We start from the raw sequence: 48131 nt of genomic DNA, 5'->3' as shown, positions 1-48131 counted from the left end.
GGTCGTTACCTGCTACATCTGTGAATCCTGCTGCAGAAGCCACTGGTACGATAGCAGATGCTACTAATGTAGCCGTTGCTGCCGTCGCTACGAATGAGGATGGGGTGACTCCTGCTCATAATGCAAAAATTGTAAGCCACGAGCCTCGCGACAGCGAGAATTGTGGCTTACTGTGCTGAGCAGAAAGCCCTGCCGCAGCGGAAAATGTTTTCGTTCTTTTCTCTCAAATTGCTTTCCATAGCCTTGCAACAACTATATTAATTTGGTAGTAGATTTCTATAAATAGTATAATTTACATTACGTAAATAGTGTATTAACACTATTATGGTTTCATATACATGTACTGTGGAAAAATAGTTTTACTATTATTTATGGAACGCAGTATGTGATGAAAGCCGCTTGCGGTGTAGGTTCAAACCGAAAGACGAGATAGGGAGATAGTAGACTTTCTTCGATAAGAGGTTGGTCTTGATTTAAGCAAATACTTAAAGAGGAGCTAAACGACAATGTCAAAAAAGAAATGGAACAAGTCTTTTAATGCTTTACTAGCATCAACTTTAGTTGCTAGTGTATCGATTCCAGTAATGCCTGCTCAAGCTGTCGCTGCCGGACCAGCAGCTGATTTGATTATCTCTGAATATATTGAAGGGTCGAGTAATAATAAGGCGATTGAACTTTATAATGGAACGGGTTCAACGATTGATTTAAGCCAATATAAACTTGAACTTTATACAAACGGTGGGACTACTCCTACGAACAAACAGACGTTAAGCGGAACTTTAGCACATAATGAGACGATCATTATCTTTAATTCTAGTGCCGTGGCAGCAATAAAAGATAAAGGTGGACTGCCATCAGCGGTTACTTCGTTCAACGGCAATGATGCAATTGTGTTAAAAAAGGGTGAAGAGGTAATTGATTCCTTTGGTCAAATGGGCTTCGATCCAGGGAAAGCATGGGATGTAAACGGTGTGTCCACTGTTGATAAAACATTGGTTAGAAAAGGTGCAGTTACGTTAGGTGACAAAAATCCAAGTGATGCATTTGACCCTTCATTAGAATGGCAGCAATATCCAATCGATACATTTGATCATTTAGGTAGTCATTCAATGGATGGCGGAGAAGTAGGGCCGATTACAAAGGCAGAAGCAGTAACAGCTTCTACACCTTCTGGCACCGTAGCGGCAGGTACTGCGGTTGCATTATCTTCTGCAACGGAAGGCGCAACGATTTATTACACAACTGATGGTACAGAGCCGACTACTGGAAGTAATATTTATTCGCAACCAATTGTTATTGATAAAACAACGACGCTAAAAGCGATGGCAGTAGCAGATGGACTAGAAAATAGTGATGTCCAAACATATAGTTACACAGTTAGTGGACAAGCAGATGTGCTGTCTATCGCTAATGCAAGAGCAGAAGCGAATGGTACGACTGTTACAATTAAAGGGATTGTAGCAGGGAAGCTGAAAAATACGATTTCGGTGCAGGATGGAACAGGTGGTATTGCGGTACGTCCATCTAGCCTCAATGTGGAAATTGGTGACGAAGTAACGCTTAAAGGTAAATTAGCGGATTATCGAGGATTACTGCAATTAGACGCAGCCCAAATTATCGATAAAGTGGCAGGTGTGGGTACTCCAACTGCGAAAGTCGTAACAGGTGCAGAGGTCGGAGAAGCTAATGAATCGCAACTCGTTACTGTAAAAAATGTGACGCTGACGAACGCTCAAACAGGAAGCGGCTGGGCAAACTTCACAGCTAGTGATGGCAGCAATTTCTTAGTACGAGATGAAACAGCTACGCTTGGCTTAACTGTAGGCACAACATATGAATCGATTACGGGTATTGTGCAACAGTTCGATAATGATTACCAAGTGATTCCTCGTTCTGCATCGGATATTGTAGTGGATAGCACAGCGTTGAAGCCTGCCATTGCATCTCCTGGAAGTGGAACATTTGTGGATAAAACAACCGTTACCTTATCTACATCGACAGCAAATGCAGAAATCTACTACACAGTAGATGGCTCAAATCCTACTGTAGGCGGTACGAAATATACAACGCCAATCGAGATTACTCAAAATACAACATTAAAAACAGTTGTAAAAGCTAGTGATGGTAAATTTAGTGAAATGATGACCTATGACTATACTATTACAGATGCCTTGCAGATTCATAATATTCAAGGGGAGGGGCATACTTCTCCATTTGCGGGTAAAACAGTTGAAGGTATTCAAGGGATTGTGACGTATTCATTTGCTTTAAACGGTAGTACGTATTATACGATTCAAACACCTGATGAATTGGCGGATAATAATCCAAATACATCTGAAGCTATCTTACTTTATAGTGGGAAAAATGCTTGGCCGATCCAAGTAGGTGATTTAGTTTCTGTAACAGGTAAAGTAGATGAATTTGCGTACGATGGCTATAGTGATGCCAACCAAACAGATTTAAAAACAACGCAAATCAATGTTCGTAATGATCAAGGTGGCAAAGTAGAAAAAATAAAAAGTAGCGTAGCATTACCAAAAGCAATTCAAATTGATGAATTAAAAATGTCATTTAGCAAAATTGATAGTGACAACCTGCAAGTATTCAATCCGACAATTGATGCCATTGATTTTTGGGAAAGTATTGAAGGTATGCGTGTAGAAGTAGGCAATGTCAAAGCGGTCTCTCCACAGGAACATGGGGATTTAGTGACGGTTTTAGAAAGTGAACCAACGAATACACTTCATGGTGGCGTCTTGTATGAGGAAGGAGAGACAAATCCAAATCGTATTCAATTCAGATTAGAACCAAACGGAGCAGCTCGTGATTTCGAAGTCGCAACAGGTGATAAGTTTAAGGGACCTATTACGGGTATCGTTGGCTACTCTTATCAAAACTTTAAAATCTATGTGCCATTAGATGAGATGAAACAAGCGCATGTAAAAGGTGCGGCAACACCTGAGACAACAAAAATTGTTAAAGCTGACGATAAGCTAACAATTGCATCCTATAACTTAGAAAACTTCTCGAATAATAAAACGTCGACATCGGATGAGAAGGCGCGTAAATTAGCGCGAGCGATTGCTATTGATATGCAAACACCAGACATCGTTGGGGTAACAGAAGTACAAGATAATAATGGCGAATCGACTGGTGATTCAAAGGCAGATCAAAGTTACCAACGATTAATTGATGCTATTAAAGCAGCAAGCGGCGTTGAGTATAAGTATGTCAATATTGACCCAGTGAATAATGCAGACGGTGGTGCACCAAACGCAAATATTCGTGTTGGTTTCCTTTACAATCCAGCAAGAGTGAATTTGAAGGAAGGTATACCAGCAGGCGATGCTATAACTGCTGTTGGTTATCAAGACGGTCATTTAACGCTAAACCCAGGTCGAATTGACCCGACAAATGAAGCATTTAATAATAGTAGAAAGCCGTTAGCTGCACAATTTGAATTCCAAGGTGAAGATGTGGTCGTTATCGCTAACCACTGGAATTCTAAATCTGGTGACACGCCATTATTTGGTTCAAAACAGCCACCGGTTTATGGAAGTGAAGTGCAACGTAAAAAAATCGCAACGATTGTAAATAACTTTGTTAAAGACATTAAATCAAAAAATGCAGATGCAAACATTGTATCTTTAGGAGATTTTAATGACTACCAATTTGCTGAAGCACTTAAGATTCATGAAGGTGCTGAGATGACAAATATGATTAATAAAGCGGAAGACGCTGATCGTTACACATATTTATATCAAGGGAATTCGCAAGTATTAGATCATATTTTAGTGTCCAATAATCTAAAAGACAAAACAGTGATTGATATTCTTCATATTAATGCGGACTTTACGGATATGGCAGGACGTGCAAGTGACCATGACCCTGTAATGGTTCAAATTGACTTGAATAAAGGCTCTACTGTTGAACCGATTGTGCCTGAAATCACATATTACTATGAGAACTTTAAGAAAAATATATTAAACATTACTAAGCCTAGCGTGGCATTGCATTTAGATGCTGCGTCGTATATTACGAAGGGCGTACACCTAAAAGGGAAGTATGTAGAGCTTCACGGAGAAGGCTTTAAAAACACAGATGTTATCATCACGCCAAATCACCCAGGATCTATTGTGGACTTAAAAGGTAATTTCTTTAAAAAGATCACAATTGAAGGCAAAAATGTGAGTGAAATTAGAGGCGCAGAAAATATCGACTTAAAATTGATTGAACTGAAGAAAGGCGCAACGTTAGAGAAAATTAAATTTACGAATTCAAAAGGAGAAGTCATTTTACCTTTTGAAAACAAACAACCAATCATTAAAAATCCTTTTACAAACAAGACAGTAGCTGTAGGTACGGGAATTACAATCGATTTAACGGAGCATTTCGCTGATCCTGATAATGACACACTTACTTTTACAGCTACAAAAGGTACGATAAATGGCAACATATTAACGCTAAATTTAGAAGCGGGTAGCCATATTGTTGGCGTTACGGCATCCGATGGCAAGAAAAGTGTCACTACCAACTTTAGTGTTACCGTAACAGCTAATAACGACTACTATGCAGCTGCATATGACAAAGAGGGGCAAGCACTAAAAAATGCGCTTCACGATATCATTTCCAATCAAAAGGTACTGTCGTATGATGATGCTTGGGATGCATTAAGATATACGGATGAAGATCCGAATAATTTAAATAATGTAATCTTATTTTACTCTGGCAAATCAAGCCCTAAGTCAAATAACGGCGGTAATGTAGGCAACTGGAACCGTGAGCATACGTGGGCAAAATCACATGGGAATTTTGGAACGAGCAAAGGGCCAGGAACAGATATTCATCATTTACGCCCTACAGATGTCTCAGTGAATAGCTCAAGAGGGAATTTAGATTTTGACAATGGTGGTAGTCCAGTGTCGGGCTGTAATGGTTGTTTGAAAGATTCGGATTCATTCGAGCCGCCTAATAATGTAAAAGGTGATGTAGCACGCATCTTATTTTATATGGCAACTCGTTATGAGCCAGGCGATAAAGTTGACCTTGAATTAAATGAAAAAGTTAATAATGGAACAGCTCCTTATCATGGTAAACTTTCTGTCCTTTTACAATGGCATCAACAAGATCCAGTAGATGACTTTGAAAAGCGAAGAAACGACAGAATCTACGAAATGCAAGGTAATCGCAATCCATTTATCGACCACCCGGAATGGGTAGAAACGATTTATGGTAAAAAAACAACATTACAGATGGCGAATTAATCAGAATAATATATTGTTAGCCCACTTCATTTGGATGTGAAGTGGGCTTTTATATGAAAGTCGGGATATCAATTACAAAATATACAATGAGCAGCGGCACATTTAATCATTTAATAATTTCTTTAAACAGCTTCGACAGATAATAAAGAAGTTTCCTATAAAAAGTAGTAAAAATATACTGATGCCGATTGCGGTCATTTCATAAAATGACGTTGAACTATCCTATACGAAAACATTGGGTTAAAAAAGCTTGCTGTAGTACATGCCAAGTACCACCATTGCATTAATCGACATTCTATGACATGCTTAATAGAGATATAAAGTACTAGGAGAATGTTGTAGTGATTAAAGAATGGGATTTACTACGTGTGGTGGCATGCCTATCCATTTTACTATTGCATACATCATCGTGGGTAATTATGGAGGTTGGGGCAGAGCCAGAGCAACAGTTGTATTTGTTTTTACGAATTGCGCTTTGCTATGCAACACCGACGTTTATTGTGTTATCCATTTTAATATTGTCGAATCGTTATCGTGAAAAGCTACCGACTAATTTTTGGTCGAGTCGCATTCAATATATTTTTGTGCCTTTTTTAGTGTGGGCTTTTTTAGATGCGTTATTGGTTGAGTCAATTTATCAGAAGGGCTTGCTATGGGACAAGTATTATCACAATGTTGTGTCTGGCGAGTTTGTTGGCTGGTTTGTCGTAGTCATTATGCAGCTGTATGGGGTAATTGCGCTGATGAAGCGTTTTAAGTGGTCGATTGCATGGTTTTTACCACTTAGTGTATTGATTACACTTGTGCATCATGCAATCATTTTATTGCCGTATCCAATATTTGAGGACAATGTGATGGTTATACGCTTGCTATTTACGGGCTGGCTCGGTTATTTTGCTGTAGCATATGCGATAGGTGTTTATTATGAACAATTAGCCGTGCTGGCAAAGAAGTATCGCGGAGCGACCGTTGTTTTTGTCATACTATCTGCGCTGTTCTTATATATTCGTGTGCAACTTGGATACATAGAGGTACACTCGAGACGGCTCGATTTAGTGCCACTTGTCGTAAGTGTTGTACTTTGTGTGATTGCATGGGGACAGTCAATCCCATCGTCGAAAGTCGTGCGTATAATTAGTCAATATGCCTTTATGATTTACCTTATCCATTGGGAAGTTTTGCGACTATCAACAAGTTGGTTCGTGGCGCATTTCGATAGCACACTGATGCGTGTCCCACTGCTCATGCTGTGGACGATTATTGTTTGTATTGGGCTGACAAAACTACTGTCATACCTGCCATTCAGTCAATGGATCGTCGGCAAACTAAAGAAACGAAAAAAGCAGTGATTTCTTGTAGTAGAAATCACTGCTTTTTTGTTTGGCCGGGTGAGAAGCGCCGATAGAACCGTGCGAATCGCCGATAAACCCGAGTAAATCGCCGATAGCACCCCATGAATCGCCGATAAACCCGAGTAAAACGCATTCCCATGTACTGAAGACATTATTGAATACGTAAAATCGGTTTAATTGCCTCGCCATTTTTGGATGCTAAAAATGCTTCATTGATTTGGTCAAAGTCATAGAATTTCACCAATTTATCGAATGGGAATTTGCCCGCTTTATAGTAATCCACTAATTGAGGAATAAATACGTTTGGTACGGAATCACCTTCAATTACACCCATCATTGTTTTACCTTCAGCCATAATGTCATTGTGCACATCAATCGTCATTTCAGGTGTTACACCTACGACTGCTGCGACACCTAGGGGACGTAACGCTTGTAAACATTGGCGCACTACTGGAGGAACGCCTGTTGTATCGACTGCATATTTTGTACCACCGTTTGTTAATTCTTTAATTTCTTTTACAACTTCTACTTTTGTTCCGTTAAATGTATGTGTTGCACCTAGCTCTTTAGCTAAATCTAAGCGTGAATCATGTACATCAACAGCAATAATTGTTTTACAGCCTACAATTTTTGCAGCCATAATCGCACTTAAACCTACAGCACCTGCACCATAAATAGCGATTGTTGAGCCGAACTCTGGCTTGATTTTATTTAAAACAGTACCAGCACCTGTTTGAATACCACAGCCTAAAGGTCCAAGTAATGCTAAATCTACATCTTTATCTACTTTTACAACATTCCGTTCATGTGAGATTGCAAATGTACCGAATGAAGATTGACCGAAAAATGTTGAAAGTGGCTGGCCATCTTTAGATAAACGATGTGTGTAATCATCATGTGTACCGCCAAAGTTTAAGTCGTTGAATGTCTCACAAACTGTTGGGTGACCTGTTAAACAGTTATCACAATGTCCACAATGCGCAAATGAAAGTACAACGTGATCACCTTTTTCAAAACGAGTTACACCTTCACCGACTTCTTCAATAATTCCTGCACCTTCATGGCCAAGAACAGCTGGTAGTGGAGCGATTGCTGCATCACGTGCCACAGCATCTGTATGACAAACACCTGTACTAACAATTTTCACTAACACTTCATTCGCTTTTGGAGCTGCTAGTTCTACTTCTTCAAGAATAAAATCTTGACCTTGTCCGGGTGTAACTGCTGCTTTAATCTTCATATATTCATTCTCCCTTTAGTACAGATTATTGAAATTCGCTATCATTGTAATCGTTTGCAGAAATCGCTACAATATATTCAAATCTATATCTATATTCATTATGATTCATAAGGGGAAATACTATGCAACTTTTATAGTTACAATACTTTTTAGCTGTGGCGAGGACGGAGCATATGTCTCAATCTGCACTTTCTTTAAATATTACACAGTCATCATTAAGTAAAACGATTGCCAAATTAGAAGATGAAGTAGGTGTCCCTTTATTCGATCGAAATGGTAAGAAAATTCGTTTGAATAGTTATGGAAAGTATTATGCGCAGGAAGTAGAGAGAGCATTAAAAATCTTACAAGAAGCACATGAAGAAGTACTAGAAATGGCTGATATAGAGGAAGATCGTGTATCCATTAGTGTGATGAGCTCTACAATCTTACCGCCCATATTTAGAAGTTTCTATGATCGTAGACCGAATATTCGCATTCAGCAATCTATCCTACCTGATTCAGTAGCAAAGGAACGTCTAATTAGTGGGGAAATTGAGTTGTGTGTTTCCAATACACCGATTACAGGAACTGATATTGAATGGCTACCTGTTTTAAAGGAACGATTAGATTTAATTGTTCCTAAAAATCATAGACTCGCCCAATTTGATGAAATCGATTTACTGGAAGCGAAAAACGAGCGTTTTATAGGCTATAAATCGGGATTAGAATCGATTAGCATGTTTGAAAAATGTTGTTTAGAAGCGGGGTTTACACCAAACATTGTATTTGAAGGAACGGAGATGTCGATTGTTTTACAGCTAGTTAATGAAGGACAAGGAATTTCATTTTATCCGCAATATTCATTTTTAGGTGAACAACTAGCAAATACCAAAATCATTCGCTTGAAAAATAGCCATTGCTATCAAATGGTAGGGTTTGCTTGGTTAAAAAATAAAAAGTATTCCTATGTATCGAAGCAATTCCGCCAACATATGATTCAAGCTTTTATAGACATTAATAATAAAAATAATAGATAAGAAAAGCCGAATACTCTATTCGGCTTTTCTTGCTTTATATATTCGATAGAACCTGGAGAATCGCCGGTTCCCTGGCAGAAATCGCCGATAGAACCTGGAGAATCGCCGGTACCCCGGCAGAAATCGCCGATAGAACCTGGAGAATCGCCGGTACCCCGGCAGAAATCGCCGATAGAACCCGGAGAATCGCCGGTACCTCTGGCGCAAACTAAAAATCAAACTAATTTTTATTCCGGCATTAGTTTTAGATTGCGATCGTTATAGGCAAGAACGACATAATCTGGTTGCATGCTTTGTAAGTAAGGAATGATGTCCTTATCCAAATAACGTAAGTCTAAAATTGTTACGGTTTTAAAGTGGCTTGCTACGTGAAATTGGATGGTGTTAAAGTATGAATCTTTAATGACGACGAGATGTTTGTCGCTGTCATAGTTTTGGTTGACGAGAGTGAGTTCAGCAAAGTCGCGACTGTAAGCTTCAGCGTAGTTCACGACTGCATCGGGACTCATTTGTTTTGCGCGACCGTACACTGCTTCATATGGTGCAGTGACCCCACCTTCAACCGTTCCATCGTAAATAGTAAATTGTGTTGCGAACGAAGCGGGCTCGTTGTAGCAAATTTGTTCATTATTATCGACGGTCATATACAGTATTTTATTCCAAGAACCGGCGAATTTATTTGGTAAGCAAAATGTATTGGCCTCATCAAATGGAATTGTTGGAATCGTCTCGCCAAGTCGTTTGCTTAGTGTATTGATAAGTGCTTCGTATCCTGAGTATGCACCTTGAATTGTCCAGTGATGATCTGTTTTAAAGAAGTTGCGCTCTGCCGAAAAGTCGTCCTGCATTTCATCATATAGACGAATATTGTCTACACCAGCAGCTGTGACAAGTTCGTGCAGTTTGGTGTTGTTGGCAATACCAGCATCTTCAGGCATATAGCTTGGACTTGGCTCCCTTGAATAGGTTGCCTTCGCTGGTAGTGAGTAAAATGTAAACGGAATATTTTTTTCGGCTAGTCCTTCGCTTAAACGTTTTAAATCGGAGGCAAAGGAAGCTAGCTCTTCTTCAGTTTTTGCTGCAGCTGGTTTGGAAATGATCCAGCCGCTTTTATCATCTACTGCGTACTTATCATTTAAATAAGTTTTGCCCACGACACGTTGAAAGTTAACATAATTACGCATCCATGTATCTCGAGCAGGAAATTGATCGGAAATATAAGATTCTACCTGTTTGGACCATTGCCCTGAGAAGATTTCCTGAGGACTTGGTGTGATGTTGGCAGTTTCTAATGGTCGGTTTTCCATCTCTGATTGTGGACGATCCACTGTTAATACATGCACGATGAAGCCACCGAAAATGATGCAAAAAAATGTAATTGGTAAAAGAAACGTTTGTATTTTTCGCATGATGTCCCACCTAAAATCTAAAGTAAATGAATGGATTATGTGTTGCGTTCACTAAAAACATCGTGATAAATAACAATAGAGCGCCATAGTAAATTGTTTGCGTAATGCGTAGTCCCCAGTCAAATGATAGGGAAGCGGTAGCTTTTTGTTCGCTCCAATTTTGATAAAGTTTATAGATTGGCATCGCAAATATAATAGCGATAACAAAGTAAATAGCATAATCCTTAGTTAGTAAAATCGTTTCATAATTGTACAGTGCAGCGTCTGATACCCCAAATAACGTTTTGATAAATGCAAATGCATATGTAAAGTCATTCGCTCTAAAGAAAACCCAGCCAATCATGACAATAATAAGAATATACATATGTCGTAATACACGTGGAATACGCTCCAGCCATTTCAACAGTACCCATTTTTCCAAGCAAATTAATATCCCATAGTAAAAGCCCCATGCCATAAAGGTCCAGCTTGCACCATGCCAAAAACCGGTTAGTGTCCAGACAACAAGTAAATTACGATATAATTTCCATTCGTGGCTTACGCGACTTCCACCAAGTGGGAAGTAGACATAATCTCTAAACCAGCTGCTGAGTGAGATGTGCCAGCGACGCCAGAAGTCTGTAACAGATTGAGCTATATACGGATAGTTAAAGTTCTCTTCAAATTTAAAGCCAAAAACACGTGCTAACCCAATCGCCATATCACTATAACCTGAGAAGTCGAAGTAGATTTGTAAGGAGTACGCTAAAATTCCAATCCAAGCAGTACCAGTTGTTAAGTCCCCACCAGATAAACTAAATACGTGATCGGCTACTTCGCCCATTGGATTTGCAATAAGTACTTTTTTCGCTAAGCCTTGTACAAAGCGACGCGTCCCAATCATCCAATCGTCTGCAGTAGAGATACGTTTTTTTATTTGCTCAGCTACCGTTTGATAGCGAACGATAGGACCTGCAACGAGCTGTGGAAATAATGTAATGAAAAGTGATAAATCCAAAAAGTTGCGCTGTGCTTTTACGTCCTTGCGATAAACATCGATAACATAGCTGAGTGCTTGGAACGTGTAAAACGAAATGCCGATTGGCAGAGGTACAGCCTGCCATTCAATGGGCTGTGCCAAATAATTGTTAATAATGTCCACAAAAAAGCCAGCGTATTTGTAATAGCCTAAGATGGCTAAATTGCTAACAATAACTAACCAAAGAAGTGTTTTTCTCTTAGACTGTGAAACTGTATTTTCGATGACAATGCCTAGCACATAATTGAGCACGATAGACAGCATCATTAAAAGCACATATTTCGGTTCACCCCAAGCGTAAAAGAACAAACTAGCCAACAGTAAAATTGTATTGCGTAGCATCTTCGGAGAGATGAAGTACACAACAATCACTAATGGCAAAAAGACATATAAAAAAATAAGACTACTAAATACCATCTCTGTCAAATCCCCATCTCTGTAAATGATAGAACTTAGCGAATTGTCGTGGTCGCTGATAGCGCAACGTGAATCGCCACTAACCCCAAACATATCGCCCCAAAACCCTTCTAAATTGCCAATAACTCAGAGTAAATCGCCCAAAACCCAGTCGTACCGCTGATTGAAGCCCATTAATTCCTAATAGACTCGCTAGATTCTGGTTTCCATAAAATCTTAATCCAGTTTTCCAAGGGAATTAATGAATAAATTACCTATATTATTGTAACGTAAATTCATCATTTGTTCACTATTCCTTTAAGTGAGAAATTTGTCTTAGCTAAAAATATATGGAAGGGAAAAAGTCTCAATACCTATGGGTAAAATGGTATATTTTCCGCATAAAAGCAACGCTTGTCTACTAATTGTTGGATGGTAAAACTCTATATAAAAAACTAAAAAATGTATGTATAACCAATGAAGTATTACTGTTACCACATATTTCATTCCAGATATTTCACATGGATATGTATGTTCTACTTCTCTTATAATAGAATCGTAGTCATAAAAGTGGCTAATTTATCTAGGAGGTTTTTAGACATGAAACAAAAATATAGCAAATGGGTTGTCGGCGCAGCATCAGCAGCTCTAGTAGCATCAGCAATCGTACCAGTAGCAAGCGCAGCAAGCTTTTCTGATATTGAAACAAGTGATCACAAGGACGCTATCTTAGCATTAGCGGACGCTAAAATCGTAGGAGGTTACACTGACGGTACATTCAAACCAAACGCAGTGGTAACACGCGGTAACGTAGCAAAATTCTTAGGTAAATGGTTAATTTCTGAAGGATATGAAATTCCAGCTGATTACAAAACAGAAGCTCGTTTCACTGACCTTCCAACTTCAGCTCCAGACCAAGAATTACTACAATATGCAGCACTTGTTAAAGATGCAGGCGTATTCAAAGGTTCTAACAACAAATTAATGTACACAAACAACATGAACCGTGAACAAATGGCAGTAGTATTAGTACGTGCTATCAACACTGTTTATAATGTAGATTTAGTAGCAGATTACAAAGAATCTGACTTCAAATCTGCTATCACAGATTTAGACAAAACTACAGCTACAGAAAACCGTGAAGCAATTATCGCTTTAGAATATGCTGGACTTACAAACGTTAAAGCGTTCAACCCTAAAAACTCTTTAACTCGTGGTCAATTCGCATCATTCTTACACCGTACAATCACAAACGTTGGTGAAGCTACTTTAACTGTTAAAGAAGCTAAAGTTGTTGACGCAACTACATTAGAAGTAACTCTTTCTGATGACACTAAACACACTGTAAAATTAGAAACTCCACTTGTAGAAAACAAAGAAACTAAAGTAGAGTTCGAAATTGAAGGTAAAACTTATTCAGCTGTAGTTACATATGAAGTAACTGAAGTTAAATTAGAATCAGTAAAAGCAGTTAACGCTAAAACAATCGAAGTACAATTTAACAAAGCAGTAGAAGATACTACTAAAGCTAAAGTTGAATTACTACGTGGTACTTTCAAACAAAACGTAACTCTAGTTTGGTCTGAAGACAAAAAATCAGTTCAATTAGTAGGTGCTACAAACTTCCAAGCAGCTGATTACACTGTAAACATTGCTGGTTTAACTGAAAATGTATTAACTAGCACAGTTAAAATCGAAGCTCAAAAAGTAACTTCAATTGAAGTTTTAGACGAAGTAGCTGTAGTTGACAAAGCAGTTAAAGCTGACGGCACTTTCGATGCTGGTACAACTGCAACTGTTGGTTATGTAGTTAAAGACCAATATGGTACAGATATTACAAAAACAACTTCTTTAAAAACAAATGATAATGCTAATACAACTGTTGTTGCTGATTCAGCTAAAGGTGTAATTAAATTATCAGGTGCTGTTGTAGAAGGTAAAAAAATCGGTGATATCGTACCAGTAGTATTATTCGATGCTGCTACAGGTACTTCAGTTTCTAAAACTGTAAAATTATCTGCTGAATCTACAGTTTCTTCTATTGAAGTAGCTGGTGTTTATAACGCTAAGGGTGAAGAAGTAGCTTTAAATGATTCTTCTAAAGCTTCTGATGCTTATATCGTATTAAACCTTAAAGATCAATATGGTAAAGAAATTACTGATGCTGCTAAAGCAACAGGTTTAGTTATCACAAACACAAACACTACAAACTTAACAATCGCTAACACTGTTTCTAAAGTGAAAATTGGCGATAAAGATAAATTAGTAGTTGCATTATCTTCAATCTTAAAAGCTGGCGACACTGATGTGTTATTAATTTCAACAACTAACGGTCAAACAGCTAAATATACTGTTAAAGTTGCAGAAACTTCTACAACTAATGCAATCTCTGTTTCTCAACCAGAAATCGCTGTTGCTGAAGAATCTACATTAATCCCATTAACAGTTACTGATAAAGAAGGCAACGTAATCACTAACAAAAAAGTATTAGCTGATGCTAACAAAGGTATTAAAGTTGGCGGTACTACAGTTGCTGAATCAGCTCTTGAAGTGAAAGATGGTCAAGTTTACTACAAAACTACATTCAACACTGCTGGTACACAAGCATTAGTATTCCAAACTTCAACTTACAAAGTTGCTACTATTACTGTAGATGTAAAAGCTAAAGCAGTTCCAACTGTAGTTCGTGGACTTAAAACTCCTTTAGTACTTTCAACTGCTCAAGCTCCAGTAACAATTACAGCTAAAGATCACTTAATCATCGAAGACCAATATGGTCGTGAAATGAAAAACTCTGCTGAACCTGTAACAGTTACATTAGTTGGAACTTCTGACGTAGTTTCTGTAAGTGGTAATCAAGTAACAGCTCTTAAAAACGGAACTGCAACATTAAATGTGGCACTTACAACTCCAAATGGCACAATTGATTCTGCTGTTGAAGTAAAAGTACAAGTTACTGATGGTACTGAATACAACGGTTATGAAATTGCTGAAATTGGTAAAACTAAAGTAGCAACAGACAAAAACATCACTATTAACGGTTTACTAAACGGTGGTAAAGTTGCTCTTGAAGCGAACGAATATACTGCAACAGTAACTGGCGGTAAATTAGCTGCACCTCAAGATGTAACTACTGGTAAAGTAAACATTGCTGATACAGCTTTAAACACTGATTCAGCAACACCAGCTAACAAAATTGACACAGAATTCACATTAAAAGTAACAATTAATGCAACTGGTCAAGTGTTAGAACAAAAATTCGTTGTTTCTGCTGACGCTGAAAAAACACAAGATTTCTTCTTCACAGCATCTGCTGCATCAGTTAATTTAGCTGATTACAACGCTGCTAAAGCTATTACAGAAGCTACATTAGTATCTGGTTCAACTGTAGCAAACTTAAAATCTACAGATGATACACCTGTAGTAGTAAACGTTGCAACTGTTGACCAATACGGTAACAAAGCAATCACTGCACTTGTAGCAGACACAGTTACAATCGTACCTGAAAAAGTAACAGATGTTAAAATTTCTGGTAACGGTACTGCAACTGCAACAGCTACATTAAATGCAGATGTTAAAGAAGCTAAAGTAACTTTAAAAATTAAAGTTGGTAACGCAACAAAAGAATTAAAAGTAACAATCGTTGCTGCACCTTAATAAATAGCGTAAAGCTCTAAACTAGTTTACTAGTAACTAGCCTTGTGATTAGATGAAACTTTTTGTTTCATCATGGTCACAAGGCTTTTTTGATGGAGAGAAATCCCCGTAAATGAAGCAATACCTCTAGCTTTAGGGGTATTGCTATTTGTATTAAGAACAGCATCAAAATACATAACTATAGAAGAATATGAAACTTTTACTATTACCTCCACGTATTATCAAGTATGATAGACAAAATGTGTAGGGGGATGAGCGGATGAAGCGTAACAAATTATTTCAAGGAGCAATCGTTGCGGCATTAGCAACAAGTGCTATTGTCGTGGTACCGACAGCGCAGGCAGCAGAAGGATTTAGCGATGTTGATATGTCAAAAGAATATGGAGCAGCGATAAAAGATTTAGCAGCAAGAGGTATTATCAATGGATATTCAGATGGCACATTCAAGCCATTTGCTGATGTTACGCGTGGACAAGTTGCAAAAATTTTAGCAAACTTATTGGCGCTAGATACGCAAAACGTGATAGATCCAAACTTTACGGATGTTCAGCAAAGTGATGAATACTATGGTGCAATTGCTGCTTTAGCAAATGAAGGAATTGCGTCTGGCTTTGCCAACGGTAGCTTCGGTGTGAATCAAGCTATTACACGCGAACAGTTGGCGAGTATGCTAACGTCTGCCTACCAATTAGTCAATAATGCAGAAGATTGGACGCTGCCATTTACAGATATTGTGAAATACTCCGATGCGTATTATGCAATTGGACCTTTGTTTGAACACAACATTACAAAGGGAATTACAGCGACTACATTTGGTTTAAAAGAAACAGTGAAGCGTTCGCAGCTTGCACTATTTATTCAACGTATAGAGGCAATGCAAGCGAATCGTGTTTTACAGAAATTTTCTGCAAGCGAACTTGGTGCAAGTCAACTTGATGCCTACTCTTATGACAATATTGCGACTGATGGTGAGCATGAATTTTTCAAAATTCACCAAACAACAAATGGTGTAACTGTGGAGGCATTGCGAGAAGGCTCGGGCTACTTCATATTAATTGGCTACAATATGGATAAGGAAGAAAATTATGAGGTCGTCGAGACACAAAAATATAAGATTGTTGTTACAGAAGTAGACGGCAAACTCCAGCTCAATTGCCAGCAAACGGATGAAATAACACCTGGTGTAGCACTGCTTTTTGAAGAAGAGTTAGGCTTTAATCCGGCTCACATTCAGCTGACAACTGCAAACGGTTATGAGGTAAGTGATAAAGTCTATGTGTATCAACCTTTTAATTTTGAAGGCTGGGAGGAAGAGAGTATTCCGAAAGGCGGCAATTACGAGTTAAAGTTACTGCAGGCAGGAGATTATATAGCGACATTATCTGACGGTAAAGGTCAATCCGTACGCGTGGGCATTCGTGCTGAAACGGATGGTTTTGATATGTATACTTCTGCAGCTGTTGAAATAAGTAGCGAATTCATTCCAACAAGTGAAATAGGCTTTACCGTTAAGGATGTTAACATTGAGCAATACACAGGAGCAACGATTGATCACAAAATTGTTGATGTTGAAAATTCAGCAGATGGTGTAACAATTAAACGAGTTGGAAAAGGAGATGGCATTTTTGCTATTCGCCTAAACGGTACAAATGGTGAAAAACTTTACGTACATGGCATGATGTACGAAATAAGTGGTATAACATCTATGTACTACGAGCTAGCAACGCAACAAGATATGGAAAATTCATGGTGAACCGCCGATAGACTGCCGGAAATTGCCGATTAAATAACTGGAATCGCCGATAAAACCCAGAAAATCGCCGATACCCCCTAGGTAAATGGAGCTCTCTTATGTGATGATGAGTCAATTGTCGTTGACTTTTGCATCATACAAGAGGGCTTTTCTGATTTCAAGCCCCCCGCAAAACTTTCATCACTGTAACAAATCAAGTGAAATATGAATATTGATATAACTATGACCAATTGCTCCTAATTCACTTTAATACAAAATAAATTGTTAGCATTATGTTTTCCAAAAGCATCTAATGAAGGAGGATTACATGAAACCTCATATTTTAATTGCCAGCCCTGTGCGACAAAAACCTTATATTTTGGCGTATTTCTTAACTTCACTGCAATCGTTAAATCAAGATGAACTTGTAGTGGATTTTTTATTTATAGATGATAATGACGATAAACAATCGACAGAACTTTTAGCATCATTTCAATCAAAAAACGAGCGTGTAAAAATTATTAAAAATGATCAACAACATGATATTTATATGAAAGATGATAAAACACATTATTGGACAGATTCACTAATAGAAAAAGTTGCAAAAATGAAAGATTCTATCATAGAACATGCTATCCAATTCCACTATGATGGATTATTCCTTATCGACTCAGATTTAATGCTGTATCCGAATACACTACAAAATTTATGGGATGAACAAAAAGACATCATTTCAAATATTTTCTGGACCGAATGGCAAAAGGATATAGAAGCGTTACCTCAAGTTTGGATGATGGATGAATACACATTATATGAAATAAAAAATGGAGAAAAATTGGAACCAATAGAGATAGCAAATAGAACGGCAGCTTTCATAAAGCAATTAAAAGTACCAGGCGTATATGAAGTGGGTGGATTGGGTGCTTGCACATTAATAAGTCGAAAAGCACTTTTAAAAGGCGTTCGTTTTAAACAAATGAAAAATCTATCTTTTTGGGGCGAAGACCGACATTTTTGCATAAGAGCAGCTGCATTGGATTTACAGTTATTTGTAGATACTCGTTTTCCTGCATTTCATATTTATCGAGATTCCGACTTACTCGGTGCTCAAAAATTTAATAATGAAATCCTCACTGAAAAAAAGGAAAAAGCAACAGTTAGCTTATGTATGATAGTCAAAAATGAAGAACAAGTTTTAGCACGTTGTTTATCTTCCGTTCAAGGACTTGTAGATGAAATCATTATTGTAGATACTGGTTCATCAGATAGAACAAAAGAAATCGCAAGGCAATACACAAATCACATCTATGATTTTGAATGGGTGGATGATTTTTCAAAAGCACGTAATTTTTCATTTAGCAAAGCAACAAAAGATTATATTTTATGGTTAGATGCAGATGATATTTTACAGGAAAGCGAAAGACTACATTTTTCAAGTTTAACAAAAGAACTAAGCTCTAAAGAAGTGGACAGTGTCATGATGGATTATCATTTAGCATTCGATCATAATGGGGAGCCGACATACAGTCTTAAAAGAAACAGACTAGTAAAACGTTCCTGCAATTTTACTTGGGTTGGTGCAGTCCATGAATACTTATCTGTTCATGGCAATATAATACAGCGCAATATAGCGATTACCCATCGTAAAGAGAGAGCATATACAGACCGAAATATAAAAATCTATAAACAAAGAGAAGAGCAGGGAATCGAATTTTCGGCACGTGATTTATTTTACTATGGAAATGAATTAAAAGATCACGCCCTGTACGAAGAAGCGGTAGAAAAATATAATCAATTTTTATTAACAAAACAAGGTTGGATAGAAGATGAAATAGCAGCATGCTTGAAGGTAGCGGACTGTTATGAAATGTTACATGCTCCTGATCAACAATTGCAATATTTATTTAAAACATTATCTTATAGCATGCCTCGTCCAGAATGTTGTTGTCGCTTAGGGGCAAGGTTTTTAGCAGATGAGAAATATGATCAAGCTATCTATTGGTATGAGCAAGCAACAATATTGAAAAACCAACCTAAACAAGGAAATTTAATAGACCATGCGGCTTGGACTTGGCTACCGTATGTTCAATTAGCTATTTGTTATGAGCGATTAGGACAATATCAAAAAGCTGAAGAATATAAAGAACTAGCACTACAATACAATGCTACAAAATAAAATTTGTGTGCGCAGGAGTCACATAATTGTTTGAGTGCCTGGCACTTCGGAATTACTGCTTCTAAATCGAAAAAATCCACTACACTTTCCGCGGGCACAGTAAAAGCCGCAACCTTCACTGTCATGCGTTTGTTGCGTCTTACAACTTGAGCTGTTCCCGCAGAAGTCTACGTGTATTTAATATAGAAAATTGTTTGAGTGCCTGGCACCCCACGTGGGCACCTCAAGCGATAACGTCAAAAAAGGTATCAAGAGTGAATAACACTTCTTGATACCTTTTTTCGATTGAAGCTAGTTCTGTCTAGCTTCCTTAATTTTGTATTAGAAAATAATGTATTTGACGTAGTCTTTCCAGCCAATTTCCTTGAAGTTTTGCCATTCTATTTTTTTAACAGGCATAGAGCAGAAAGAACGTGCTAAAATGTTGCGTTGTTCATTAGCTAGAATCGGTGTGCCTTCATCGAAGTAGCTTGTGAAAATCGTTGAATTTGCTGTTGAAAAGTCAACGTCAATATCTTCAAGACGGATTTTTCCGTTTTCATCGATAATATATACGCTCTTAGCACCTTTTGCTTTTTTAACCCAAGAAGACTTTACTTTATAAGCATCGAGCGCTTCGTTGACAACAATTGAAGCTTGGCCGACTGTTGAAAATGGAATATTCTCTAACACATCGTCCTGCTGTAACGTTACTTCATAATTAGTTGGTTTCGGCAGCTTCGCCGATTTTGCTAATTCATTTGCCCATGTTGAGTCATGATTTGTTGCAATCATCTGTTTTTCAAGTACTACACCAGATAAATCATCTTTAAAATGTTGTAAATCAAAATTAACCGTTTGTCCCGCTAAAACCTTTTGCCATTCATCCTCCGATAAGTAAGCAAGCATTGCTTTTTCAGTTGAATAAATTTCAAATGTCACTGTACCAGCTTCTTCTATAATGTTGGAGATAACACCATCAATAGGGCTAATAACTCCTTGACGTGCTTGGATTTGAGCAATTTGAGCATCCATGACGGCAATTTGACGCGTCGCCTCCGCAATATGACGGTTTAAAATAGCGACAGCTGTTGATGGTGAATTTTGTTGACCTAATTCTAATTTAACTGTGACATTTAATTTATCACTAATTTGGTCTGTATTGATTGAACTTTTCGGATTCGTTTTGTCTCCGAATTCAGATTCTACTTGTGATAAAGCAGATTCTAAATCACTTAATTCGGTTTCATATGCATCCCGTTCAGCCTCTAGCTTCGTTAATTCATCGTCAACTTCCTCTGTTTTATAGGTAGCTAGAAGATCGGCTGCTTTGATGTCCTGCCCACGCTTTACGTTTACTGCTGATAAAGTTTTTGCATCTGCAGAAATTGTATACGTTTCTGCTGGCGCTACAATCGCATCCTTTTTCACCGTTTCTACACGGTCACCAGCGGTAGCTCGTTGAAATTCATCAACAAAATATGAACGCGCTACTTTACTATTATCCTTGAAAACAAAGAAGGCATTCACGCCAACTAATAGCGCTATGACGAGGATACTAAGGCTTGTCCAAGGTCTGGATTTAATAATACGCATCATCCTAACCCCCTTGTAATCCATTCTTGTAGTGGTAATACGCTAAGCATTCCAACAAAAACAGCCATTATTACCTGAAGTACGATAATTTTTGCTAATAGTACTTTACGATCTGACGCTTCCTCCCATTTTGAAAGGAAAGTAAAGTGCACAATAATCGTCAGCACAGTAGTTACTGTTAACTGATTAATAATGAATAACACAACATCCTTATCCAATACTTGCTGTACAATAGGGGCAAGTGAAAAGAAGGAGAACGATGTAGAATAGCCAACTGCATAGAACACTGCAAATAAAATGGCCTTTTCGATAAGCAAAAATGCCACCACATATAACTGCACTTTTTGAATCCATTTGTAAGGAATGTCCGTTAATAGATGTAATATATATGTAACGCCATAATAGTGGAAGCAAAAATAAATGATTCCCCAAACAATGGCTCCGACCATTGATAGCAAACGGGCTGTATAGTATTCATCCTGGTGATTCATTGCAAATAATGATGTTAAGCTTTCAGTGCCCATTCCCCAAAACTCGCGTATCACAAAAAGGAGCAAAAAGAGTATGAAAACCGTGAATGACCGTTTTTTATAGCCCCTTATTTCTCCTGACTCAATAGCCTGTGTAAAGTGCGTGGGGTGCGTTAAGCTATGCCAAAACTTGTAGTGATAAAACATATCTAGCTCCCTTTCTAGTAAATTAAATATTAAAGATGTAGTATACACCTAGTTACTGGTAAATGACATAGTATAAATGCTAGTTTTTTTAAGGAATTTTCTCGATATGGTGGGACTTTCATTAGGCTCAATTCCATATGATTAATGCGGGATAAATGCGTCTAACACAATTATATAGTATCCTAACAATAACTTCCTTTAAAAAGTCTATTCTATCTAAAAATAGCAATTATCTGTAAGTTAGTAAAGGAAGTTAGTGAGTTTACTAGATTAGCTTGAAATCAAGTTACGAATACCGATACTTAAGATAGTAGATTCGCAATAAATGATACATATCTATGTTCCTATATAACGTAATAAGAAAGGATGAGCAAGTTGAAGAAACCTTTAAAAGTGGGTGTCCTAACAAGCCTTTTATTAACACCAACTGCACTTGCAAATGCGCAAGAAGCACAACCACAAACAGGATCACAAGCTGAGCAAATAGCTTATGTGAACGCCGTAGCTGCAACTGATACGAGAAGTAAAACAATTGAGCAATTCGGTAAGCTTTCAGAAACATCAACAGCAAATGAAATGGTCATTGCAGATGGCGATGTAAAAGTTTTAAGCACTACAGATTTCAATGAAAATGAACGAGCATTTATTGAAGCAAAGTATGATTATGTAGTAGCACAACGAAAGTTCGTTAAGGAATTAACTGATATTGGTAAAAGTATCAATGCATTATCTTATACAAGTAAAACATTTGTAGCGGATGTTGCAAAAGTTCAAGAAGTCTATGCTCAATTTTTAATACCCTATGTTACAGCTCAAGAAACTTTCAATGACGCTGTTACTACAGCATTAGCAACTGAGGAGGCAAAGGGCATTGTATCGGCTGTTCGTGGTACCTCTCTGCAATACGGCTACGACGATGTTGAACGTAACAATTATTTTAAAAAGAACGGTGCAGATATCGCAAAGCTTGGAAAAATGAATGACGACGCAACTGCGGCGAAAGTAACAACTGCTAAATTAGATGCTTTTGTTAGCGTACTAGAAAATACGTCATCAACTTCTACTCAAATTGCTGAAGCAGCAACTGAAGTAACGACAAGTTACAGCACACTGACAGCGGATCAAAAGAAAATTATTACTGCATATAATCCGAACAATACAACAGCTACGCCATATAAAGAATATACAGATGTGTTAGCGAATTTATCATCAGCAGATAAAATTGTCGCAAGTATTACGCAACTAATAGTAAAAAAACCAGAAGATTTCCCAACAGCTGCAAGCTTTATTAGTGCTGTAACAGCCATTGAAACAGCATACAATAATTTAAAGGATGCAGATACAAAGCGTTTAGTTTCGAATTATGATGATTTAAAGCCATATCAAGAAGCGGTCAATGTTTCCAAGCAAATTACTGCGTTACGTATTTCCAACACTGATGCGTATCGTACTGCGGTAACGGCGGCAAAAGCGGAATACGATCAGCTAACTAAAAAAGAATTTGTGAAAAATGTGACTGATTTACAATTGGCTGAAGCTAATATTGCAGCTGCAAAAGTAATTGAAACACTTATTTCTGCCATAGCTACAGCGCCAGATGTAATCACTAAGATTGAAGAAGCACGTGCAGCCTATAATGCGCCTGTAGCACCTGATGGTCAAAAAATCGATGCAGCTAGTGTTAAAAAAATCGTTAACAATTTAGCAGAGTTAACGAGCTGGGAAAGTTCAAATAAAGCAGTGTTAAATGTCATTACCCTTGTTGAAAAACTAGATCCAGCAGCGAAGGATTATACAAAAAAGGCAAAGGCAGCTAACACAGCTTACTTAAAATTGGATACATCAAAGCGTGAGTTCGTAAAAAGCTATAAAGTAAATAAATTAAAAGATCAAGTGGATGCGATGAGCCTCATCGATCCTATATTGGCTTTAAATACTTCACGTAAAGATTACAAAGAAACCGTTGCCGCCTTAAAAGCAGAATATAATAAACTATCACCTGAAGCACAAAAATTAGTAACGAACTACCCAGCTCTATTAACAGCAGAAAGCTACATCACAACAGCTCAGCAGTTTGATGATAAAGTAATAGCGCTAGCTAATGAATCAGATGCTTCATTTGTCGCAAAAGTGGTGGAGTTGTCTGCAGAATATAAAGCAATGGACAAAAATGCGAAAAAGTTAGTGACGCAATATAAAACATTAACGACGTATGAGAAAAACAATGCCAATGTTGTGAAAGTTATTAATTTAATCGCTGCTTTAAACCCAACGAACAAAGACTATACGAAAAAGGTAGTAGCAGCACGTAAAGCTTTTAATGCATTGGATACAGCGTCCCAAAAGCGTGTGACAAACTATGAACAGTTAACAGCTGTCGAAGATGTGGCATCTTTAATTGGCTTAATTGAAACATTAAAGCCAACGAGCAAGACATTTTTAAACGATTTAAAAACCGCTCGCGCAAATTATGACGCACTACCTCAAGAAAAACAGCAAGCAATCATCAACTATGAAAAGCTTGTGACAGCAGAAACAGAGCTAACTTCTGCGAGTACAGTTATTGCTTTAATCGATGCGGCAGTTCCTGGAGAAGAAAATTATTTAACGAAATTAATGAATGCCCGTGTTGCTTATGACAAATTAACAACAGGACAAAAAAAGCTTGTTTCAAACGTAAAGTTATTAACGGATCGTGAAAAACAAGTAAAACCAATTTTAAATGTTATGGTGCAAATAGATAACTTAGACCCAAGTTCAAATAGCTTTGTTAGTAAAGTCAATGCAGCACAAAAAGCGTATGAAAAATTGACAAAAGACCAAAAGGCGTATGTGAGCAATATGGCAACGTTACAAAGCTACGAACCGTTAGCAAAGGTTATTGAATTAATTGGCAAGCTAAAAGCTTCAAGTAAAACGTTCCATACGGATACTGTACAAGCTCGCGCATTATATGATGCACTAAGTAAGGAAATGCAGCAGTATGTTTCAAACTATAAGCAGTTACAAGCTGCTGAAACAAGTATTTTAGGTGCAGGGAATGTTCAACGAATGATTGAAGAATTACCATATATTGAGCCACATCAATATGTAAAACGCATTGAGGAAATTCGTGCAGCCTATAATGCATTACCTAAAGAACAGCAAATGGCAGTCGAAAATTACAAAGCATTACAAGACCAAGAAAAAATTATTAAGCCAGTTATTAGTGTTATCAATGAGATTGATAAGCTGATGACATCGAAAAATATGGACAGTCAATATCAAAAGATTTTAAAGGCGTATGATAACTTAAACGCTACACAACGTAAATACGTTTATAACGAGCAATTGCTTTTGTCATTAGATAATGTCATTAAAGTGTATAAGAGTATTGCGGCTTTAAAACCAAGCGATAAAATGTACTTTGGTATGATCGAGTCAGTACGGAAAGATTACGATAGTTTAAATACAACAGATAAGCAAAGAGTATCGAATTATTCGATTTTACTAGAAGCAGAGAAAAACATGAGTGAAGTGAAAAAAGTTGTGGAGCTCATCGCTAGTCTTTCTCCAACATCTAGTACGTATATCCAAGATGTAGCGAACGCAGTAGCAGCATATAAGGCACTGGACTCCAAAGTAAGAGGACAGGTTATCAACTACGATAAGTTGAAAAATGCTGAAAAAGATATAGCGGCAGTTCTAAAAGTTGTGGATGCTATTGCACAACTAGATCCTGATGCAAAGACATTTGAAAAGAAAGTCATTGCTGCGCAAAAACTATATAGTTCACTATCACTGGAACAACAAGATTTAGTTTATAACTATCGTATTTTACAAGATCATATAAAGGAATTAGGGCTGTAATAAAGAATGAAGAGAGGGGATGACCCTCTTTTCGTTATTTTTTTAGAGGTCAATCAATTTAAAAGGGGCGAAGGACAATGGAAATAAAGCAAAAATACGCATGGGCGTTTGTTACGGCTTTAGTTGTGGCACCTTGTGTTGCAGTCGTTCCTACTCAAGCAGCTGCAATGCCATTTGTAGATATTAAAAAAAGCGATAGTGAGATGGAGCTATATACTGCAGTTAGCGAACTGTATAGCAAAGGAATCGTATTTGGTACAACGTCTACAACGTTTAGCCCTTATCAACAATTAACACGTGGAGAAGCAGCTTATTTTTTAGCGCAGGCACTTCAGCTACAAACGAGTAATGTTGATAATCCTGGCTTTAGTGATGTCCCAACTTCACATCAATATTATGGATCTATTGCAGCGCTTGCAGCTAATGGTATTATCCAAAAAGGGACGCATTATATTCCAAATGCTTCTATTAAACGTAGTCAAATGGCCAAAATGTTGACTTTGGGCTTTCATTTAAAACAAGCGACATCATTAACTGCGCCCTTTACAGATTTTACAAAGGATGCTGAAACCAATCGTTATATTCAAACGTTATTAGATTATGGGATTACACAAGGTACTAGCTCTACGACATTTTCACCATATACGGATGTTCGACGTGGTCAAATGGCTTTATTCCTTTATCGCATGCTACAAAAAAATGACGATGACTTATACATTATTGGAGTTGAATAGGAAGACAAACATCACTCTTAGGAAAGTAAAATCTTTAGAGTGATTTTTTTAAAATCGTTGTAGGAAAAAACAGGTAATAATGGTATGTTTATATATAAGGCTTATGGGTAAAGAAAATCAATTATCCAATTCTCGATGAGAAGCCGGAACTTAAAAAAACGGACGCCATACATATAAATAGGAGGTAGCTATGTTAAAAAAAGTATCTAGTATTGTCGGAATGTCGCTTATTTTGCTGGCTACTCCTTTTGCCTTACCTCTACCAAATAGCTCAGATGTTGCGTTAGCGGCAGAGACGGCAAAGGATGTTTCGCCATCACATTGGGCGAGAAGCTCGATTCAGCATATGTTAGATAAGCAATATATGACAACGTATCAGGATGGTACGTTTAAGCCAGAGCAAGCGATTACAAGAGCAGAGGCAGCAGCTGCCATTGCCCGTTCTATGCAGCTAAAAATGAATGTGCCCACCGAGCCTAAATTTGAAGATTTACCAGCAGATCATCCTTATTATAAGGAGATTTGTGCACTAGTAGAATTAGGGATATTGCAAAATGGTGATTGCTTTAACCCAGATGCACCATTGAAGCGCATGCAAGTCGCTAAAATGTTATCGCTTGCATATAAAATTGAGGTAGATTCTCAAAATAATAGTAAGTTTAATGATATTAATGAAGGGCATTGGGCGAAAGATTATATTGAATCACTTGCAGATGTCGGTATTATTAAAGGGGTCAACGCGAAACAATTTGCACCTAATTTATTAATAACACGTGCACAATTTGCCTCCTTAGTGGAACGAAGCTTGGACTTTACAACGACGCTAACAAATTATGAAATAGCCTATGACTATTTATCAAAGACTTATATTCCGACAAAAAACTACTCAGCGACAATGGCTAACGATGTGTTAAATTTAGTAAACGTCGAAAGACAAAAAAGAAAGCTCCCGTTGCTTACCTATGATGGACCTTTAACACAAGTCGCTGTTATTAAGGCACAGGATATGGTGAATCGACATTATTTTGAACACGAATCACCTTACTACGGCATGCCGTGGGATTTAGCTACTTTATTCGACTATCCATATACTAGCTTAGGAGAAAATATAGGGAGAAATATTCCAAGCCCTGAGGCGGCTGTTAAAGCATGGATGGCATCACCATCTCATCGAGATAATATTTTGCGAGAACATTATACAAATACCGGCGTAGCGATTGCAGTAGATAGCAAAGGAATTTACTATTGGGTCCAGCTGTTTTCTAGCCAATGACTTGGGAATGGCTAATCGTTTGAGGCAAAACAAAAGGCCACGCTATGTGGCTACTAAACGAAGCTCTACCAAAAATGGTAGAGCTTTTCTATTGTACTATGGAGTTGTTAGGGGGAATATATCTATGAAATTTAATAAAACATATATTGATAACTTCTTTAACAATATCAATGATTATAATTCGATGGCTGAATTGTTTATTATTGCATATGGTGAATTAAAAGAACAAAGCCACTTGCCTGATTGGTATGTTGAGTTAAGAGAAATTATAAATTGGCAATCACAGTCCAATAGGTCGGGAGTTTGGACATATTATGAAATATTAAATGATTCTTCAGCTGCAACACTTATAGGTAGACTGAAAGCAAAAGAAGAAAATGAGATTCTTACTAAGTATATGATGGGGATAAATAAATATAGTGATGAAACCCTAATGGTACATATTGATAAATGGATTTGGGAAAATGAAGAGATTATTCACCAATATTTAACTGATGTATTGATAAGCAATAAAGACTGGTTTTATCAAATCTAACTTAAAACTATGAGGGACTATTTGTCACACAGAATATGTTATGTCCTTTAATTTACATGAAATCAAACTTCCACAGAAAGTAAAAATCGCAAAATACTTCACAAATGTGGGAGTTATGTTACTCCCATATCATTACTCATCCAATTCACTTCAAATTTTAAATAACTATTTCTGATAATATTCGACTTCGAATGTCTGTATTTGTTGAACGATTTTTAAAGGAACGAACCTTTTTTTGCTGAATTTATGTATATATTAGAGATGGATGTCATGTTTAAAAAAGCCGTATTAAGCGTTCCCACCAGCGAATGTAGAATTATAAAGTTAAGGATATTTTCGTGTAAAATTCCAATGACTCGATTTACTTCTGAGAGGGTGATGTTATGTTAAATGGTGAAAAGTTAGTACAATCTATAATTATTTTATATGGAGACTTGTTACAAGTGGAAGTAGCTTATTTTACTTCGAAAGGTAAAATTTTAGCAACTGATGAATATAGAAAAAGAAAAGGAGAGCAAGTACATTTACCCTTTTTTCAAAAGTACTATTCTGAGCCATTTCAATACGTGCAGAGACCTGGAAAAATGAAAACATGTTCTGGGTGTAGGTTCCAAAACAATTGTCCTTCCAAAGTAGAAATACTGATGAACTTAGTTAAAGATGATCGGCATTTTGGGTATTTAACATTTGTAAGTTTTACAGATGAAGGTGAAAAGAAATTATCTACTGAACAAAAGAAATATCAATACTGGTTAGCTCGTTTAGGTGAAATTGTTATTAATGTTCTAAATAATGAGGGATCTTATTTATTATTTGAAACAAAAAACGGATTTGATACAAAATATGTACTCGGGGATGCGCCTTATTTTCAATTTATTAAAACCAAGCTAAATAGTATTGCGAATAGTTCATCGTCAATTGTCATCACGGGAGAAACAGGGACTGGAAAAAGTTTGTTAGCTAATCATATTCATTCAAACAGTATTACACATAAAGGGAAATTTGTAGAGTTAAACTGTGCTAGTATTCCAGAAACTTTATTTGAAAGTGAATTATTTGGCTATGAGGAAGGGGCATTTACTGGAGCTAGAAGAAAAGGAAAACAAGGATATTTTGAGATTGCAGATAAAGGTACCTTATTCCTTGATGAAATTACGGAATTACCATTGCACCTTCAAGCTAAACTATTATCTGTTTTACAGAATGGTCTTATTTATAGAGTGGGAGCAATTGAACCTAGAAAGGTAAACGTAAGAATTATTGCTGCAACAAATAGACCTTTAGAAGAAATGGTGAAAAAAGGAGAGTTCCGAGCGGATTTATACTATCGATTAAATGTTATTCCTTTAACTTTGCCACCATTAAAAGAAAGAAAAGGTGAAATGGAGTACTTAATTTTTACGTTACTAGAAAAGATTCAACATAAAACAGGTAAATATATTAAAGATTTTACAAACGAATTTTTAGATGAATTGAATGCTTATTATTGGCCAGGGAACATACGAGAATTAGAAAATGTTTTAGAATACAGTATGGTAATGGAAGATTCTTTGCAATTAACGAAAGATAGTTTACCAAACTATATTATTGAAAATAATAGAAGGCAAAATACTCACATCACGCCTCCTAAATTGTTAAGGAATATGGAAATGGAATTAATTAACCAAAAACTTTTAGAATACGGAAATGATGCTGCGGGCAAGGAACGAGTCGCAGAAGAGTTAGGTATCAGTACAAGGACTCTTTATAGAAAATTGAAAAGTAATTAACAGGCAGTCGACTCCCACTACGAGCGGCATAATTGCACTCTAAATTGTTTGAGTGCCTGACACTTAAAATACACTTAGAATACTAAATGGAAAACCTACTATGCTATTTGCGGGCACAATGTTGCCGCAGGTGTATGTGGGTTTTTTCTTTTGTATAAAATTCAGAATTGTTTGAGTGCCAGGCACCTTTAAGGGCTTCTATGACAAAAACGGTATTTGAAATGACAACTGTGTCAAAAAATAATGATTTATTATTTATGAATCTCGTAAAATCAGCTTTTTAAACTTGGCATGATTTTTGCATTATATAAATTGAGAAACAAAAAAGGGGGTAGATTTATTTGCTAGATTACTTTGAATTAGGTGGGAAGATTGCCGTAGTAACAGGAGGAGCTTCAGGAATAGGTCTTGCAACCGCTAAATTACTAAGTGAGGTGGGGACTAAAACGATCATTCTTGATATCGATCGGCAGAAGGGCAAGGAAACAGAAGAAACACTGCGGGCTGCGGGATTAGATATTGAGTTTGTAAAGTGTGATGTAACGAACTCACAAGATTGCCAGCGTGTGGCGGAGTTAATAGAAGAAAAGCATGGAAAAGTCGATGTGCTCTTTAATAATGCAGGCATTATTCGGAGAAAAACAGTGGTGGACTTAGAAGAATCTGATTGGGATGCCGTAATTAATGTCTCTTTAAAAGGAGTTTATCTTCTTTCTAAATATTTAATTCCCCTTATGCGAAACCATGACGGTGGCAGTATTATCAATACCGGTTCTGGCTGGGGATTAAAAGGTGGAGACAAAGCTGCATCTTACTGTGCTGCGAAAGCAGGCGTTGTAAATCTAACAAAAGCTATGGCTATTGACCATGGAGCAGAGAACATTCGTGTAAATTGTATTTGCCCTGGCGATACAGATACGCCGTTACTTCGAGGTGAGGCAAAACAATTAGATATTGAAGAATCAAGCTTTTTACGTAGTTCGGCGGTTGATAGGCCATTGGCAAGGTTAGGAACACCTGAAGATATTGCGAAGGGGGTATTATTCCTTGCAAGTGGTTTATCTGCTTGGGTTACAGGAACTACATTAACCGTTGATGGTGGAGGCTTAGCATAAAAATTATAGGAGGTATTTTATATGAGTAAAAAAGTTCATCCATACATTCCAAATATGGTACCTGAAGTAAAACAAGAGATGCTAGATGAGATTGGTGTGCATTCCGTAGAAGAACTATTTTCTTGTATTCCAGATGAATTACAGTTTAAAGGAACAATGAATATCCCGAAAGCATTGAATGAATTGGAGCTACGACGACATATTGAAGGGCTATTAAATAAAAATATAAGCACTAATGAATATCTTAACTTTTTAGGAGCTGGTTGTTGGCAACATTTTATTCCGGCAGTCTGTGATGAGGTGAATCAAAGGGCTGAATTTTTAACTGCTTATGCGGGTGAACCATACGAAGATCATGGACGTTTCCAAGCTTTATTTGAATACCAAAGTCTGATGGCAGAACTTGTCGATATGGAAGTAGTGAATGTGCCAACATTTGATTGGGCACAGGCTGCAGCTACATCGATTCGTATGGCTAGTCGTATTACTAATCGCACAAAGGTCTTACTTGCTAGTACAGTTTCACCTGAGAGAAAAAAGATTATTACAAACTATGGTACACCTCAATTAGCATTTGAAGATGTGAATTTTAATCTTAATACAGGATTAATGGATTTAGCAGATTTAGAAAGGAAATTATCTACTGATGTTGCGGCGATCTATTTCGAAAATCCATCATATTTAGGATTTATTGAATCACAAGGCCAAGAGATATCAAATCTTGCAAAAAAATACGGTGTAATAATCGTAGTTGGAGTTGATCCAATTTCACTTGGAATACTGGCACCACCAAGTCAGTATGGAGCTGATATTGTATGTGGAGACCTTCAACCACTTGGAATGCATATGAATTTTAGTGGAGGGCAAGCAGGTTTTATTGCGACCCATAATAATCCGAAATTCGTTAATGAATACCCATCACGATTATTTGGCATTATTCCGACTGTAAAACAAGGAGAGTATGGGTTTGGTGACATTGCATATGACCGTACATCTTTTGCAGATAGAGAAAACGGTAAAGAATCTGTCGGTACGCAAACAGCTCTATGGGGTATTACAGCAGGTGTTTATTTATCGTTAATGGGACCAAATGGTATGTACGATTTAGGTCAAGCAATCATGCAAAATAGTCAGTATGCAGTAATGCAACTTAATAAAATTCAGAACATTAGAGGTTCGAGAATTACGTCTCCATTTTTCAAAGAATTTATTATCGACTTTAATGATACTGGGTTAACTGTAGAAGAAATCAATGCACAATTATTGGAGCACAAGATTTTTGGAGGGAAAGATCTATCGAAAGAGTTTCCTCAATATGGTCAGTCGGCACTTTGTTGTGTAACTGAAGTGCATACGAAAGAAGATATCGACAAACTAGTAAGTGTTTTATCAAAAATTGTGACGAAATAATGAGATAGAAAGGAGTATTAGCATGTTAAAAATTCAAAGACAGTCTGTCAATATAGATTTTCATCAAGCCAAATGGAATGAGCCAATTATTTTTGAGCTACATCAGCCAGGTGAAGTTGGAGTCGAAGTACCGCAAGCTTCACAAGACGTTGTAGATGTAGTGGGTGATGGCGTTTCAGTTCTACCGCAAAATATAAAGCGAGCAAGTAAGCCGAACTTACCAGAAATCGGCCAAGCACGTGTATTACGCCATTATGTTCGGCTTTCACAAGAAACATTAGGGTCGGATTTTAATGTAGAAATTGGTCAAGGTACTTGTACGATGAAGTACATTCCGAAAATTAACGAGTTATTAATTCGTAATACTAAAATAATGGAACTACATCCATTGCAAGATGTTAGTACTGTACAAGGAATGTTAGAAATCATTCATAACATGGATTTAGCAATGCGTGACATTTCAGGTATGGATGCATTCTCGTTCCAACCGAGTGGTGGCACACAAGCACTATTTGCGATGGCATCGATTGTTCGTAAGTATTTTGAAGTTAAAGGTGAGGCAGATCAACGTAATGAAATCATTACAACAATCTTCTCTCATCCATCTCAAGCTGCTACGGCAGTTGTGAAGGGATATAAAATAATTACCTTACACCCAGATGAAAATGGATTCCCTAATATTGAAAAGTTAAAAGAAGTTGTATCCGAACGAACAGCTGGCTTTGTTGTAGCTAACCCGGAAGATACGGGAATTTACAATTCAAAAATTAAAGAATTTACAAAGATTGTACATGATGCCGGTGGTATTTGTTACTACGATCAAGCGAATGCAAATGGTTTATTAGGAATTACACGAGCTAAAGAGGCAGGCTTCGATATGTGTTTCTTTAATTTACACAAAACATTCGCAGCGCCACATATGTGTGGGGGCCCAGCAACAGGTGCATTAGGTGTAACAGAGGCATTAAAGCCGTATTTACCAGGACCTATCGTCGAAAAAAATGGTAATCAATATGTATTAAATAATCAATTAGAGCATTCAATTGGGAAAATACGCGCTTTCCACGGCGTAGCACAAACTATCTTACGTTCTTATGCATGGATACGAGCATTAGGACAAGAAGGACTTAAAGCAGTGGCAGAAACTGCTGTGCTAAATAATAACTATTTATACAGTAAAGTTTCGAAAATTCGGGGCGCAAGTGTACCTTATGTACAAGGACAACGACTGGAACAGGTTCGTTATAGTTGGGAGCAGTTGGAGAAGGAAACTGGTGTCACAACAGAGGATGTACAGCGACGTATGACAGACTTTGGTTTGCATTACTGGACAAGCCATCATCCATACATTGTGCCACAACCATTCACACTAGAACCTACAGAATCCTACTCTAAAGCAGATTTAGATGAATATATCCAGGCACTAGAACAAATTTCGAGGGAAGCATATGAAAAACCAGAGGTAGTGAAAAATGCACCGCAAAATAGTACAATTCATCAATTAATCGAAGCAGATTATTTAGATAATCCTGCTAAATGGTGTCCTTCATGGCGGGTATATCAAGCAAAGGTGAAAAATGAAGCGGAATTAACAAGTTATAACCGTTAGGGGGTAATTTGATGACATCAAGGCATAGTAGTTTAGAAAAGAAGAGAGTAGTGATTACAGGAGGAGCGAGTGGTATAGGATTAGCCACAGCACAACGCTTTGTAGAAGAAGGTTCTGTCGTAGCTATTTTAGATATTAATGAAGAAAGTATTGAAAAGTCTATTAAAGAAAACAAAGGAATTGCCAAAGGGTATGTAGTGGATGTTAGTAACCCTACAAATGTAAACGCTGTCTTTAAAAGAATTAAAGAGGATTTAGGGGGAGTGGACGTTTTTATAGCGAATGCAGGTATTAGCGTTCGCTCTAAATTCCTTGATATTAATCCAGAACAATGGAATAAGGTTTTAAACATTAATTTAAATGGTGTGTTTTATACGTCTCAAGCCGCTGCAAAAATCATGGTTGACCAGGGGCAAGGCGTTATACTCATGACAGCTTCTACAAATGGTGTTACTGGACATCCGTTCTATGCAGACTATAACGCTTCAAAAGCAGGCGTTAATCTTTTAGCAAAAACGATGGCATTAGAATTGGCTCCAATCATTCGAGTGAACACCATATGTCCGGGGTATGTATTAACACCGATGCAAATGGCTGAGTATACTCCTGAAATGTTAGCAGTTGTAAATGAAGGTATTCCTTTAAAACGGCATGCAGATCCAAAAGAAATAGGGGCGTTGTATGCCTTCCTTGCTTCAGATGAATCGGCTTATATTACAGGGCAAACAATTGCCATTGATGGTGGAGAATTAGCTTAATCATAAAACGAGGGGGAATGGTATTTTATGAAGAAAAGTCTATTCTATTTTTTATTGGTGTTAGTTGCTTCATTGATGGTTGCGTGTTCAGAAAAAGATTCGAATGTACAAATTGAAACATCTGCAAGTAGTGAGGGAGAAACGAAAGCAGGAGAAAAAAATAGCACAACATCAGATATGAAATTAGTGAATGATGGGAAGTTAACATTTGCAATGAGTGGTTTACTAAAACCATTAAATTATAAAGAAAATGAAAAATTAGTTGGTTTCGATGTAGAAATTGGAAATGAAATTGCAAAGAGAATTGGCCTTGATCCAAACCCAGTTACAAATCCATGGGAAACAATCCTCCAAGGGTTACGAGGAGAGAAATATGATGCAATTATTGGGAGTATGACAGCTACTGAGGAGAGAGCAAAACAGGTTGATTTCTCAGATCCATATTATATTTCGGGCGCCACAGTATTTATTTCAAGTAAAAATAAAGATATCAAATCTTTAGATGACTTAAAGGGAAAGACAATCGGTGTTATGCAAGCTAGTACTTATGTTGAAGATGCAAAAAAATATACAGATAAAATTAAAGAATTTCCTAGTGAGATATATGCGTTACAAGACCTTCCGCCAGGACGTTTAGATGCAGTAATTACAGATAAAATTGTAGGCATTTCCGCGATGAAAGAATCAGGTTTAGAAATTCAAACAGTGGGAGAAGAAATAAAAAGAGAAGAAATTGCAGTAGCTATTAAAAAGGATAATCAAGTGTTATTAGAAGAAATAAATAAAGCAATTGCTGATATGGTTGCAGACGGAACGTATAAAGAAATAAGTACAAAATGGTTTGGCAAAGATCTATTAGAGTAAACCAATCCTAAATTATTTTACCTAGTATAATAGATTTATTCTAGGTAAAATAATTTGAATATTCAAAAAAACATTAATCTTCTATACCAATACACTTAAAGAGGTTAGGTGATTTATATGGAGTTTTTAACGAATATAGCATCGATATTCCAAAAACATGGGATTGAATTTTTAAAAGCAACTATTTTGACAGTTGAGTTAACCGTAGTTTCTTTATTAATTGCTTGTGTTATTGGGTTGATTTTTGCCTTCTTCAAGGTTTCTAATATACAGATATTAGAGAAGATAGCAAACGCTTATATTTTTATTATTCGTGGGATGCCACTTATAGTACAACTTATGTTCCTATACTATGGTATTTCTAGTATTTTTGTTCTTTCTGATTTTGCAGCAGGAGCTATTGCACTTGGAATTCATTCTGGAGCCTATATTGCAGAAATCTTTCGAGGATCGATTCAATCAATCGATAAAGGACAAATGGAAGCTGGCCGCTCATTAGGAATGACGTATTTTAAAACAATGAGACGAATTATTTTACCACAGAGCTTTAAGCGAGCAATACCTTCATTGGCTAATCAATTCATTATTGGATTAAAAGACTCTTCTTTAGTAGCCTATATTGCCGTTTCAGAATTATTTAACCATGCCTTATCGGCTCAAGCGTATAACTACATGCCTTTAGAAACCTACTTTGTAGTAGGCGTATATTACTTGATTTTAGTCCTAATATTCACACTGTTGTTCAATAAACTGGAAAACAGAATGGATGTTGGAAAGGAGAAAAAGCATGATAAAGTTGAAGTCGCTTTCTAAATCATTTGGGAAATTGAAAGTTTTAAAAGACATTAACCTTGAGATAAATAAATCAGAAGTAGTTGTTTTAATTGGAGCAAGTGGTTCGGGAAAAAGTACGTTGTTACGCTGTATGAATTTTTTAGAATTATTAAATGAGGGTACTATAAGTATTAACGATGAGATTATTGATGTAGAAAAGACAAACTTAAATAAAGTCAGAGAAAATATGGGTATGGTATTTCAACACTTCAATTTATTTCCGCATTTAAGTGTTTTACAAAACATTACGGAAGCACCGATTCAGGTGAAAAAGCAAAGTAAGGAAGAAGCGAATAAAAAAGCAATGGAGTTATTAACGAAGGTTGGGCTTGCTGATAAAGCAAACTATTATCCTGAACAACTATCAGGGGGGCAAAAGCAACGTGTTGCTATTGCAAGAGCACTTGCGATGAACCCAAACGTTATGCTGTTTGATGAACCAACATCGGCACTAGATCCTGAATTAGTTGGCGAAGTATTAGAAACAATGAAAAGTTTAGCAAGAGATGGTATGACAATGGTCATTGTAACGCATGAAATGGGCTTTGCAAGAGAGGTTGCGGATAGAGTAATTATGTTAGCTGATGGAAAAATAATAGAAGAAGGCCCTCCTTCAGAATTTTTTAAAACGCCAAAGGAAGAGCGAACAGCGAAGTTTTTACAACAGGTTTTATAATTATTATCTTAAAGTTAGGGGTTGTTATGAATGTTAAAAACGTATGATGAAGTATTAAAAGTGACGAATAATCTTGTAAATATTGAAAGTATAGTAAATACCGAAGGCGAAATCGATATTTCAAAATCACTCGCTAAAACAATTGCTAACCTACCTTACTTTCAAAAAAATCCAGACTATGTGTTTACTTCACAAACGGTAGATGATGAGATTGAGCGATATAACGTATTTGCTTTTGTAAGAGGGACAAAAGAAAGTAGCACTAAAACAGTTGTTTTAATGGGCCATACCGATACAGTAGGAATAGATGATTATAATAGCTTAAAAGAGAAAGCTTGTTTTCCTAGTAATCTTCAAGAAGCATTAAAAAACGAAAAGGTTCCTCCGTTAGTTAAGAAGCATTTAGAATCAAATGAATGGTTATTTGGCAGAGGAACATTAGATATGAAAAGCGGTGTGGCAAGCAATTACTATCTATTAAAGTATTATTCAGAGCATCCGGAAGAATTAAAAGGGAATATTGTGTTTTTTGCTGAGTGTGATGAGGAAGATAGCTCACATGGGGTATTGTCAGGTTTAAATGATTTAAAAAAACTTAGAGAAGAGTATGGTTTTGAATACGAAGCGTTAATAAATTCTGATTTTGTAGCTCCTCGGTATGAAGGCGATGAAAATAGATATATTTATAAAGGGAGTGTCGGAAAGCTACTTCCTTCATTTTATATAACTGGAGCTGAAAGTCATGTGGGGTCTAGCTTTGAAGGACTCGATCCTAACTATATCGCAGCAGAGTTAACTAGACAAATTGCATATAATCCTGAGCTATGCGACAAATCATTAGGCGAAACGCCTATGCCACCAGTCACGTTGAAGCAAACAGATTTTAAAGATACGTATACTGTTCAAACAGCACTTGCTTCATATGTATATTATAATTTCTTTGTGCAATCATGGTCTCCTAAAGATGTGCTTGAAAAACTAAAAGTGCAGGCTGAAATTGCATTTGATAATGTCGTAAAAAATTTAAATAATCATTATAAGAGATATTGTGAAATTAGCGAGCAGGAATATACAAAATTGCCATGGGAAACTAGGGTGTTATTTTACGAAGAGCTAGAACAATCCATTATTTCACAACATGGCGAACGTTACAAAGAACATATGAAGAAATTTAAAGAAAACCTATTAAATAATAAAGAACTAGATGTCCGTATGTTTTCGGCGAGAGTTGTAGAAGAAACTTGGAAATGGGCAAAGGATAAGAGCCCTGCTATTATTATTTTTTATTCCTCACTTTATTCACCACGCGTAGAGGTGACTGGAAAAAATCAAAAAGAAAAAAATCTATTAATGGCTTTAGATCATGCTATCGAAAAAGTTCAACCACATTATAATAAGCCAATAGTACAAAGAAATTTTTTTCCTTATATTTGTGACATGAGCTGTGTAGCGATAAATGACGATGAAGATAGCATTCAATCCGTTATTAACAATAACCCAAGTTGGGGAACAAAACATTTTGTCGATTATGATGCTATTAGGGATTTAAATATTCCAGCAATTAACATTGGACCATATGGTTATGATGCACATAACAGATATGAAAGAACTGAATTAAAATATACAATGGAAATTATGCCTAATTTAACGAAACTAGTAATAGATAAGCTACTCGATTAATGACTACAGTGATTACCGTTGATATTGCGTTTAGAAGAGCCTTCAGACTATAGACAAACTCGAACAATTTCAAGTTTGTCTATAGTTTTTTATCGTATGTGCGATTCCGTAAAGTAAATTGTTTGAAAATTGTTTGGGTGCCTGGCACTAAAAAATTTTTTGAAAAGGGTTGTGATTTTGAAGATTAATTATTCTATATATCATAAGAATAGGGGGTGTTGTGTAAATAATATATCAATGATAAGAGTAAAACGTTAAAATAATTATTAGATGGGGAAACTAGGTTAAGTACAAATAGTTTATTTTTGAAAAAAGAAAGAATGTACACTCTTTTTTTTTACTCAAAATAAGAACATATGCTCTATTTTTTATTAGAAAGTGAATGTATGCTTCTTACAAAGGAGTGCTTTAGAATTTGGAAAATAAATGGGACGAAGAAAGAATAAAAAAATTTGAAGATGAAAATCGACAGCTATTAAAAAATGATTTGGTAATTTCCTTTTTTAAAATACCAACTAACAAAGAAAAGTACATGGAAACAATATCAAACCCTAGTCCTGAAAATAGGAAAGAATTAGATAAATTATTTAAACATTTCTATTTCAAAATTCGCTTTATTTCTCATATTTCTTCAACTCTAAAGTTTAATTCAATTAATTTCGACAAAAAATTGAGACTTTTACAATCCAGATTTTCTCTTACCTTAGATGCAACCATTAACTCTAATGAAGGACAAGAAACATTTCTCGATTTAGTAGCTGACGAACAAGCCGAAGACTATTTTAGTGACATTATTTTAAATGATAATTTAGATGAATATGTAATAAGCCCAATATTGTATGATGCATTAAATTCGTTGACTAAAAAGCAAAAGGAGATAATTAGTCTAGCTTATGCAGAAGGTTTAAGCGATACGGAAATTGGACGAAGGTTAAATAAAACACAGCAAACTGTCTCTAAAACCCATAAGAAAGCTTTGGAAAAAATGCTGATTTACATTGAAAGGCAAAAGAATAATGGGGAAAAAAGGGGGATTTCTGATGATAACAGAACCATCTGATTGGATTATGATAATCGGAAATTTTGGATTTCCGATTGCAATGACAGTTTATCTATTTATTAGGTTTGAAAAGAAATTAGAAAATCTTGAACTAAGTATTAATAAGTTATCGGAACTTATTAAAAATTCAAGAAGGGACTGAAGGTTGATGTCACAAGAATTAATTACCTTAGTGAAAAAATCGAAACATGATGATAAAGCATTATTAACTGTAATAAATTATTTTGAGCCTTTATTGAAACAGTGTCTTTATCAAACTCATCCACATTTTAGAGAGGATTTACGTCAGGATTTGCTTATTAAACTCATCAATACTATAAGAAAATATGATGTGAATTCCGTCCCAGGATTCTGGGATTTGAAGAAACGATATAATGGCCAATAAAATTAGGCGTATTACCATTAGTACTAAAGCGGTCAAATAGTTAAAAATTTTGATCGTTTTAGTTCTAAACAGTTGTTTCCATCTTTAATAAATAAAATCGTGGTGGCATAGCCAAGTGGAAAGGCAAAGGTTTGCAAAGTCTTAATCCTCGGTTCAAATCCGAGTGCCCCCTAAAATTGTGTAAAAATTGTTTGAGTGCCTGGCACTTTAAAGCACACTCTATTGTAACAAAGCGTGGCTAATATTACAGGAATGTTACAAAAAGCCGGAATACCCATTAATTAATACCCATATTTTAGCGTTGGTAAACCACAAAACGTTGGTATATCAGCTTTTTTTTTACTTTCAAAACCGTTACACAATTGAAAAATTAAAATACCATCATTTGTGATAGTCTATGTATAGGCAAAAAAGTTCCTTGAGAGGGGTATAACAAACTTATGAAGAAAAAATGGTTATTACCGATTTTTGCATCTTTTATGTTATTTTCAACAATTCAAATAGATAACGCTGAAGCGGCAACTGCAAATGAAGTTACTGAAACAGCGACGAAATATTTAGGTATTCCTTATGCTTATGGTGGTACAACTACTAGCGGATTAGATTGCTCTGGTTTTACTTCTAAAGTCTTCAATGATTTAGGTATTAAATTAAACCGTACATCAGGCTCACAATATCAGCAAGGTACAGCGGTTGCAAAGAGTGATCTAAAAATTGGCGATTTACTTTTCTTTAACACGAGTGGTAGTGGTATCTCACATGTAGCGATATACATAGGTGACGGTAAAATGATTCACTCTCAAACTGGTAAAGGTGTTAGCTATTCGAATGTAAACGATCCATATTATTGGAGCTCTCGTTACGTTGGTGCAAAACGCGTAGCGGATTTTGACGCTGAACAACAAGCTGAAGTGACAAAAGTAGCGACTGCTGAAGTTAAGGACGCTGCAATTGACTTTTCAGTATATGCTTCACGTGCAGAAGTTGCTGTACAAATCGCAAAAGCTTTAAACTTAGATACATCTGATAAAAATACATCATTTGCAGACGTAAAACCTACTTATGCACATGCTGGTGCAATTTCGGCTGTAGCGAAGTTAGGTATTTTTACAGGTGATGATCACGGCAAATTTAATCCCTCTTCTCCAATGACTCGTGCACAAATTGCAAAAGTTTTAGTAGTTGCTTTTGGTCTTGAGCATAAAGGTGATGTGGTGACATTTGCAGATGTTCCTGAAAATTATTGGGCAACAGAATACATTTCAATTTTAGCATCAAACGGTATTACAGCAGGTAAAGATAACGGTAATTTCGGTTATGATGAAATGTTAAAAATTTCTCAACTTGAAACATTTATCGAGCGTGCTAAGCAAGTGAATAAGTAATCAATTTCTACTTCGCTTCGGACAAGGGCTACGTTTGAAGTGAAGCAATGCATGGAAGTTCTTTTAAATAACGTATAAATGGAGGAGAGTTTGCACTTGCAGGCTCTCTTCTTTTTATGAATCCATATGAAATGGGGTGATATAAAAAAATGTCGAATAGTTACAATCTATGATAGTTTTATATGTGAATTTTTGTTAAAATGGACACAATAACACGAGAACATGAAGGGAGGAAATAAGACATTGTACTTTAAAAAAATCAGTCTTATATTATGCGTCTTATTCATTTCAGCTTCTATGTTTACGATACATAGTGCAAATGCAAGTGGTGGTTTTGAAGATGTTACCCCAAAGCATGAAGCTTATGAAGAGATCAATTATTTAATTAGTTTAGGTGTTATAAAAGGGTATACGGAAAATGGTAAAACGTATTATAAGCCTTATAATAGCGTAACGCGCGGACAAGTTGCGAAAATGGCTGTTGTTGCTTCTGGTAACAAACCATTAGTTGTCAATAAATCAAACTTTTCAGATGTAACGGTTGGTACCGAGCTTTCAGGTTACGTTGAACGTGCCATACAGTTAGGCTACTTTAAAACAAATACAACTGGACAGTTTTTACCGAACAAGCCTTTAACTCGTGATGAAATGAGTTATGTATTAACAAAGGCATTTAAGCTTGATGCAAGTGAATACGAAAATATGGATTCTCCTTTTGTTGATGTGGGTATTACACATCCTTACGTTCAATATGTAAATACGATTTACTATAATGGTATTACAAAAGGAAGCGGTCAAAATTATAATCCAAATAGCCAAGTGACACGTGCACAGTTTGCATTATTTGTTGCTCGTGCCAAAAGTGAAAAATATCGTTTAGAGCTACCTGTAAAAGGAGTTACTGTTCCAGATACTTCACAGGTTATTGGTTTAATTCAAGTGACAACAGATGGCTTGAATATTCGTAAATCGAAAGACTCGGCATCTAGTTCGAACATTGTAGGTACTGTCGATAAAGGTGGAAAACTATCAGTCTATGCAGTTGAAGGTGACTGGTTAAAAGTAACATATAAAGGTGCATTTGCTTATATTTATAAAACGTACGCACAGTTTTTAGATGCGGACGGTAATGCACTAGGAAAAATTCAAAAAGAAGTTAAAACGACACAAGGTATCAACCTCTATGTGAAGGCTACTTCATCGTCTAAAGCAATTTCAACAATCAATAGTAATGTCAAACTGCCTGTCTACAAAACAGTTAATGGCTACTATTTAACAGTAGTAAATGGCTTGCCAGGATATATTGTGGCAAACAGCACAGAGGATGTGGAAGTAGAACAACCTTCAAAACCAGATCCAACTCCACCGCCAGTTGCAGGAGACTTATTAGGTCGTGCTACTGTAGGTAGTCTAAATGTGCGCAAAGAAGCGAACTCAACTTCTACAGTATTAGGTAAATTAAGTAAAGGCGACTATGTGCATGTTAACAGCATTAGTGGCTATTGGGCTCAAATTACTTTTGATGGACAAACAGGCTATGTGCATAAATCTTACTTAAAACTATTAAACCAAAATGGTAATGCACTGAAAAATCGTATTATCATTCTTGACCCTGGTCATGGTGGTAAAGACCCTGGAGCTGTTGTAGGTTCCAATTCAGAAAAGGCTATTACTTTAAAAGTTAGCACACTTGTAAAACAGAAACTTGAAGCTGCTGGAGCGAAAGTGTTAATGACACGTACAGGTGACACATATCCTTCGTTGCAAGACCGTGTTGACTTTACTGATGCAAACTATGGCGAAATCTTTGTTAGTATACATGTCAACTCAGCAACTAGCACCTCTGCACAAGGTACTGAAACATATTATGCTGTGACAACTGGAGATATGTATCAAGAAGATATAGATTTAGCTACTTTTGTAAATAACCAAATTGTTAATAACTTAAACATGAAAAATCGCGGTGTTAAAGAGCAACAATATTATGTTATTCGCAACACATTAATTCCAGCGATTCTAGTAGAGCTAGGTTTCCTTACAAATAGTGAAGACCGTGGCAAAATGACAGATGATCAATATATCGAATTATTTGCTGAAGCTATTTATAAAGGGATTTCTCAATACTACGCTAAACAATAAAAATAAAGAGCTACATCGTTCATATTAAGAACGACGTAGCTCTTTTTTATTGGATAAAAAGTGAGATGCCAGACAATCTATTAGCGCTATCCCAAATGTTATTTAGCGTTCGCATGAAGTGTGCGATTAACAAATTGGGCAAAGTTTTGACGAGTTACCGTGTTGTTTGGTTTAAATGTTTGATCTGCATAGCCTGTAGTAATATCTAGTGCATAGAGAGCTTGTATATCTTTAAAATAGATATGAGATGCAGGGACATCGATGAATGTATTTTTAGTATAGCCTTGTAGCTTAAAGCCCTTTACAAGGGCATGTGCCATTGCAGCACGCGTCATCGGTTGATGTGCGTTAATTTTGCCATCTTCTAAAGAAATTATTCCATAGCGAACGCCTGTAGCTAGGACCGCATTGCCATAATCGCCAACTTTCATATCAATAGCGTTCAAGGTAGCTGAGCTTGAAGGGGTAATACCAAGTGCACGTAATACCATTTCAGTAGCTTGTATTCGAGTAAGTGTGCCTTGAGGGCTGAATTTACCATTACTCCCTTTCACAATACCTAATGCATGTAAGTTTTTAATATCATCATAAGCACCGTTTGATGCTAATACATCTTGAAAAAATGGGGCAAACTCAATAGAAGCCTTGTTGGAACCTTTTGTACGTGTGAGCGTTTTAATTTCTGCAATAGTTGCAAATTTTTCGTCAACATTTTTACGATCATCGCGACCTTCTATGAAGGAAGTTCGTATCGTATATGTTCCAGCGGCTAAATTTCCAGGCATGAAAATTTGATATTTTTCCGAGTGGGTACTAATATCTTTGCGGTCAGCATTAGTTGTTGTCGCATCGGCAGCAAGACCTGGTAGATAACGATCATGCCCTTTACCGACGACGTGATCGTTAGCATCGAGAATCTCTACTTTTAACGTACCACGAGCTGGCACATTGCCATTATTCTTTACTGTTACTGTGGAGTAGAAGACGAATTTACCAGACGGCGCTACATAACTTTGCACACTGTCAGAGTATAGCGAAAGATTATAGCGACGTGGCACATCACCATCATGATTTTCGGCAACCCAATGTAAAGCGTGCTTCATAAATACTTGAGCGTCTAAGTCGCCTTGTGTTGTAGAGTAAGCAACACCGTTTTCGTTATCTTGCCAATCTGCTTTGGCATTAATAGTAATGTAATCATAAATTTTGAATCCGATTTGTACGACTCTACCTTTGCCGTATTGAATGGCATGTGCTGCTCCAAATTCATTTTTCTTCATTGTTTGTGGCTTGTCAGTATAATCGTAATTCGAGAAATATAATAGCGGTGAGGCGGAGCCACCTTGCCATGGTTTAATAATCTCAACCCACTCTTGATCAGATTTTGTTAGACTTAATTTGCTTTTGCCGAGCTCCTTAGTAGCGTTTTGGATAATTGGGTGTACTGAATTACTATTGCTAATTGTTGCGTTACCCAACACTATATCGTCGATAAAGCGTGAGTTGAAAACTTCTGATAGGTTATCCCACTCCATGACCCAGGAGTCGACATCATAGATTAATGGGGAGAGATCCATTTGACCAGCCTTCGGGAATTTTGCGGATTCGTTACGAGCTGTTTGGAACGCAAAAATAGCACCGCCACCGTTGCGTACGTACATTTTGACATTTTCGCGTTGTAGATGATTCATCATTACCGTATAAGGAAAGACGATTGCATCATATTGGCTTAAACTTTCTAAGCTATTTAAGTCCTTTTCGTAAATTTTCTCTACATTGAAGCCCTGCTGCTGATATAAAAGGAAAGCTTTTAGCTCCTTGTTGTATGTAGAGCTATAATCGACCTTTGGAGATACTTTTTGTCCCTCATGTGTACCACCAGGGTGTGTGGAGTTGGCATATTTCTCACTACTTTCAGAGAAAACGATGCCGATTCTTTGAGTTGTTGCTTGGGCTTGTGTCGGTAATAGGAATACAACAAGCGTACAAGCACAGACAGTAATTAGTGAAATGAATATCTTCAATAAATTCACATCCTTGTTTTGTATTTTTTTCAAAAATAGTATTACTCAATTTCATCATACACCCAAATAATTACTGAATCGTAGAGATTTAGGTGAAAATGAAATTTTTGAGCTTTTTTATGTAAAATCCATAGAATACTTTCTATAAGTCTATCCGTATTTATGATATAATAACCTTTGTTTTTGTAGGGAAAACTAAAGAATGTAATAGTAAACAACAACTATTGATTCATGATAGAGGAGGGCAATAACATCTAATTAGATGTATTACATGTATGAATAAACTGAAGCAAGTTCTCACAAAGGTCAATAAGATTGATACGTTTTCACCGTATTTCTTTTTACCTTTTATATTAGTACTATATTTCTTTACAAGTCTATTCGATTTCCATCGATTTGAATTATTTAACGTTCGTGTATCAATTTTGCCAGCGGTACTAGTAGCACTTATTTGCTATTATATCGGTGTTTATATTATTGATAAATTACAATGGACAATCCCATCATTCGGGTTATCGTTCTTAGGAAAATATGTTATTCACTTTGTTGTGTTATTAACAATAATCGGTTTAGCTTCTTATTTAATGATGATTTTTGGTGGAGGTCTAGGAATTTCTGATGAATCCAATCGTCGTAATCTCGATCCAAAACTAAACTTCTTTAGCCAATTATTATGGTACGGAATTTTACTGTTATTATCTTACAAAATGATTTTAGAAAAGCATATGACATGGAAGAAAGCATTAGTATACGGCACGATTTTTGCTGTTGTTATGTTCTTGTTCCTATTAATGGGCTATCGTACACCATTAATTATTATGCTATTTACTGGAATTATTATTTTCCACTATGTTGTGAAACGTGTGAAATTAACTTGGTTCCTGACGGCATTATTTGTAATCGGTGTTGCATTCTCGATGTTTGGTTTCTTACGAGTAGTGACAGAAGATACAACTAAAGAATTCAATAATCGCGATCAACCAGATGTTGAATTGACAGAAACAGAAAAAGAAAAACTGTTAACAGTCGAACAAAAAGTAAATTTAACTCCTAAATGGATGCGTTCAATAAATGGTGAAAGTGTTACAGGTCATATCGTTTTAAGTAAAATTATCGAATACACGCAAGAAGAGGGCTACTTAAAAGGCGAAATTCATAAAGGTATCTTTAATACGGTTCTTCCTGGTGAGCAAATTTCACCTCGTATGAAGGTGACGGAAGTTGTAAACTCATTGAGCGTGGAAGAAGGTAAATATATTACACGTCCAACAAGAACAACAACGCCTACCTTTATCGGACAATTATTCTTAGATGGTGGCTATGCACTTGTAGCGATTGGTTTCTTACTATATGGTGTATTAATTTCATTAATCTATAATAAAGTAAAACAAGGTGGCATCCGTAGCTTCCACTCAGTAGCATACGCATTTGTCATTACATTGTTTACAGTGTCAATGCACACAGGCTTACTTGATTTAATCTTTATTTTAATGTTAGGTTTTGTAGTAATTGCATCAGCAATTATAAAGACAGAGCAAAGAAAACTTCGATACTAACAGTAAAGGGCTGTCCTCAATAGGGCAGCTCTTTTATATCGTGGAAAAAAGGTCATAAATCGCGGAATCCCTGCGCTATATCGCGGAAAAAAGGTCATAAATCGTGGAATCCCTGCGCCATAACGCGGAAAAAAGGTCTTAAATCGCGGAATTCCTAATACATTCCGCGCGAAACCCTGGCTGCACAGTGATGTGTTGCAGGAAACAAAGCACCCTCCAATACTTTTATTGGAGGGTGCTTTTTCTTTATTTCACCGTATCGATAAACTGAATATAGTCTTTACTAATGTAAGCTGAACCTGGGTGGAGCTTATCCGATAGTACTTCATACCAGCCATTAATGTTTGTATTGATAACAATGACAGGCATACCACTTCTAGCATATGTGAAGAGAGGGCTATTGCTAGTAGAAGTGTCTATACGTACATTTAAACCAGATGTTGTTGTTAAGCCGATTTTATAAGGATTTTTTGCATCCTTAAAACCTAACGCTTTTTCGGCACGATAGTAGTGTCCAGCGATTTTAGCTCCCCAGTACGGGTCAGATGCATATTTTACGTTAAAGCCAAGTGCTTTCGAACCAACTACTGCACCGTTTGCATAGTTTTTCCCAGGGGCACCACCTGGTGTAATATAGTTTGGTTGTAGGAACTTATCAACAAGTTCGTTAATATTAGCAGCTACACTATCGAATTTTTTATTAAGTGGATTAGTGTCATAGACATATAAACCAAATAGGTTGTTTAAGTTTTGAGCATGATCACTCATACCATAAGCACTTTCATGCTGAGCAAGTGCCAAAATTAACATTGCGTTAATATGTGAGTTTGCCTCAACTTCTTTTAACGTTTGTCCTAAGCCGATAAGCTTACTTTTCGTAGTGGCATCTTTATAAAGTGTAATACCAGTACTTTCCATCTCCGCAAGCTTATTCATAATATAAGCATCAATTTCTTCGGCT

General features: G+C 36.6%; 32 protein-coding genes, 1 tRNA gene and 1 pseudogene (1 of these 34 only partly in view). 27 read left to right on the top strand and 7 right to left on the bottom strand.

Annotated features, from left to right (window positions below; all coding sequences use genetic code 11):
* The first annotated feature begins 506 nt into the window (after nucleotides 1-506).
* Nucleotides 507-5264: an endonuclease gene (locus tag ACIP9C_RS21235; protein ID WP_401014287.1), complete on the top strand. Its 4758-nt coding sequence runs from the start codon at nucleotides 507-509 to the stop codon at nucleotides 5262-5264.
* 341 nt (nucleotides 5265-5605) lie between these two features.
* A complete protein-coding gene (locus ACIP9C_RS21230; protein WP_401014284.1) occupies nucleotides 5606-6613 on the top strand; it encodes an acyltransferase family protein in 1008 nt (335 codons plus the stop codon).
* A 154-nt stretch (nucleotides 6614-6767) separates the two neighbouring features.
* On the opposite strand, the gene ACIP9C_RS21225 is transcribed toward ACIP9C_RS21230, so the two are convergent.
* Nucleotides 6768-7856 (bottom strand): NAD(P)-dependent alcohol dehydrogenase, encoded by a 1089-nt coding sequence (locus tag ACIP9C_RS21225; protein WP_401014277.1) that lies wholly within the window; start codon nucleotides 7854-7856, stop codon nucleotides 6768-6770.
* A 149-nt stretch (nucleotides 7857-8005) separates the two neighbouring features.
* Here ACIP9C_RS21225 and ACIP9C_RS21220 point away from each other — a divergent pair.
* Nucleotides 8006-8149: pseudogene (locus ACIP9C_RS21220) on the top strand (LysR family transcriptional regulator); the annotation flags it as partial.
* An 81-nt stretch (nucleotides 8150-8230) separates the two neighbouring features.
* The gene (locus ACIP9C_RS21215; protein ID WP_401014296.1) at nucleotides 8231-8875 is read left to right on the top strand and encodes a LysR family transcriptional regulator substrate-binding protein; all 645 of its coding nucleotides are present in this window, start codon (nucleotides 8231-8233) and stop codon (nucleotides 8873-8875) included.
* A 227-nt stretch (nucleotides 8876-9102) separates the two neighbouring features.
* On the opposite strand, the gene ACIP9C_RS21210 is transcribed toward ACIP9C_RS21215, so the two are convergent.
* Together ACIP9C_RS21210 and ACIP9C_RS21205 are read right to left on the bottom strand one after the other, a co-directional pair.
* Nucleotides 9103-10284 carry an alginate O-acetyltransferase AlgX-related protein gene (locus ACIP9C_RS21210; RefSeq protein WP_401014273.1) on the bottom strand — a complete coding sequence of 394 codons (1182 nt, stop codon included), beginning with the start codon at nucleotides 10282-10284 and terminating at the stop codon, nucleotides 9103-9105.
* A gap of 10 nt (nucleotides 10285-10294) precedes the next feature.
* Nucleotides 10295-11719, bottom strand: a complete 1425-nt coding sequence (locus ACIP9C_RS21205) for an MBOAT family O-acyltransferase (RefSeq protein WP_401014293.1) — start codon at nucleotides 11717-11719, stop codon at nucleotides 10295-10297.
* 579 nt (nucleotides 11720-12298) lie between these two features.
* Between ACIP9C_RS21205 and ACIP9C_RS21200 the strand changes: the two genes are divergently transcribed.
* The 3 genes from ACIP9C_RS21200 (at nucleotide 12299) to ACIP9C_RS21190 (ending at nucleotide 19263) form a co-directional block, all read left to right on the top strand.
* Complete coding sequence (locus ACIP9C_RS21200; protein WP_401014270.1) at nucleotides 12299-15355, top strand: S-layer homology domain-containing protein; 3057 nt, start codon at nucleotides 12299-12301, stop codon at nucleotides 15353-15355.
* 259 nt (nucleotides 15356-15614) lie between these two features.
* Complete coding sequence (locus tag ACIP9C_RS21195) at nucleotides 15615-17108, top strand: S-layer homology domain-containing protein (protein WP_401014267.1); 1494 nt, start codon at nucleotides 15615-15617, stop codon at nucleotides 17106-17108.
* A gap of 307 nt (nucleotides 17109-17415) precedes the next feature.
* Nucleotides 17416-19263, top strand: coding sequence for a glycosyltransferase (locus ACIP9C_RS21190; RefSeq protein ID WP_401014264.1), 1848 nt, complete (start codon nucleotides 17416-17418; stop codon nucleotides 19261-19263).
* A gap of 321 nt (nucleotides 19264-19584) precedes the next feature.
* Here ACIP9C_RS21190 and ACIP9C_RS21185 read toward each other — a convergent pair whose 3' ends face one another.
* Nucleotides 19585-20841 (bottom strand): efflux RND transporter periplasmic adaptor subunit, encoded by a 1257-nt coding sequence (locus tag ACIP9C_RS21185; protein ID WP_401014261.1) that lies wholly within the window; start codon nucleotides 20839-20841, stop codon nucleotides 19585-19587.
* The gene (locus tag ACIP9C_RS21180; RefSeq protein ID WP_401014258.1) at nucleotides 20838-21362 is read right to left on the bottom strand and encodes a hypothetical protein; all 525 of its coding nucleotides are present in this window, start codon (nucleotides 21360-21362) and stop codon (nucleotides 20838-20840) included. Before ACIP9C_RS21180 ends, ACIP9C_RS21185 begins: the two co-directional genes overlap by 4 nt.
* Before the next feature lie 528 nt (nucleotides 21363-21890).
* On the opposite strand from ACIP9C_RS21180, the gene ACIP9C_RS21175 reads away from it, so the two are divergent.
* The 19 genes from ACIP9C_RS21175 to ACIP9C_RS21085 all read left to right on the top strand — a co-directional run bounded on the left by ACIP9C_RS21175 (nucleotide 21891) and on the right by ACIP9C_RS21085 (nucleotide 43590).
* Complete coding sequence (locus ACIP9C_RS21175; protein WP_401014255.1) at nucleotides 21891-25364, top strand: hypothetical protein; 3474 nt, start codon at nucleotides 21891-21893, stop codon at nucleotides 25362-25364.
* A 77-nt stretch (nucleotides 25365-25441) separates the two neighbouring features.
* Nucleotides 25442-26098: an S-layer homology domain-containing protein gene (locus ACIP9C_RS21170; RefSeq protein ID WP_401014252.1), complete on the top strand. Its 657-nt coding sequence runs from the start codon at nucleotides 25442-25444 to the stop codon at nucleotides 26096-26098.
* Nucleotides 26099-26288: 190 nt separating this feature from the next.
* Nucleotides 26289-27371 (top strand): CAP and S-layer homology domain-containing protein, encoded by a 1083-nt coding sequence (locus ACIP9C_RS21165; RefSeq protein ID WP_401014249.1) that lies wholly within the window; start codon nucleotides 26289-26291, stop codon nucleotides 27369-27371.
* A gap of 124 nt (nucleotides 27372-27495) precedes the next feature.
* A complete protein-coding gene (locus ACIP9C_RS21160; protein WP_401014246.1) occupies nucleotides 27496-27906 on the top strand; it encodes a hypothetical protein in 411 nt (136 codons plus the stop codon).
* A 383-nt stretch (nucleotides 27907-28289) separates the two neighbouring features.
* A complete protein-coding gene (locus ACIP9C_RS21155) occupies nucleotides 28290-29675 on the top strand; it encodes a sigma-54 interaction domain-containing protein (protein ID WP_401014244.1) in 1386 nt (461 codons plus the stop codon).
* A 341-nt stretch (nucleotides 29676-30016) separates the two neighbouring features.
* Nucleotides 30017-30790 carry an SDR family NAD(P)-dependent oxidoreductase gene (locus tag ACIP9C_RS21150; RefSeq protein WP_401014241.1) on the top strand — a complete coding sequence of 258 codons (774 nt, stop codon included), beginning with the start codon at nucleotides 30017-30019 and terminating at the stop codon, nucleotides 30788-30790.
* A 21-nt stretch (nucleotides 30791-30811) separates the two neighbouring features.
* Nucleotides 30812-32200 (top strand): aminomethyl-transferring glycine dehydrogenase subunit GcvPA, encoded by a 1389-nt coding sequence (gene gcvPA / locus ACIP9C_RS21145; RefSeq protein ID WP_401014238.1) that lies wholly within the window; start codon nucleotides 30812-30814, stop codon nucleotides 32198-32200.
* A gap of 22 nt (nucleotides 32201-32222) precedes the next feature.
* Nucleotides 32223-33809, top strand: coding sequence for an aminomethyl-transferring glycine dehydrogenase subunit GcvPB (gene gcvPB / locus ACIP9C_RS21140; RefSeq protein ID WP_401014235.1), 1587 nt, complete (start codon nucleotides 32223-32225; stop codon nucleotides 33807-33809).
* An 11-nt stretch (nucleotides 33810-33820) separates the two neighbouring features.
* Nucleotides 33821-34567, top strand: a complete 747-nt coding sequence (locus ACIP9C_RS21135) for an SDR family NAD(P)-dependent oxidoreductase (RefSeq protein WP_401014232.1) — start codon at nucleotides 33821-33823, stop codon at nucleotides 34565-34567.
* 27 nt (nucleotides 34568-34594) lie between these two features.
* Nucleotides 34595-35431 carry a transporter substrate-binding domain-containing protein gene (locus ACIP9C_RS21130; RefSeq protein ID WP_401014229.1) on the top strand — a complete coding sequence of 279 codons (837 nt, stop codon included), beginning with the start codon at nucleotides 34595-34597 and terminating at the stop codon, nucleotides 35429-35431.
* A gap of 117 nt (nucleotides 35432-35548) precedes the next feature.
* A complete protein-coding gene (locus tag ACIP9C_RS21125; RefSeq protein ID WP_401014226.1) occupies nucleotides 35549-36244 on the top strand; it encodes an amino acid ABC transporter permease in 696 nt (231 codons plus the stop codon).
* Nucleotides 36219-36941, top strand: coding sequence for an amino acid ABC transporter ATP-binding protein (locus ACIP9C_RS21120; RefSeq protein WP_401014223.1), 723 nt, complete (start codon nucleotides 36219-36221; stop codon nucleotides 36939-36941). Before ACIP9C_RS21125 ends, ACIP9C_RS21120 begins: the two co-directional genes overlap by 26 nt.
* Nucleotides 36942-36971: 30 nt before the next feature.
* Nucleotides 36972-38621 (top strand): M20/M25/M40 family metallo-hydrolase, encoded by a 1650-nt coding sequence (locus ACIP9C_RS21115; protein ID WP_401014220.1) that lies wholly within the window; start codon nucleotides 36972-36974, stop codon nucleotides 38619-38621.
* A gap of 415 nt (nucleotides 38622-39036) precedes the next feature.
* Nucleotides 39037-39681: a sigma-70 family RNA polymerase sigma factor gene (locus tag ACIP9C_RS21110; RefSeq protein ID WP_401014217.1), complete on the top strand. Its 645-nt coding sequence runs from the start codon at nucleotides 39037-39039 to the stop codon at nucleotides 39679-39681.
* Nucleotides 39662-39823, top strand: a complete 162-nt coding sequence (locus ACIP9C_RS21105; protein ID WP_401014214.1) for a YvrJ family protein — start codon at nucleotides 39662-39664, stop codon at nucleotides 39821-39823. Before ACIP9C_RS21110 ends, ACIP9C_RS21105 begins: the two co-directional genes overlap by 20 nt.
* Nucleotides 39824-39829: 6 nt before the next feature.
* On the top strand, nucleotides 39830-40066 hold the full coding sequence (locus ACIP9C_RS21100; protein WP_401014211.1) for a helix-turn-helix domain-containing protein: 237 nt from the start codon (nucleotides 39830-39832) through the stop codon (nucleotides 40064-40066).
* 101 nt (nucleotides 40067-40167) lie between these two features.
* Nucleotides 40168-40238 (top strand) — tRNA-Cys (locus ACIP9C_RS21095).
* Nucleotides 40239-40506: 268 nt separating this feature from the next.
* Nucleotides 40507-41451, top strand: coding sequence for a C40 family peptidase (locus ACIP9C_RS21090; RefSeq protein ID WP_401014208.1), 945 nt, complete (start codon nucleotides 40507-40509; stop codon nucleotides 41449-41451).
* Between the two features lie 243 nt (nucleotides 41452-41694).
* Nucleotides 41695-43590 carry an N-acetylmuramoyl-L-alanine amidase gene (locus ACIP9C_RS21085; protein ID WP_401014205.1) on the top strand — a complete coding sequence of 632 codons (1896 nt, stop codon included), beginning with the start codon at nucleotides 41695-41697 and terminating at the stop codon, nucleotides 43588-43590.
* Nucleotides 43591-43688: 98 nt separating this feature from the next.
* Here ACIP9C_RS21085 and ACIP9C_RS21080 read toward each other — a convergent pair whose 3' ends face one another.
* Nucleotides 43689-45614: an S-layer homology domain-containing protein gene (locus ACIP9C_RS21080; protein WP_401014202.1), complete on the bottom strand. Its 1926-nt coding sequence runs from the start codon at nucleotides 45612-45614 to the stop codon at nucleotides 43689-43691.
* Between the two features lie 275 nt (nucleotides 45615-45889).
* Between ACIP9C_RS21080 and ACIP9C_RS21075 the strand changes: the two genes are divergently transcribed.
* Complete coding sequence (locus ACIP9C_RS21075; protein ID WP_401014199.1) at nucleotides 45890-47170, top strand: oligosaccharide repeat unit polymerase; 1281 nt, start codon at nucleotides 45890-45892, stop codon at nucleotides 47168-47170.
* Between the two features lie 246 nt (nucleotides 47171-47416).
* Here ACIP9C_RS21075 and ACIP9C_RS21070 read toward each other — a convergent pair whose 3' ends face one another.
* Nucleotides 47417-48131, bottom strand: partial view of an S-layer homology domain-containing protein gene (locus ACIP9C_RS21070; RefSeq protein WP_401014196.1) — the end only. The gene runs 1181 nt beyond the window's last position; 715 of the gene's 1896 nt are visible here — the last part of the coding sequence; the start codon falls outside the window, past its right edge — the gene reads right to left on this strand; its stop codon occupies nucleotides 47417-47419.

The organism is Lysinibacillus sp. NPDC093210, assembly GCF_044753985.1.
Lineage (GTDB): Bacteria > Bacillota > Bacilli > Bacillales_A > Planococcaceae > Lysinibacillus.
This window is presented reverse-complemented; position numbering and strand designations above follow the sequence as displayed.

Excerpts from the sequence above, each read along its gene's own strand:
- ACIP9C_RS21235 (WP_401014287.1), top strand. The coding sequence starts at position 507 with ATGTCAAAAAAGAAATGGAACAAGTCTTTTAATGCTTTACTAGCATCA.
- ACIP9C_RS21225 (WP_401014277.1), bottom strand. The coding sequence starts at position 7,856 with ATGAAGATTAAAGCAGCAGTTACACCCGGACAAGGTCAAGATTTTATT.
- ACIP9C_RS21215 (WP_401014296.1), top strand. The coding sequence starts at position 8,231 with ATGGCTGATATAGAGGAAGATCGTGTATCCATTAGTGTGATGAGCTCT.
- ACIP9C_RS21210 (WP_401014273.1), bottom strand. The coding sequence starts at position 10,284 with ATGCGAAAAATACAAACGTTTCTTTTACCAATTACATTTTTTTGCATC.
- ACIP9C_RS21205 (WP_401014293.1), bottom strand. The coding sequence starts at position 11,719 with ATGGTATTTAGTAGTCTTATTTTTTTATATGTCTTTTTGCCATTAGTG.
- ACIP9C_RS21200 (WP_401014270.1), top strand. The coding sequence starts at position 12,299 with ATGAAACAAAAATATAGCAAATGGGTTGTCGGCGCAGCATCAGCAGCT.
- ACIP9C_RS21195 (WP_401014267.1), top strand. The coding sequence starts at position 15,615 with ATGAAGCGTAACAAATTATTTCAAGGAGCAATCGTTGCGGCATTAGCA.
- ACIP9C_RS21190 (WP_401014264.1), top strand. The coding sequence starts at position 17,416 with ATGAAACCTCATATTTTAATTGCCAGCCCTGTGCGACAAAAACCTTAT.
- ACIP9C_RS21185 (WP_401014261.1), bottom strand. The coding sequence starts at position 20,841 with ATGATGCGTATTATTAAATCCAGACCTTGGACAAGCCTTAGTATCCTC.
- ACIP9C_RS21180 (WP_401014258.1), bottom strand. The coding sequence starts at position 21,362 with ATGGGCACTGAAAGCTTAACATCATTATTTGCAATGAATCACCAGGAT.
- ACIP9C_RS21170 (WP_401014252.1), top strand. The coding sequence starts at position 25,442 with ATGGAAATAAAGCAAAAATACGCATGGGCGTTTGTTACGGCTTTAGTT.
- ACIP9C_RS21165 (WP_401014249.1), top strand. The coding sequence starts at position 26,289 with ATGTTAAAAAAAGTATCTAGTATTGTCGGAATGTCGCTTATTTTGCTG.
- ACIP9C_RS21160 (WP_401014246.1), top strand. The coding sequence starts at position 27,496 with ATGAAATTTAATAAAACATATATTGATAACTTCTTTAACAATATCAAT.
- ACIP9C_RS21155 (WP_401014244.1), top strand. The coding sequence starts at position 28,290 with ATGTTAAATGGTGAAAAGTTAGTACAATCTATAATTATTTTATATGGA.
- gcvPA (WP_401014238.1), top strand. The coding sequence starts at position 30,812 with ATGAGTAAAAAAGTTCATCCATACATTCCAAATATGGTACCTGAAGTA.
- gcvPB (WP_401014235.1), top strand. The coding sequence starts at position 32,223 with ATGTTAAAAATTCAAAGACAGTCTGTCAATATAGATTTTCATCAAGCC.
- ACIP9C_RS21135 (WP_401014232.1), top strand. The coding sequence starts at position 33,821 with ATGACATCAAGGCATAGTAGTTTAGAAAAGAAGAGAGTAGTGATTACA.
- ACIP9C_RS21130 (WP_401014229.1), top strand. The coding sequence starts at position 34,595 with ATGAAGAAAAGTCTATTCTATTTTTTATTGGTGTTAGTTGCTTCATTG.
- ACIP9C_RS21125 (WP_401014226.1), top strand. The coding sequence starts at position 35,549 with ATGGAGTTTTTAACGAATATAGCATCGATATTCCAAAAACATGGGATT.
- ACIP9C_RS21120 (WP_401014223.1), top strand. The coding sequence starts at position 36,219 with ATGATAAAGTTGAAGTCGCTTTCTAAATCATTTGGGAAATTGAAAGTT.
- ACIP9C_RS21115 (WP_401014220.1), top strand. The coding sequence starts at position 36,972 with ATGTTAAAAACGTATGATGAAGTATTAAAAGTGACGAATAATCTTGTA.
- ACIP9C_RS21105 (WP_401014214.1), top strand. The coding sequence starts at position 39,662 with ATGATAACAGAACCATCTGATTGGATTATGATAATCGGAAATTTTGGA.
- ACIP9C_RS21100 (WP_401014211.1), top strand. The coding sequence starts at position 39,830 with ATGTCACAAGAATTAATTACCTTAGTGAAAAAATCGAAACATGATGAT.
- ACIP9C_RS21090 (WP_401014208.1), top strand. The coding sequence starts at position 40,507 with ATGAAGAAAAAATGGTTATTACCGATTTTTGCATCTTTTATGTTATTT.
- ACIP9C_RS21075 (WP_401014199.1), top strand. The coding sequence starts at position 45,890 with ATGAATAAACTGAAGCAAGTTCTCACAAAGGTCAATAAGATTGATACG.